The following is a 54778-nucleotide window of genomic DNA, read 5'->3' as shown; positions in this document are numbered from 1 at the left end:
ATGGCCTTTTTTTATTGCCATCATCCCTCCACACTACTAGCAACACCCCCTCCTCCAACCTACTTATCTGTGGAACCACTCGATCAGTAAACCTCAAACATCCCCCCCTAACAAAACCCAACACCCCGGCTCCTATTATTACATCAGCTCCCCACCCTACGTTTGCAACGACATATTCCATACCAACCAAAACGCATTTCTCAAAATCAAAACAAAATATATATTTTATGAACCACTTTCTCTCATTCACCACTCACCTTATGGAAACAGACTAGATTTTCAACGTCTGTTACATTCAAAATCACAAAAGGAATATGACATGTCGCTCCCTATATCCCCCGCCGCCCAGCAACCTCTCTATGCGGCACCTGCACTTTCTTCACAGGCCTCGAATCATTCCGAGAACGTGATGAAAGAGAAACCAGATAAAACCCCTTATCTTTCTTCACTAGGCCGCAATCTCTACGATGCCATCGCGTACACTGACCCAGTGACTAATGAGTTCGCGCTATCCACCCCCGAAAAATTGTTGAAGAAGCTCGTAGGTAACTGGGACGATGAGAGTCGCAGCCCAAAAGAAAATCAGATTTCCCGCCTGAGAGCCAATGAAATAGTCAGGAGCTTTGATCAAAACGGTAATCACAAGATCGACGGGGCCCAAACATTTAAGAACCGTAGGGCACATCACGGAGTGTCTGAATTGACTGAACCGGGCTCTGAACTTGAAAAGCTATATGAATACCTCACCTCCAACCCCAAGCGCGACAGCATGACAATTGGAAAAACAGAAAACACCCCTTATCTTTCTTCACTAGACAATCTACACCATAAGATCGGATACACAGACCCCCTGACTAAGAAACATCATGTGACTACTATTAACAATTTGATTAAGGCACGCGTAGGCGACTGGGACGATGTGAATCGCAGTCCAGAAGATAGGGCCGCATCCCTTCGCGACGCCGATCAATTGGTCAAATCCCATGATCGAAACGGTAATCAAACCATCGACGGAGCCAAAACCCCAAGGACCCTTAAGGCATTTCATGGGGTAGGTGAAATGGCTGAATCCGGTTCTGAATTTGAAGAGCTCCTAGGTTCACTCTTGCCTCTGCACTCAACGCTATCAGCCTAGTCAGCGGAAGTCTGCGCGAACAGTACCTGACAGTGTCAGCACTGCACTCAAAAACCTGTCGCAAAAAAGGCCATTCGTTTGAATGGCCTTTTTTATTTCCCGTATCAGGCCTTCAGTGCTTTCCACCCCTTGCCGACCATGCTGACCACCGCCAGCACCACCGCCCCGGCAATAATCCCCACCACCCCATTCAGTAACACCGGCACCAACCACGCCACCCCACCCGCGCCCTGGCTGACCGTTTCAATCCAGTGATGCACCACCGGCACACCATGGGTAAGGATCCCACCGCCCACCAGGAACATCGCCGCCGTACCGATCACCGACAGGCTCTTCATCATGTACGGTGCTGCCCGCAGGATGGCGCCGCCGACACTGCGCGCCACCTGGCCTGGCTTCTGGGTGAGCCACAGGCCCAGGTCATCCAGCTTGACGATACCGGCCACCAGCCCGTAGACGCCTACGGTCATGACGATAGCGATGCCGGACAGCACGATCACCTGCTGCATCAGGGGCGCGTCAGCCACGGTGCCGAGGGTGATGGCAATGATTTCGGCGGAAAGGATGAAATCGGTACGGATGGCGCCCTTGATCTTGTCCTTTTCGAAGGCCACCAGGTCGGTTGCCGGATCGGCCACAGCCTCGACCAAGTGCGCATGTTCAGCCTCGTCCTGGTCCTTGCTGTGGAGAAACTTATGCGCGAGCTTCTCGAACCCTTCGAAACACAGGTAGGCACCGCCGAGCATCAATAAGGGCGTCACCGCCCACGGTGCGAATGCACTGATCAACAGCGCTGCGGGCACCAGGATCAACTTGTTGACGAAGGAGCCCTTGGCCACCGCCCACACCACGGGGATTTCCCGCTCCGCACGCACCCCGGAGACCTGCTGGGCATTGAGTGCAAGGTCATCGCCCAGCACCCCGGCGGTCTTCTTCGCCGCCATTTTGGTCATCAGGGCCACGTCATCGAGCACCGCGGCGATATCGTCGATCAATACCAACAAGCTGCTTCCTGCCATGAATCGGGCTTCCGTAAGAGTGAGATGGCGCGAGCATAGCGCGGCGCAAGGCCCGACGGGCAGATTGTTGAGGCTCGCGGATGGCCGGTGCTACCATGCGCAACCGCCAGTCTTGGCAAGGAACCCTCTGGTTTATGAGCACCATTCGCGAGCGCAACAAAGAAAAGATCCTGCGGGCGGCGAGCGAGGAGTTCGCCGACAAGGGCTTCGCCGCGACCAAAACCAGTGACATCGCCGCCAAGGCCGGGCTGCCCAAGCCCAATGTCTATTACTACTTCAAATCCAAGGACAACCTCTACCGCGAGGTGCTCGAGAGCATCATCGAGCCGATCCTGGCGGCTTCCACGCCGTTCAACCCCCAGGGTGACCCCAAGGAAGTGCTGAGCAACTACATCCGCTCGAAAATCCGCATTTCCCGTGACCTGCCGTTTGCCTCCAAGGTGTTCGCCAGCGAGATCATGCACGGCGCGCCGCACCTGAGCGCTGATCAGGTCGAGCAGTTGAACGCCCAGGCCAAGCACAACATTACGTGCATCCAGGATTGGGTGGATCGCCGCCTGATCGCAGCGATTGACCCCAATCACTTGATGTTCAGCATCTGGGCGGCCACGCAGACCTACGCGGACTTTGACTGGCAGATCTCGGCAGTGACCGGGAAGGCCAGGTTGGATGAGGCCGATTACGAAGCCGCAGCGCAGACCATCATCCGGTTGGTGCTCAAGGGCTGTGAGCCGGACTGACATAAATAGCAAGAACACTGCCACGCCCCTGTGGGAGCGGGCTTGCTTGCGAAAGCGCCCTCCCAGACACATCCTGCCAAAAGCCAGTCGATCAGCATCAACCACCGAGATCTAGCCTCTCAGAACCCCATCTGAAGAGAGGCTAAGGAATGCCTGATCCAGCCAGATCACACCGCCTGCGCATCGGGCGGTTCAGCGAACCCAATCGCATCTATCTGATTACCACCAACACTCACGAACGTGTGCCGATATTCAGTGACTTTCACCTAGGCCGATTAGTCGTCTGGCAACTCAGACTCGCTCAGTATCAAGGGCTGGCAAACTCTCTGGCGTGGGTAGTGATGCCAGACCATTTCCACTGGTTGGTCGAGCTACAAAAAGGTTCACTCGGCGATTTGATGTGCCAAGTTAAATCCAAAAGCACCCGGAGCGTAAACGGTGCTTCTGGTCGCAAAGGCAGGCTTTGGCAAACCAGCTTTCACGACCGCACGCTGCGCAAGGAAGATGATCTGGTGAAGATGGCCAGGTACATAGTGGCCAATCCTCTGCGAGCAGGGTTGGTAAAGCGGATTGGCGACTATCCACTGTGGGATGCAATCTGGTTATAGGGTAAAGAACGAGTTGCCCCCTTCGCGAGCAAGCCCGCTCCCACACTTGATTGAGTTTCAGCATGAGAACGCGGTCGAATGTAGGAGCGGGCTTGCTCGCGAAGGGGCCTGACCAGTCACCCAAAAATCAAGCTGACACCCCGGCATCCGCCATCAACCCCACCCCTTCGATCGCCGTAATCGCACACTGCTCATCAATATCCGACGTATCCCCACTGATGCCGATCGCCCCCAGCACCACCCCTTCCTGATTCCGAATCAACACCCCACCCGGCGCCGGCACCACACTGCCCTGCCCCAGGCTGTTCAATGCGGCAATAAACGCCGGCCGTTGCTGAGCGTCCAGCGCCAGCAGGCGTGACCCCTTGCCCAGGGCAATCGCGCCCCAGGCCTTGCCGATGGCGATCTGCGGGCGCAGCAAGCTCGCGCCGTCCTCCCGTTGCAGGGCGATCAAGTGACCGCCACTGTCGAGTACCGCGATGGTCAGCGGCGCCGCCGCAACACTGCGCCCTGCAGCAAGGGCCTGGCTGGCCAGTTGGGTGGCAATTTTCAAGGTTAAAGCGCTCATGGTGCCGTCCTTCTTTTGTTATTGGGAAAGCGGTGGAGGTCTGAATGATCAGATGCTCGATCCAACAAATAGAACACAATGACTTTATTTTTTGTATACAATATTTTCGCACAAACGCTCCATACGTCGAAAAAAGCCGTTCCGACGGACGCAAAGGCCAGTTTATAAAATGCATTGACCTGCTCAGCCCGCCGTGAATACACTTTGGACAGACACCACTTGTATACAATTACAAAACGCAAGAGGCACCAAAACCATGAGCAAAATGAGAGCAATCGAAGCCGCCGTCCTCGTCATGCGCCGTGAGGGCATAGACACCGCCTTCGGTATCCCAGGCGCCGCGATCAACCCGCTGTATTCGGCCTTGCAGAAGGTGGGTGGCATCGATCACGTCCTTGCTCGCCACGTTGAAGGCGCCTCCCACATGGCCGAGGGCTACACCCGCACCAAGGCCGGCAATATCGGCGTGTGCATCGGCACGTCGGGCCCGGCGGGCACTGACATGGTCACCGGCCTGTACAGCGCCTCGGCGGACTCCATCCCGATCCTGTGCATCACCGGCCAAGCGCCCCGCGCCCGCATGCATAAGGAAGATTTCCAGGCCGTGGACATCACCAGCATCGTCAAGCCGGTGACCAAGTGGGCGACCACCGTCCTCGAGCCCGGCCAAGTGCCGTATGCCTTCCAGAAAGCCTTCTATGAAATGCGCTCCGGCCGCCCCGGCCCGGTGCTGATCGACCTGCCCTTCGACGTGCAGATGGCTGAAATCGAATTTGACATCGACGCCTACCAGCCGCTGCCCCTGGCCAAACCTTTGGCCACCCGCGTGCAGGTGGAAAAAGCCCTGGCCCTGCTGGACCAGGCCGAGCGCCCGCTGCTGGTCAGTGGCGGCGGCGTGATCAATGCCGACGCCAGCGAGCTGCTGGTGGAATTCGCCGAGTTGACCGGTATTCCCGTGATCCCGACCCTGATGGGCTGGGGCACCATTCCGGACGATCACCCACAGATGGTCGGCATGGTCGGTCTGCAGACGTCCCACCGTTATGGCAACGCGACGATGCTCAAGTCGGACGTGGTGCTGGGCATCGGTAACCGTTGGGCCAACCGCCACACCGGTTCGGTCGAGGTGTACACCGAGGGCCGCAAGTTCATCCACGTCGACATCGAGCCGACGCAGATTGGCCGCGTCTTCACCCCGGACCTGGGTATCGTGTCCGACGCCGGTTCCGCGCTGACGATGTTCATTGAAGTGGCCCGCGAGTGGAAAGCCGCCGGCAAACTCAAGGATCGCAGTGCCTGGCTGCACGACTGCCAGCAGCGCAAGGCCACCCTGCACCGCAAAACCCACTTCGACAACGTGCCGGTCAAGCCACAGCGTGTTTATGAAGAAATGAACCAGGTGTTCGGCAAAGACACCTGCTACGTCAGCACCATCGGTCTGTCGCAGATTGCCGGCGCGCAATTCCTGCACGTGTACAAGCCGCGCCACTGGATCAACTGCGGCCAGGCCGGCCCATTGGGCTGGACCATCCCCGCAGCCCTCGGCGTGGTCAAGGCCGACCCGAGCCGCAAGGTGGTGGCGCTGTCCGGCGACTACGACTTCCAGTTCATGATCGAAGAGCTGGCCGTGGGCGCGCAGTTCAAGCTGCCGTATATCCACGTGGTGGTGAACAACTCCTACCTGGGCCTGATCCGCCAGGCTCAGCGCGGATTTGAAATGGACTACTGCGTGCAGCTGTCCTTCGACAACCTCAACGCCCCGGAACTCAACGGCTATGGCGTGGACCACGTGGCCGTCGCCGAAGGCCTGGGTTGCAAGGCCTTGCGTGTGTTCGAGCCGAGCCAGATTGCGCCGGCCCTGCGCCGCGCCGAGGCAATGATCGAAGAATTCAAGGTGCCGGTGATCGTTGAGATTATTCTGGAGCGCGTGACCAATATTTCCATGGGCACCGAGATCAACGCTGTCAACGAATTCGAAGATCTGGCCCTGGTCGGCAACGATGCACCGACTGCCATTGCCCTGCTCGATTAAGGAGAACCCTATGCCGCGTTTCGCCGCCAACCTGTCCATGCTGTTTACCGAACAGGACTTTCTTGCCCGGTTCAAAGCCGCCGCCGATGCCGGGTTCCAAGGGGTCGAGTACCTGTTCCCTTACGAATTCAGCTCGGCTGAAATCAAGGCACAACTCGATGCCCATGGCCTGACCCAGGTGCTGTTCAACCTGCCGGCCGGTGACTGGGCCAAGGGCGAGCGCGGCCTGGCGTGCCATCCGGACCGGGTCGAGGAATTCCGCGCCGGGGTCAAGCTGGCCATCGCCTACGCCCAAGTGTTGGGTAATACGCAGATCAACTGCCTGGCCGGTATTCGACCACACGGTATTGATGACGAAACCCTGGAAAAAACCTTCGTCGCCAACCTCAAGTACGCCGCTGAAAAACTGCAAGCGGTGGGCATCAAGCTGGTGATGGAAGCGATCAATACCCGCGACATCCCAGGCTTCTACCTGAGCAACACGGCGCAGGCCCTGTCGATTCGCGAACAGGTGGGCAGTGACAACCTGTTTCTGCAGTACGACATCTACCACATGCAAATCATGGAAGGCGACCTGGCCCGCACCATGACTGCGCACCTGGGCCAGATCAATCACATCCAGCTGGCTGACAACCCAGGGCGCAACGAGCCTGGCACCGGTGAGATCAACTACCGCTTCCTGTTCGAACATTTGGACCGCATCGGCTACACGGGCTGGGTCGGCTGTGAATACAAGCCGTTGACCACCACCGAAGCGGGTTTGGGTTGGTTGAAGACCCACAACGCGATCTAACAAACACCACGCAAACTCCATGTGGGAGGGGGCTTGCTCCCGATCGCGGTGGGTCTGTCAGCACTGTTTATCTGACACACCGTCATCGGGGGCAAGCCCCCTCCTACAGTGGACTTGCGGTGTAATAAAAAGAGGATTTTTTCATGGCTAAAATCGGATTCATCGGCACCGGCATCATGGGCCAACCCATGGCCGCGAACCTGCAGAAAGCGGGTCACCAACTGTTCCTGTCCGAACACCATGGCAAGGCGCCGCAAGCCCTGATCGACGCAGGCGCCGTCGCCCTGGCGAACCCGCAGCAGGTGGCGCAGGAAGCCGAGTTCATCATCGTGATGGTGCCGGACACCCCACAGGTCGACGACGTGCTGTTCCGCAAAGACGGCGTGGCTGCGGGCCTGTCGCCAAACAAGGTGGTGATCGACATGAGCTCGATCTCCCCCACCGCCACCAAGGCGTTTGCCGCGAAGATCAACGAGACCGGCGCGCAGTACCTGGACGCCCCGGTGTCCGGTGGTGAAGTCGGTGCCAAGGCCGGCACCCTGAGCATCATGATCGGTGGCGAGCCGCAGACCTTTGAACGCGCCTTGCCGCTGTTCCAGGCCATGGGCAAGAACATCACGTTGGTGGGCGGCAATGGTGATGGCCAGACGGCCAAAGTGGCCAACCAGATCATCGTCGCGCTGAATATCCAGGCGGTGGCCGAAGCCCTGCTGTTCGCCTCCAAGAACGGCGCCGACCCGGCCAAGGTGCGTGAAGCGCTGATGGGCGGTTTTGCCTCGTCGAAAATCCTCGAAGTGCATGGCGAACGCATGATCAAGGGCACCTTTGATCCGGGCTTTCGCATCAACCTGCACCAGAAGGACCTCAACCTGGCACTGGCCGGGGCCAAGGAGCTGGGCATCAACCTGCCGAACACCGCCGGCACCCAGCAAGTGTTCAGCACCTGCACCGCGATTGGCGGCGGCAACTGGGACCATTCGGCGCTGATCAAGGGCCTGGAGCATATGGCGAATTTCTCGATTCGCGATAAGTAATCCACACCGCTCCTACGTTTGAAATGCGGTCGAATGTGGGAGCGGGCTTGCTCGCGAAAGCGGTAGATCAGTCAGCATGGATGTTGGATGCCAGACCGCATTCGCGAGCAAGCCCGCTCCCACATTTGATCGCATTCCGATCCGAAACGTGATGCACCCCTAATAACAAAAATCCCCGGGAGCCCGCTTATGTCGGTCGATCCGCAACACCTGCTTCGCGAGCTGTTTGCCACAGCCATCGACGCCGCACACCCCCGGCAAGTCCTTGAACCCTTTCTGCCCGCCGACCGCAGCGGCCGTGTGATCGTGATCGGTGCCGGCAAAGCGGCTGCCGCCATGGCACTGGTCGTGGAGAACTGCTGGCAAGGCGAAGTCAGCGGCCTGGTGGTCACCCGCTACGGCCACGGCGCGCCGTGCAAGAAAATCGAAGTGGTCGAAGCCGCCCACCCGGTCCCCGACGCTGCCGGCCTGGCCGTGGCCCAGCGGGTGCTGGCATTGATCAGCAACCTCGGCGAAGACGACCGCGTGATCTTCCTGCTTTCGGGCGGCGGCTCCGCCCTGCTGGCCCTACCCGCAGAAGGCATCACCCTGGCCGACAAACAGGCCATCAACAAAGCCCTGCTCAAATCCGGCGCGACCATCGGCGAGATGAATTGCGTGCGCAAGCACCTCTCGGCGATCAAGGGCGGCCGACTGGCGAAAGCGGCATGGCCGGCGACGGTCTACACCTATGCGATTTCCGATGTGCCGGGCGACCAGGCCACGGTGATTGCCTCCGGCCCGACGGTGGGCGACCCGAGCACCTCGCAACAGGCCCTGGCAATCCTCAAGCGCTACCACATCGACGTTCCCGCCTCGGTGCGCAATTGGCTGCAAAACCCGGCCTCGGAAACCGTCAAGCCCGGCGACCCGGTGCTCTCCCGCAGCCACTTCCAATTGGTCGCCCGCCCGCAGCAATCCCTCGAAGCCGTCGCGGTGAAAGTCCGCCAGGCCGGGTTCAGCCCGTTGATCCTCGGCGACCTGGAAGGCGAAGCGCGGGACGTGGCCAAGGTGCATGCCGGTATCGCCCGGCAGATCGTGCAACACGGTCAGCCGCTGGCGGCGCCGTGCGTAATCCTGTCCGGTGGCGAAACCACCGTCACCGTGCGCGGCAATGGCCGTGGCGGGCGCAACGCGGAATTCCTGCTCAGCCTCACCGACAGCCTCAAGGGCCTGCCCGGCGTGTACGCCCTGGCCGGTGACACCGACGGCATCGACGGTTCGGAAGACAACGCCGGCGCTCTCATGACCCCGTGCAGCTACCGCCGCGCAGAAGCCCTCGGCCTGTCGGCCAGCGACGAGTTGGACAACAACAACGGCTACGGCTATTTCGCCGCCCTCGACGGGTTGATCGTCACCGAGCCGACACGCACCAACGTCAACGACTTCCGCGCCATCCTGATCCTTGAGACTGCCCACCATGACGCCTGACAAGAAGGTCAAAATTCTCGCCACCCTGGGCCCGGCCACCGATGGTATCGACGACATCCGCGAACTGGTGGAAGCCGGGGTGAATATCTTCCGGCTCAATTTCAGCCACGGCGATCATGCCGACCATGCCCAGCGCTACCAGTGGATCCGCCAGGTGGAGCGCCAGCTGAACTACCCGTTGGGCATCCTCATGGACCTGCAAGGGCCGAAGCTGCGCGTTGGGCGCTTTGCCGAGGGCAAGGTGCAACTGGTGCGCGGCCAGGCCTTGCGCCTGGACCTGGACCCGACGCCGGGCGACCAGCGCCGGGTCAACCTGCCCCACCCGGAGATCATCGCGGCGCTGGAGCCCGGTATGGACCTGCTGCTGGACGACGGCAAGCTGCGCCTGCGCGTCATCACCAAACATGCCGACGCTATCGACACCACGGTGCTGAATGGCGGCGAATTGTCTGACCGCAAAGGCGTGAACGTCCCACAAGCCTTGCTCGAACTCAGCCCATTGACCGCCAAGGATCGGCGCGATTTGAGCTTCGGCCTGGAACTGGGTGTGGACTGGGTTGCGCTGTCGTTCGTGCAGCGCCCGGAAGACATTCGCGAAGCCCGCGAGCTGATCGGTGACAAGGCCTTCCTCATGGCCAAGATCGAGAAACCCTCGGCCGTGCAGCGCCTGCAGGAAATCGCCGAACTGAGCGACGCGATCATGGTAGCCAGAGGCGACCTGGGCGTGGAAGTGCCCGCCGAAAGCGTGCCACAGATTCAGAAGGACATTATCAGCACCTGCCGTCAGCTGGGTAAGCCGGTGGTGGTGGCCACGCAGATGCTCGAGTCCATGCGCTTCTCACCGGCGCCGACCCGTGCCGAAGTCACTGATGTCGCCAATGCTGTGGCCGAAGGCGCGGACGCGGTGATGCTGTCGGCCGAAACCGCGTCCGGCGAATACCCGCTGGAAGCCGTGCAAATGATGAGCAAGATCATTCGTCAGGTGGAGAACGGCCCGGATTACCAGGCGCAACTGGATGTCAGCCGGCCCAAGGCGGATGCCACGGTGTCGGACGCCATCAGCTGCGCGATCCGCCGCATCAGCAGCATCCTGCCGGTAGCGGTGCTGGTGAACTACAGCGAGTCGGGCAGCTCCAGCCTGCGCGCGGCCAGGGAGCGGCCGGTGGCGCCGATCCTCAACCTCACGCCCAACCTGTCCACGGCGCGACGGTTGAGCGTGGCGTGGGGCGTGCATTCGGTGGTCAATGACCGCCTGCGCCAGGTGGATGAGGTGTGCTCCACGGCGCTGGAGATTGCCCAGGCGCAGGGCATGGCGGAGCGTGGGGATACGTTGGTGATTACCGCGGGAGTGCCGTTCGGGCAGCCGGGGTCGACCAATTCGCTGCGTATCGAGACGTTGATTTAGCGTCTGCAAGGCCCTCATCGGGGGCAAGCCCCCTCCCACATTTGAATCTGTGAACCCAATCAAGTGTGGGAGGGGGCTTGCCCCCGATGGGAACGACTCGGTCCCACTGACTAACCACCATGCACAACCCAACCTGCCCCGACTGGGCCGAAGCCCTGCTCAACGGCTTCAGCCAGATCTTCCTGCAGCGCCAGCCGCTGTGCGGCCTGCTGTGCCTGCTGGCAATCCTGATCGGCGCCCCGGCCTGGTTCGGCGGAGCATTGCTGGGTGGCGTGGCGGGGTTGCTCACGGCCCAGCGTCGCGGTTATCCCAAGGCCGAACGCCAGGCCGGCCTTTACAGCTACAACGGCGTATTGCTGGGTTTGTTGATCAGCCAGCACTTTGCCTGGTCGGCGTTGTTGCCGCCGCTGATCCTGGCGTGCGGCGGACTGGCGGCGATGTTGACACGGCAATGGCTGAAACACGCCGACCAGCCCAATGACTTGCCCGCTTACACCGTGCCTTTTGTCGGCCTGGGCTGGTTGTTGCTGGGCACGGTGCCGGAGAACACGTTTGCCCTGAGCGAACCCGACACCTTGGCTATCCTCACCGCACCTTTTACCGGGCTCGCGCAAATCATGCTGCTGGATCAACCGGTGGCGGGTGCGCTGATTGCACTGGGCCTGTGGCTGGCCAACCGTCGCGCCGCGGTATGGGCGCTGATCGGCGCCAGCGTCGGTGTGCTGCTCGCGCTGTGGCTGGACGAACCCGCCAGTGCCCTCCTCGGCCTGCACAGCTACAACCCGGCGTTGGCGGCTGTGGCATTGAGCCAGGTGCGTCGCCAACCCTGGCTGCCGCTGCTCGGCATCCTGCTGGCGATCCTCCTTACACCGGGCTTTGCCGCCCTGCACCTGCCCGCGTTGACCGCGCCGTTCATCCTCGCCTGCTGGCTGGTGCGCGCCGGTGCTCGAGTGCTTCAGAAACCCCGCATGGACAGCCCCTTCGAATCCCCCTAGGCTTGCTCGATATTCGATTCAGGCGGGCTTTATGGACAGCAACAACGACTGGCGCCAGCGGCTCTACGTCATGGTTTTTCAAAGTGACACGGTCGCCGGGCGGCGCTTCGATGGCATCCTGCTGCTGATCATCCTCGCCAGCCTGGTGATCGTGATGCTCGACAGCATCGACCAGATCCACCAGAACTACGCCGACGTGCTGGCGTACATCGAGTGGGGCTTCACCCTTATCTTCCTGATCGAGTACGGGCTGCGACTGTACTGTTCGCCCAAACCCCTGCGCTACGCCTTCAGCTTTTATGGGCTGGTGGATCTGCTCGCCATCGTGCCCGGCATCCTCGCGCTGTACTACAGCGACGCGCAGTACCTGCTGATCATCCGCATCATCCGCATGCTGCGGATCTTCCGCGTGCTCAAGCTCAGCCCCTACCTCAAGCAAGCCAATTACCTGATGGCGGCGCTGCGCGGCAGCAAGCAGAAGATCGTGGTGTTCCTGGTGAGCGTATGCACCCTGGTCACGGTGTTCGGCACCTTGATGTATGTGATCGAAGGCCCGGAGCACGGGTTTACCAGTATTCCCAAGGGCATCTACTGGGCCATCGTGACCCTGACGACGGTGGGCTTTGGCGATATCGTGCCCAAGACCCCGCTGGGCCAGGTGATTTCGTCCCTGGTGATGATCACCGGTTATTCGATCATCGCCGTGCCCACCGGTATCTTCACCGCCGAACTGGCCAGTGCCATGCGCGGTGAGCAATTGCAGCATGACTGCCCGGTGTGCAAGAAAGACAGCCATGAGCCAAATGCCGCGTTCTGCTCGCGCTGTGGGAGCAATCTTTTTAAGAAAGTGGAATAAGCAAAGTTCGTTTTAATCTTTAAGCGTCTATGCGACGCCAGCTATAGTCGCTGGCAAATTGCCCCCACTCAATCAGCAACCTTCTCGAACAACAAGGAATGAGCAGTGAAAAAACTCGTTAGCGCCTCCCTTCTGGCCGCCGGCCTTGCCCTGGCGGGCGCCGCCCAGGCTGCCCCCGTCACACTGCTCAACGTCTCCTACGACGTGATGCGCGACTTCTACAAGGACTACAATGCCGCGTTCCAGAAGCACTGGGAAGCCGAGCACCCGAACGACAAGCTGACCCTGCAGATGTCCTTCGGTGGCTTGAGCAAGCAAGCGCGTTCGGTCATCGACGGCCTGCCCGCCGACGTGATCACCATGAACATGGCCACCGACATCAACGCCCTGGTGGACAACGGCAAACTGGTGCCGGACAACTGGGTCACCCGCCTGCCGAACAACAGCGCGCCGTTCACCTCGGCCACCGTTTTCATCGTGCGCAAGGGCAACCCGAAAGCCCTGAAAGACTGGCCGGACCTGTTGAAAGATGGCGTGCAGGTGATCGTGCCCAACCCGAAAACCTCGGGTAACGGCCGCTACACCTACCTGTCGGCCTGGGGCTATGTGCTGAAGAACGGCGGTGACGAAAACAAAGCAAAGGCCTTTGTCGGCAAGTTGTTCAAACAAGCCCCGGTACTGGACACCGGTGGCCGTGCCGCCACCACCACTTTCATGACCAACCAGATCGGCGACGTGCTGGTGACCTTCGAGAACGAAGCCGAGATGATCGCCCGTGAATTCGGCCGTGATCAGTTCGAAGTGATCTACCCGAGCGTCTCCGCCGAAGCCGAGCCACCGGTGTCGGTGGTCGACAAAGTGGTCGAGAAGAAAGGCACCCGCGTGGCCGCCGAAGACTACCTGAAGTACCTGTGGTCGCCGGAAGGCCAGGAAATCGCGGCCAACAACTACCTGCGCCCGCGTGATCCGAAAGTGTTGGCCAAGTACACCGACCGCTTCCCGAAAGTCGACTTCCTGTCGGTAGAGAAGACCTTTGGTGACTGGCGCACCGTGCAGAAGACCCACTTCAATGATGGTGGGGTGTTCGACCAGATCTACAGCGGCCAGTAATTGATAAATGTGGGAGGGGGCTTGCCCCCGATGGCGGTGTATCAGCCGGTTTATCCGCTGGCTGACACGCTGCTATCGGGGGCAAGCCCCCTCCCACATTTGGCTCTGTGTTTGGCCATTACATCGGCGGTGTGACGCCATCCTTGCCGGCGGAGATCGCCTGGGCTGTGATCGTCCCATCCGCCCCCTGCGCGGCAAACAGCACCACTTTCACCCCCGGCTTGAGCAAGCTGCGGTCACCCGGCTCCAGGTTCACGATCGGCACATCTTCCGGCACCACGATCTTCTGCTCGCCGCCTTTGTATTTCACCGTCAACGTGCGCCCGCTGCTCACCACCAGGTCGCCGACGGTGCCGTTGGTCATGCTGCTGCCTTCTTTCAAATCAAATGCACGATGCCCGTCGCCCGTGCCGGCCATCGCCGGCGGGAACACGTGCACCTCCAACGCCGTCAGGCTGCCGTCGTCGTTGGGCATGGCGGCGGAGCCGATGTAGCTGCCCGGCTTGATTTCATCGATTTTGGCCAGGGTGACCGCGCGCACCTGGGTGTCTTGGGTCAAGTGCACGACAACCTCTTCGCCGCTGTTGACCTTGACGTGCATCGCATCCCCGTCCATCGCCGTAATGGCGCCGCGTACGCCCACGCGCGGGGCCTCGGCAGCCTGGGCCAGGCCCACGGCCATGGCGGCGGCGAGCGTGGAAGCCAGGAGCATCTTGTTCAACGTGATCTTCATTGCAATGGATTTCCTGTTTTGGCAGTTGCGTCTGAATGTATCATCAGCCTTCGCGCAGAAAGTTAACGATTCACTCATCATTACCGGGCATGAGTGTTATCACTGCCAGCGGCCTACCCGGGCTACGGTGTTGTCTTTAGGCTCGCCCCACTTCCTTCGCTTTTACGAGAACACCATGAACGCTACTTCCCACGCTACAAGCACCATGACCCGGAGCATGGTGCTGCTGTTTGCGTTTTGCTGCGGCGCCATCGTTGCCAACATCTACTACGCGCAACCCATCATCGAGCTGATCGCGCCGGACATCGGCCTCACGCCGGCCATGGCCAGCCTGATCGTCTCGCTGACGCAAATCGGCTACGCCCTGGGGCTGTTTTTCCTGGTGCCCCTGGGCGACCTGCTGGAAAACCGCAAGCTGATGATCGCCACTACGGTGATCGCTATCGCCAGCCTGCTGGGGGCCGCGTTTACCGAACAACCGAACCTGTTCCTGCTGGTATCGCTGCTGATCGGCTTCAGTTCGGTCTCGGTGCAGATCCTGATTCCGTTGGCTGCGCACTTGGCGCCCGCCGAATCACGGGGCCGTGTGGTCGGCAGCATCATGGGTGGCCTGCTGCTCGGCATCCTGCTGGCACGGCCCGTGTCCAGCGTGGTCGCGGACCACTTCGGCTGGCGGGCGATGTTCATGGCGGCGGCGGCGCTGATGGCGTTTATCAGTGTGGTGTTGATGCTGACCATTCCCAAGCGTCAGCCGGATCACTCTGCCAGCTATGGCCAACTGCTGCGCTCCCTCGGCACCTTGCTGCGCGAGCAACCGGTGCTGCGTCAACGGGCGTTCTACCAAGGCTGCATGTTCGCCACCTTCAGCCTGTTCTGGACCGCTGCCCCACTGGAACTGGCGCGCAACCATGGCCTGAGCCAAAGCGAGATCGCCCTGTTCGCCCTGGTCGGTGCGCTGGGTGCCATTGCCGCACCCATCGCCGGTCGCCTGGCCGATGCCGGTCACACCCATCGCGCTTCGCTGCTGGCCATGTTGTTCGCCGCGTTGAGCTTCCTGCCGGCCTTCGTGCACCCGCTGTACAGCGTGATCGGCCTGGCCGTGACCGGCGTGGTCCTGGACTTCTGCGTGCAAATGAACATGGTGCTTGGCCAGCGCGCCATCTACGCCCTCGACGCCAACAGCCGCAGCCGCCTGAACGCGCTGTACATGACCAGCATCTTCATCGGCGGCGCGTTCGGCTCGGCGATTGCCAGCAGCGTATATGAACACGGCGGCTGGCTGGGTGTGATGCTGGTGGGCAGTGCATTCCCGTTGATCGCATTACTACGGTTCCTGAGTGCTTCCCGTGAGGCCTCGGTGGCCACTGCCTGAGGCGCTTGTCTCTCTACGTCAAAGCCGTCCGCCAGCAATGACGGACGGCTTTGACTGGATGCCGTTCCAAACGGCGACGCGCCTTTCGCACTACCATCAGGTACGCCGGGATAACTGCCGATCGTAGGCATGCTTCAACTTCATGCCCACAATGTCTGAGGCCCTTATCACATTAGGGCTGTTGACGACAAAATCACTGCGCTTGTCGCCATCCAGGTCAACGGCTAGCCAGTACCGACCATCACCGCCCGATTTCACGATGAATGCCTCACCGGCCTTCCCCGTGAACCTGTCTACCTGCGTCAGCGAAGTACCTGACTTTTCAAGCATTCTGGATAAATCAATTTTGTCCTTGCCACTTGTGAAATCTTTCAAGATGTCGACCTTCCGACAATTCGACTCAGAAGCGGCATTGTACGTGTACGTCTTGCCGCCTCTTTCCGCTTTTGCAGTGCCATCTCTCTTACTCCTCGGCGGGCCTGGCTCTGGTTCCTGCCCTGTCATCAAATCGGGCGCCGGATCAATGGCGATGGGAGGCTCAGGGTTCACCAGCAAATCCTTGTAGTGGATTTTGCCCTTAGTGTTCACCAGAACATCAGGTTTCCCATTACCTGTCAGGTCGAGCGCCAGGCTTCCCTGCCCGGTGCTGGCGTTGTGGCTCAATACCGCCTCGCCCGCACGCGCGCTGAATTGGTCAACAATGTAAAGGACCTTCACCGCAGCGCGCCTCAACAGCATGGAGATGTCGACTCTGTCGGTGCCGCTGGCAAAGTCCACAATCACATCAGGGGACTCAGGCGTGGAGTCTGCAACGCTGTCATAGACAAAGGTGTCTGCCCCGCCGCCGCCCTCGAGCGTATCGGCCCCGCCCCCACCCTTGAGGCGGTTGCCGACCTGATTACCGATCAGGTTGTCATCACTGGAACCACCCACGGCATTTTCCAACGTGACCCCCTTGGCGATGGAGACGTTGTTTTTCAGGCCGCCAACATCCGAAAAGGCTTCAGCATTAAGATTGATTTTCTGTTTCTGGCGAAAGCCGGAAAAGTCCAGGGTATCCGTTCCACCTGCGTCCCAGACGCAAAAAACAGGTTTGTCCCTGGCGCTCTTCAGGCTGTAGAAGTCTCGACCGGCGTTGGAGTTGAAACCATAGGTCGTGTTGGTTTTTCGAGTGTGGGTGTTCGCCCCGTACAACCGCTGTACCGCAGCGATGTCGTGCATCATGGGAGCTGAGATTTTTTTGCCGTTGTAGGGATCATCGCCAAAAGATGAATCGTGGTAGCTCATGGCGGTGTAGGTGGTTGAGTCCTCCCGGTAACCCGGGCCTTCTCCGTGGGGATGCCGCAGACCAATGGAATGGCAAAGTTCGTGGACTGCCACCTTATCAAACAAAGTCCCGTGTTCCAGCTTTCCATCAGCCCCCCCAGTGCCGATATCGACCGTGCCGATCGACCAGTCATTGGGCAGGCTCGCTACTCCCCCTGCATATCCCGGTATGGCTGAGATACGGAGGGAGGCATCAGCCCCCTTGGCATTTTCCTCGAAAGACAGGTTGGTCACCTCCGCCCAAGACAGAAGGTTTTCCCTGATCCGCAATTTCTGGTGAGGGGTAAATCTAGAGTCCAAGGTATACGACAGGTCTATTTTCTTGTCGTTATTACGATCTCGCCATTTGAGAGCTCCTCGCGTGAGATGTTTCGCAGCGTGATCCGTCGTGTATGAAGTTGGGTGGCCACCTGCTTTTAAAATGGCATAATTGAAAACTCTGCCACTGTTCGCAACAGAGGGAACGGTTGATATTTTCATGAGAAACTCGCTAAGATTTTAAAAACGAAACAATAATTAATATCCACACAAACCATTTACAAAAAAGCACACTATGAATACATAAACAAAGTCGCATGGAGAAACACGCCAAACAAGCACTTGAGTCATACCATTTGAAACACCGAACACTCGCCACACACTAACTAATAAAAACTCATGCATCATCTGACGTTCGAAAATACTTGCAACTGACAACGGCATCCAAGCGTTCACCTGAACCACCTGAATATCCAGTTTGCGAAGTGAGAGATCCCTGAAACTATCTGTTTGCCCACCCGCTCGCCAAACCAGGGTGCAGGTGCAAGTGCAGGCCCAGGCGTTGGAAGTGGGTCCGGCTCTGACGTTGAATCAGGTGCAGGATCCGGGTCCGCTTCCGGTGTGGGGTCAGCCGTTTGATCGGGCGTTACGGCCGCGCGCTCCCCCTTACCGCTCCAGATCACGTCCTCCTGTTTGATTAGGCCATGGCTGTTGATCAACAGTTTGGCCGTGCCATCTCCCTTGGTATCCACGGCCAGTGTGGAGCGCCCGGTTGTGGTGTCATGACTGAGCACCGCGTCGCCTGCACGCCCGCTGAAGCTATCCATGAAATTCAGCGACGTGAGCCCCGCCTCGCGCAGTACGCCGGCTACGTCGATTTTGTCGCTGCCGCTGGTGAAATCCTGAATAACGTCGGGGGCCTGGGGTGTTGAGTCGCTGACGCGGGCGTAGACAAACGTGTCGGCGCCAGCGCCACCGCGCAATGTGTCGCTGCCGCCGGCCCCTTTCAAGCGGTTATTGGCGCTGTTACCCGTCAACACATCGCTGTTGGAGCCACCAATGGCGTTTTCAACGATCACCCCCTTGGCGATCGATACATTCCCCCGCAGCCCGCCCACATCCGAAAACGCCTCGGCATTGAGGTTGATGTTTTGTTTGTCGGCAAAGCCGGAGAAATCCAGGGTGTCCTCGCCACCGCCATCCCAGACGCTGAACACGGGCTTATCGCGGGCGCTCCTGAGGCTGTAGTGCTCACGCTCGGTGTTGGAGTTGAACCCATAGACGGTGTCGGTGGCACGGGTGCGCGTGTTCGCCCCGTACAAGCGCTGCAGCGCGGCGATATCGTCCATCATGGGGGCAGCAGGCAGTTTTTGGTTGAAGTCATGCCCCGGCTGTTTGCGCTCCGACCAATAGCTCATGACACTACGGGCCTTGGTGTCCTGCGCATAATCAGCATTGGCCTCGTAGGTGCCACCACCGTTGTAATTGCCCGGATGTTCCAGGCCCAAGGTGTGCCCCAACTCATGGACCAACAAGGATAAGAAATGGCTGCCCATTTCAGGGTTGGCGCCCGCACCTCCAGTGCCCACATTCGCCGTTACGCTTGACTTGGACTGATTGGGAAAGGCCGCCCAGCCTGACCAGGACCCCGGCACGCCCCTGATGACTATGCCGCCATCCGTAGGCGCACTGTTTTCGACAAAGGAAATGTTGGCGACATCGGCATAGGCCTTCAATGCCTGCCTGGCGCGCTCTTTCTGGGCCGAGGTAAAGACGCCGGAAAAACTGAAGCCCACCAGGATTTTATTGTCCCGATCCCGATCATGAAACTTGTAGTTACCTCGAGTGATATGTTTAGCCGCCTGCGCGGTGCTGAACGACTTCTTATTGTTTCCCCAGTGCAAGGCGTCGTTATCAAACGCTGACGAAAGGGAATACGGCGCAAGCGCAGGGGGTTGCTGTGAAGGTTGCCTGACAGGAAAGTGCATGACGATGAATACTCTGAACAGTGAAGAGCCATTCGTCCCTGTATGAGAAATACCAACGCTGACCAGTCCATTGGCAGGACGCTAAAATTCTCAAATCAATGACACGTTCGCCAGTGCTGCTTCTTTTCAAAAATACTTAATAAACACACCTGCAAAGAAAACACACCCAATCACTGATCGGCCCAACTTTCCTGACATATCAACAACACTATTAAGTTGATTTTTAGAGAAAAAAAACTTGTAAAACACTCCCTTATTTCAATCAAAATCTTAATTTAAAACATCAGGAAACTGACTCAAACATGCCCGGAAAAAGGCGCGCAAAAAAACCGCGCTCATCCGACAACGTACGCGGCCAACCCCTGACACCGCCTGATCGCCCTAGGACCGCACCAATTTTTCCAACGCCGCGTCCGCGAGGAATGAAGAGCGGCTTTTGACCTTGTGCTCCCGTACATAGCGGTCGATGCGCTGGATGACATAACCGGGCAAGGTCACATTGACCTTCTCGGTCTTGCCCAGGTAAGGCGTCACGTCCAATTCCAACATGCCCCAGCCCATGCCCGCGTAGTCCTCGTGGGCATGATAATGGGCGACCGACGTTGGCATCGGAATGGTCCCGCCCTCTGCGGCGATCTCTTGCAGCATGATGTGCGCAACTTCCACGGCCGCGTTGTAGGCCTCTTCAAAACTGTCCCCGGCGGTGACTGCGCCTGGAATATCGGGGATCTGGATACCGGTGGCGGTGAAATCATCGCCCCATTCGATACAGATTGGGTATTGCATGAATGCTCTCCTTAAAAATCAAACAGCCCGGCGCGCTTCCTGATGCTTCTGACAGTGCCCAACGGCAAGTCTTTTTTAGGATGAGGCACGGGAATCGTGTACGGGCTGTAACGATGGGTAAAAATGTGATGGCTGCCCGTGACCCGATCCAACACCCAGCCCGCCTCTTGCAGTTCCTTGATCAATAGCCTGCTTTGCACCCTCGCCTCCTTGGCTTGGCCTGAATAAAAGTAACCCTAGAGTTATCTTTACTCAAGCACAAAATACGTATGCCTGACTGACGGCTGTTTTACCGAATATTGAAAACCCACCGGCTCAATACGGGAAACGCATGACACCGCTAGCCCAGCGCCTTAGGCTTGAGCGCCGCCCAGCCAACAGGAACGCCCGATGGACCGTCTCACTGCCATGGAAACCTTCGTTCACGTCGTCGAGACCGGCTCCTTCTCGGCCGCCGCCAAACGCCTGGGCATCGGCCAACCCGCCGTTTCCAAAAGCATCGCGCAATTGGAAGCCCGCCTGGCCGTGCGATTGCTGCTGCGCTCGACGAGGGGCCTGACCCCTACCGAAGCAGGCCTGGCATTTTTCGAGAAAGCCAAGAGCGCCATTTTCGAAGCCGATGAAGCTGACGAGGCGGCCCGTGGCGCAGGCGCTGGCTTGACGGGCAACCTGCGGGTCAGCGCCGGCGTGACGTTCTCCCGTATGCGGATCATTCCTAACCTGGGACCGTTCCTGGACCAACACCCAGGCCTGAACATCGACGTGTTGCTCGACGACCGCCTCCTCAACCTGGTTGAAGACGGCATCGACGTCGCCCTGCGTATCGGCAACCTGAGTGATTCCGGCCTCACGGCTCGCCGGCTTGGCCAAAGCCCGAGCCGGGTGTTCGGTACACCGGCCTACTTCGAACGTTTCGGCGAACCACAAAGCCCGGCGGATATCCTCAATCACCAGGCGGTGATCTACAGCCTCGGGGAGAGCCCGCTCTGGTCGTTCAAACAAGGCCCACACGAACACGCCATCGCCGCTCGCGGGCGCTTGCGTGTCACCTCTTCCGAAGGTTTGCGCGCAGGCGTGCTCGCCCACCATGGCCTGGCGATGACGTCCGAATGGATGTTCTCGCCGGAATTGGCCAGGGGTGAGGTGAAAGCCGTGTTGACCGACTGGGAACTGCCGCCCAAGGATCTCTGGGCGGTATTGCCGACGGGTCGAATGCCAAGTGCCAAAGCCAAGGCATTTATCGAATATGTTGAAGGTTTACTGACGAAATAGCGTTCTGTGGAACCGTAGGGGTTCAGAGGATCCGGCCATCCCAGCCGACCGTGACATGCCGTGGCAACTCGCGGCGATGCTCCAGCAACCAGGCATCCAATGTGTGCCCGACATGGGTCAGCACGCCCAACTGCGCACCCGTTTCCTCGATGCTCTGCAACGCCAGCGTCAGGTCATTGTGATTGCGCGGTGCCTGCGGCTGCGGCGGCATGGAGCAGTCCAGCACCAGCACATCCAGGGGTTCGCGTTGCAGCCAGGCCAGGGTCGCAGGCGGCAGGCCGACGGTGTCGGTGAGGTAGGCGATGCGTCGACCCTCGCCTTCCAGCAGGTAACCCAGGGTTGGTTTGGAATGCTGCAACGGCAACGCGGTGACGCTCAGTTCGCCAAACTGCCGGGTTTCACATTCGCTGAATGGCTGGCTGAAATCCAGGATGCCCGGATGTTTGTACAGATCGGACAAACCTTCGGCATCCACCGGTCCGTGCACCGGAATCACCAGCCCTTGCCCCCAGCGCAGGTGCAACAGACCCTGGGCATGATCGGCATGATAGTGGGTCTGCAAGATCCCGTTGAAACTGCGCGGCGGGAAGCGTTCGGTGAGGTCGGGCAAACCGCTGTCGATCAACCAGCGCTGGTCGCCGCATTCGATCAACGCGCTGCACGGGCGACGGCGCAGGCTGGCATCATTGCGCGCCAGACCACACGCGGCGCACTCACAGCCATACACCGGGACTTGCCGCGCGTCACCGGTGCCGAGCAAGGTCAGGCGCATGCCGAGTGCCCGTGATCGATGCAGCACAGCAGGCGCTCGACCGTATGCTCCAGCGGCCCGGAGTTATCCAGCACGAACAACCCCGCACCGTTGCCGGCGATCAGCTCGGCGGTGAACCGCGCATTGCGCGCCAGGCGCGCTTCGATATCCGCCAACGCCTCACGGCCCCGTGCGATCAGGCGTTCGCGTAACACCGCCTGGTCCACCGTCAGCAGCAACACCAGCGAAGTCGGGTAGCGTTCACGAGTCTGTGCCAGATGGGCACGGGAGCCGTTGACCAGCACGTCGTCCCCCGCAGCCAGCCACTCATCGATCTCTTTGGGAATGCCATAGGACAAGCCATTCGCCTGCCAGCTCAGGGCAAATGCGCCCTCAGCCTGCATCGTAGCGAACTGCTCCGGGCTGACGCCCTGCGCCGCTTCGCCCACCGCTTCCGCCGAGCGGGTGATAACGCGGCGCACAATGCGGCAACCGCGCTCGGCCAAGCGTGGGCGTGCGGCATCCAGCAGGCTGTCCTTGCCCGAGCCGGACGGCCCGATGAGATAGATCAACCTGCCTGCCATCAAAACACCCTCTTCGCTTGTCGCCATACTTGTTGCACTACAGGCAGCCCTTCGCGGCTGCGGGCCTGGACCAGGTCGGCGCGCAGGCCGAGGGCAATCTCGCCACGGTCCTTCAGCCCTGCCGCTTGCGCAGGCGCCAGGCTGATCATCTTGACCGCCCGTGACAGGTCGCCGCCGTCTTGCTGGTCAGCCAGCACGAAGGCCGCCTGCAACAGGCTGGCCGGGTAGTAATCACTGGAAAGTATATCCAGCAAGCCCTCGGCCGCCAGGCCGGCGGCGGCCACATTACCCGAGTGCGACCCGCCGCGCACCACGTTCGGCGCGCCCATCAACACTTTCATGTTCAACGCCTGGCAGCCCTGCGCCGCCTCAAGCGTCGTGGGGAATTCAGCGATGGTCATGCCATAGCGTGCCGACTCCTGCACATGGGCCAGCGTCGCATCGTCGTGGCTAGCTACCGAGAGGCCACGCGCCAGACAATGCTCGACGATAGCCGCACGGTAGCGGTCGCTGTAGGCCAGGGAGTTGGCCTTTTGCAGCACGATGAAGGCGTCCATGGTTTCGTCGTTCAGGTGGTACTTGCCCATGTAGTACTCACGGTACTTGGCTTCAAGCACGAACTGGCGCTGGCCCGGCGAATGGTCCATCACCGACACCAATTGCACCAGCGGGTTTTCCACCAGGTCGCGGAACACACTGAGGGTGTCCGGGTGGCACAGCTCGCAACGCAGATGCAGGTGGTGCTCGGCGCGGGTCAGCCCGGCACCTTCTGCCTGGGCGATGGCATCGAGCATCGCCGGCAGTTTTTTCATGCGGTTGCCCTTGGGGTTCACGTCGCCGATGGACACCGCATCGAAGACGGTGGTGATGCCCGCCGCGATAATCTGCGCATCGTGGCTGAGCACTGCCGAGGTCGACGGCCAGTCCACGCCGGGGCGCGGGGTCATGTGCTTTTCCAGGTTGTCGGTATGCAGCTCCACCAGGCCCGGCAGCAGGAAATCACCGCCCAGGTCCTGGGCCTGGGGCAATTGGCTGCGGCCTTCGGCGAGGTCGACGATCTTGCCGTCACGCAACACCACCGAGCCCAGGAACATGCGATCAGCCGTGACGACCTGGGCATTACTGAGGATCTGTTCAACGGGCATGGGCGTATTCCTCTTGGGCAACAGGCGTGGGGGTCATGTCGAAATGGCGGTCGGCCACCGCTTCACGGGCGGCGCGGTCGTGGAAGATGCCGATCAATGCAGCGCCGGCTGCCTTGGCTTCGTTCATCAGTTCCAGCACCACCTGGCGGTTGTGGTCGTCCAGGGAGGCGGTGGGTTCGTCCAGCAGCATCACCGGCCAGGCCACCATGAAACCGCGGGCGATGTTGACACGCTGTTGCTCGCCACCGGAGAAAGTGCCGGGCGCCAGTGGCCACAGGCGCTGGGGGATGTTCAGACGGGTCAGCAGGTGTTCGGCGCGCTGTTGTGCCTCGGCTTTCGACCCGCCTCGGGCCAACGCCGGCTCCATAACCACATCCAGGCACGCCACACGCGGAATCACCCGCAGGAATTGGCTGACGTAGCCCAGGGTCTGCTGGCGCACCTGCAGAATCTCGCGGGGCGCGGCGCCCACCAGCTCCAGCCACTCGCCGGCATGGCGCACACGAATGCTGCCACCGGCCGGTAGATAGTTACCGTACAGGGTACGCAACAAGGTGCTTTTACCCGCACCGGACTGACCGTGCAGCACCAGGCATTCGCCGCCCTGCACACTGAACTCCACCCCGCGCAGCACATTAAGTACTACACCGTTCTGCTGATGCAGGGTGAAGGTTTTCGAGAGGTCACGGACCTCGATCAAGGCATTTGTCATGGCTGCAATACCGAAGACACCAGCAGTTGAGAGTAAGGGTGCTGTGGATCGTCGAGGATCTGGTCGGTGAGCCCGGTTTCCACTACACGGGAGCGACGCATCACCATCAGGCGGTCGGCCAACAGGCGTGCCACGGCCAGGTCGTGGGTGACGATCACCACCGCCAAATCCAGTTCACGCACCAGGCCGCGCAGCAGGTCGAGCAGGCGTGCCTGCACCGACACGTCGAGGCCGCCGGTGGGTTCGTCCATGAACACCAGCCGTGGGCTGGAAACCAGGTTGCGGGCAATTTGCAGGCGCTGCTGCATGCCGCCGGAAAAGGTGCGTGGCAGGTCGTCGATGCGTTGTGGGTCGATCTCCACCTGCGCCAGCCAGTCCAGGCCGGCGCCACGCAGTTGCGCGTAATTGCGCACGCCCTGGGCCATCAAGCGTTCACCAATGTTGGCGCCGGCCGACACGCCCATGCGCAAACCATCACGCGGGTTCTGTTCGACAAAGCCCCATTCGGTGCGCAGCAAAGTGCGGCGCTCGGCTTCGCTGGCGCTGTAGAGGTCGAGCCATTCGCCGTCCTGGCTGCGGTAGCCAATGCTGCCGGCTTGCGGTGGCAGGCGGCCGCTCAACAACGAAAGCAAGGTGGATTTACCCGAGCCGGACTCACCGACAATCCCAAGCACTTCGCCGGGGTACAGATCGAAGCTCACACCCTGGCACCCCTTCTCCGGGCCGTACAACAGGGACAGGTCACGTACTTGCAATAACGGCTGGCTCACTGGTTGTTCTCCTTCACCCGCTGGGCGCAATACCACGTGTCGGAACACACAAAACTCTGGGTTCCAGCGTCATCCAGAATCAGCTCATCAAGGAACGATTCATGGCTGCCGCAGATTGCGCAGCTGTGCTCCCACGTCTGCACTTCGAACGGGTGATCCTCAAAGTCGAGGCTGGTGACCTGGGTGTATGGCGGCACCGCGTACAGGCGCTTCTCGCGGCCGGCGCCAAACAGCATCAGCGCCGGGCTCATGTCGAGTTTGGGGTTGTCGAATTTGGGGATTGGCGACGGGTCCATCACGTAGCGTTCATCCACCGTCACCGGGTAGGCGTAGGCCGTGGCGATGTGGCCGAAGGTGGCGATGTCCTCATACAGCTTCACGTGCATCACCCCGTAATCATTGAGGGCGTGCATGGTGCGGGTCTCGGTTTCCGACGGTTCGATAAAACGCAGCGGCTCTGAGATCGGCACCTGGAACACCATGATCTGGTTCGCCTGCAAGGGCGTTTCCGGGATGCGGTGGCGGGTCTGGATCACCGTCGCTTCGGGGGTCGCTTCGGTCGTGGCGACGCCTGCGGTGCGCGCAAAAAAGCGGCGGATCGACACCGCGTTGGTGGTGTCGTCGGCGCCCTGGTCGATGACCTTGAGCACGTCATCGTCCCCCAGGATCGCGGCGGTCAATTGCATGCCGCCGGTGCCCCAGCCGTAAGGCAGCGGCATCTCGCGGCCACCGAACGGCACCTGGTAGCCGGGGATCGCGACGGCCTTGAGCAAGGCGCGACGGATCATGCGCTTGGTCTGTTCGTCGAGGTAGGCGAAGTTGTACGCGGCGTCATTCATGGCTCGGGCCCTCGGCCGGTTGGCGCAGTTTGCGGATCAGTTCCAGCTCGGACTGGAAGTCCACGTAGTGCGGCAGTTTGAGGTGGGAGACAAAGCCCGCGGCCTCGACGTTGTCGCAGTGGGCCAGCACGAACTCTTCGCGCTGGGCGGGCGAGACGATCTCTTCGTTGTACTCCTCGGCGCGCAGCGAGCGGTCCACCAGGGCCATGCCCATGGCCTTGCGCTCGGCATGCCCGAAGGCCAGGCCGTAACCCCGCGTGAACTGCGCCAGCTCGGTAGCCGAACCGACAAACTGGTTGACCATCTCGCACTCGGTCACTTCGATGCTGCCCAGGCAGATGGGGAAACCCAGTTCTTCCGGTTCGATCCACACCTCCACATCACCGATGCGAATCTCACCGGCAAACGGGTGGTTGCGGCCGTAGCCACGCTGGGTCGAGTACCCCAGCGCCAGCAGGAAACCTTCGTCGCCACGGGCCAGGGCTTGCAGGCGCTCGGCGCGGCTGGCCGGGTATTCCAGCGGGTCGCGGGTGATGTCGGCAACACGGGCGTTGTCGTCGGTTTCGGTCTTTATCAGGCCTTCTTTGGCGAGCAGGCCGAGCACCCGTGGGCAGTCTTCCAGCGTCGCCTCCGGCACGGTCTGCGGCCCCGGGTACTCACCTTCGGCCAGCAGGGCAAAATCCAGCAGGCGGTGGGTGTAGTCGAAGGTCGGGCCGAGCAGTTGGCCGCCGGGCAGGTCCTTGAAGGTGGCTGACAGGCGCCGACTCAACGACATGCGGGCGGTATCGATCGGCAGGCTCGGGCTGAAGCGCGGCAGCGTGGTGCGGTAGGCGCGCAGCAGGAAGATCGCCTCCACCAGGTCCCCCGCCGCTTGCTTGATCGCCAGCGCGGCGAGTTCTTCGTCGAACAGCGAGCCTTCGGTCATCACCCGCGCGACGGCCAGGGGCAGTTGCTCGCGGATTTGCGTCACGCTCAGTTCCGGAATCGCGGTATCGCCCCGGCGTTTTTTTGCCAGCAGGCGGTGGGCATTGTCGATGGCCTGTTCGCCACCTTTGACGGCTACGTACATCAGGCGTGCTCCTGTGCAAGGCGGCTGCTGCGTGGCAGGCCGATCAGGTGATGGCCGGCGGCAAACAGCACGTCCAGGCCACGGGGAAAGGCTTCGCGCCGTTGGCGTTCCTGCCAGAAGGCTTGCGGCACCGGCACGTGCACCTGGCGCTGGGCCTTGATCCCCGGGCCGCGCCAGAGCAGGCCGCGACCGGACTCCAGGTCGGTGAGCTGCACGAGCAAGGTGCAGGACTGGTCGGGGTAGCGGTCGTTGCCGTGGTCGAAGCCGCTCAGATCCAGCAGGTCGTGTTCACCGAGCAAGGCGAACACCGCTTCTTCGCGACTCGACGTCAGCGGGCAACCGCAGTGGAACGCCAGGTTGGCGCGGATCAGCGGCGTGTCGAAGCTCGGTGAAAGCCACAGCGGCGTGTCCACGTCCAGCAGAGCCAGGCACAAGGCATACGTCGCCGGCGCCAGGCCGTCGAGGTGTGGGGCGGATGGCAGGTGCTGGATCAACCCCGGTTCGGCCAGGGCCTTGAGGGCGGCGCGAAAACCACGTTGGGCATCCAGTACCGGGTCGACAAACGCCGGTTGCAACAGGTGCGCATTCATCAGTTTTCTCCTCGCACGAGGGTGAAGAACTCGACTTTGGTGGCAGCGGTGTCCGCCTCTTTTTCAGCACGACGCCTGACCTGGGCGTTCGCCAGGGCAGTGATCAGATCGCTGAGCCAGATACTCGGCTGCGCGCCTTGCAGATGGGCGTCGGCCAGGGCGGCCAGCTCGGCATGCACCTTGTCGCGCCCGGCCAGGTAGCTGTAGCCGGTGCGGCCATCGGCCAGGCGCACTACGCAGCGGGTCACGCTCATTTCACCGACGTTGAACGGTGCGCCATTGCCGCCCATGCGACCGCGTACCAGGGTCATGCCGATTTCCGGGGCGCGAATAAGCTGGTACTCCGCGTCTTTCAAGGCCGCTTCATGGGGTTGCAGTTCACTGAGCTGGGCGCGGGCCAGCACGCCGATCCAATGTTGTCGCGGGGACAGGTTCATCAGGGTCTCCATCAAGTCACCACTTGGTACTGGAAGCGATCCGAACGGCTGGTGGACTGCGCCAACTCCACCGGGTGGCCGTCGCGATCGCGGGAAAGGGTGAATACGGTGAGGGCCGGCAAGTGCCGAGGCATCATCAGCAGCGCGGCTTCGTCACGGTTGGGCAGGCGCGCACCGATCAGGCTGTGGGTGCGGGTCAATGGCAGGTCGCGTTCGCGCAGGTACTGGCGCAGCGAACCGCCGGTGTAGTCGGCGAGCAACGGCGCACGGCTGGCGCAGTAGCGATGGCGGATCAGGCTGACGGGCTGGTGGTCGAGCTTGCGCAGGGTTTGCAGCTCGATCATCGGCGCCATTTCGGCGATCCCCAGGTGCAGCGCTTCTTCACGGCTGGCGTAGCAGTAGCGGCGCTTGAGCAACAGCGCCTGCACACCGACGCCCTGGGCTGACAGGGATTGGCTGTAAGAGGTCTCGGCGCCCATCGGGTAGATCAGCGGCCGGTCGAGCACCTGGGTGCCCTTGCCCTGACGGCGTAACAGGCTGCCTTCGAACACCAGCTCATCGATGGCGCGACGCAGGGTGTGGCGGTTGACGCCGAAGCGCTCGGCCATGTGCACCTCGCCGGGCAGGAAATCACCGGCGCTGTAGCTGCTTAATTCACGGCGCAGGATATCCGCGAGTTCGCGGTACACCGGCTCATCTTGTCTAGACAACTGCATGCTTAAAAAAAGCGCCGCGCGGGCACCCCTCCGAGGTCAGATGAACTGCTTGCGCAGGCGTTGGGACAGCACGTCGATCAGGCTCACCACCACGATGATCACCAGCAGCACCGCGCAGGTCTGGACGAACTGGAAGGCACGGATGTTTTCCCACAGGATCACGCCGATCCCGCCCGCGCCGACCATGCCCACCACCGTCGCCGAACGCACGTTGGCTTCGAAGCGGTACAGCGCGTAGCTCACCCACAGCGGCATCACTTGGGGGATCACGCCGTAGATCACTTCCTGCAAGGCGCTGGCGCCGGTGGCCCGTACGCCTTCAACAGGGCCGGGGTCGATAGCCTCGACAGCTTCGGCGAACAGCTTGGCGAGGACGCCGGTGGTGCTGATCCACAGCGCCAGTACGCCGGCGAAGGGGCCGAGGCCGACGGCAACCACGAACAACATGGCGAACACCATTTCGTTGATGGAGCGGAACGCATCCATCACGCGGCGCAGCGGTTGGTGCACCCACCACGGCGTGATGTTGTCGGCGCACAAGATGCCCAGCGGCACCGAGCAGACGATGGCCAATACCGTGCCCCACAGGGCGATCTGCACGGTGACGATCATCTCCTTGAGGTAACTGCGCCATTCGTGGAAGTCCGGCGGGAAGAAGTCGGCGGCGAAGGTCGCCATGTTTCCGGAGTCGCGGTACAGCGCCAGCGGGTTCATTTCCGCGCCGTGCCAGGCCCAGGCCAGCAGGACCAGGAACAGGCCCCAGCCGAGGTATTGCGGCCAGGTGCGTTTGCCGACGGCTTCAGCATGCAAGGTTGTCATGGGGCACTCTCAATAACGGTGGGAACTGGATCTCTGTGGGAGCGGCGGTGCGACGATTCGACTTGCTCGCGAATGCGGTGTGTCATTCAATGCATCCGGCGACTGATTCACCGCTTTCGCGAGCAAGCCCGCTCCCACATAAACCCGGCTCCTACAGGGGGTTAGCCGTTGGCCGCAGTTTTTTTGTCGAGCTCGGAGATGCGCTGTTGCAGCTTGGCCAGGTCGGCGTCGATATCCGCCAGCTTCTTGGCCTTGTCGGCAGCCTCCAGCTTGTCGTCGGCACTGATGGTGGTGCGCTGCTTGAACAGCTCCAGCTGACGGATCGGCAACAGTTGGTCATCGCTGGACGGCAGGAACTTGCCCAACTGCATGTTCTTCAGCACCGCCTTCTCTTCATCGGTGTCGCCGTAGTGGGCAAAGAAGTCGCGGATCTTGGTCTTCTCGCTGTCGCTCAGCGCCTTGCTCCACACCATCGGGTCGGCCGGGATCAGCGGCGATTTCCAGATCACCTTGAGCATGGCGGCCTTGTCCGGCTGGGTGACTTCCAGACGCTCCCAGCTCTCGGTATTGAAGGTGGCAACGTCCAGTTGCCCCTTGGCCACGCTCAACGCGTTGACTTCATGGCTGGAGTTGAGCGTGCGCTTGAACGCGGTGGCGGCATCCACGTTGTTCTTGGCGAATACGTAGTAGCCCGGCACCAGGTAGCCCGAGGTGGAGTTCGGGTCACCGTTGCCGAAGGTCAGGTTCTTGGCGTTCTTGAGCATGTCGTCGACGTTGTTGATCGGGCTGTCCTTGCGCACGATCAGCACGCTCCAGTAACCGGCGGCGCCGTTGGCGGCGGCGGTCTGGGCGAAGATCTCACCGTTGGAACGGTCCACCGCTTCCATCGCGGCCTTGTTGCCGAGCCAGGCCACGTCGACCTTGTTGAAGCGCATGCCCTGGATCAGGCCGGCGTAGTCGGAGGCGAAGGTGGCGTTGATGGTCAGGCCGGTCTTCTTGTGCATGTCATCCAGGAATGGCTGCCAGATGCTCTTGAGGTTCTGCGAAGACTCGGTGGACATGATGCCGAAGTTGATCACCTTGTCGGCGGCGTGGGCATTGCCCAGCGCGACACTGGCCAGCAATACGGCAGACAGAAACACATGGCCGATACGGTTCAACATGGAAAGGCTTCCTGTGGGTCGTGAGTAGGGTTTCAAGCGCGCGCCAGGGTCAGCCGAGGGGTGACGGTGGCGTGGCGGGTCTGGTCGGAAAACATCAGGCTGGTGTCGACGTCGGCACCGTACAAATCGTTGAGGAACTGGCTGCTCATCGCACTGCCCTGCCCGTCGAAATGAATGCGCCCACCTTTAAGGGCCACGGCACGCGGGCAATAACGCATGGCGTAATCGACTTGATGCAGGGTCACCACCACGGTCTTGCCGTCGCGGCGGTTGATGTCGGCGAGGATCTCCATGACTTTGCGCGCCGACTCCGGGTCGAGGGAGGCGATGGGTTCGTCGGCGAGGATCACCTCGGCGCGCTGGGTCAATGCGCGGGCAATCGCCACGCGCTGCTGCTGGCCGCCGGACAAGGTCGAGGCACGTTGCGCCGCCAGATCGGCCAGGCCGACGCGGGCCAGGGACTCCAGGGCAAACGCCTTCTCTTCGGCATTGAACAACCCCAGGCTGCCACGCCAGCGCGGCATGCGGCCCAGGCAACCGAGCAGCACGTTGTCGAGCACGCTCAGGCGATTGACCAGGTTGAACTGCTGGAAGATGTAGCCGATGTCCGCGCGCAACCGCCGCACCTTGCCGTTCAAGCGTCCACTGGCCTGCACTTCCCGGCCCAACACCTTGACGCTGCCGCCGTTGTTTTTGTCGCAACAGGCCAGGCCCGCCAAGTGGCGCAACAAGGTGGACTTGCCGGAACCCGAAGCGCCAATCAGCGCGACCATCTCACCCGGGGCAATGGTGAGTTCGAGGTCGACCAAGGCGGATTTCTTCGCAAAGGTCTTGTTCAAGTGATCGACATGGATAGCGTGATTCATGGGCTTCTCTGTCTTGTTTGAACAGCCTGGGATGGCTGCGGTTGAGTTCAAACGACAGTAGGCGCGGGAGGTGTCAGCGCTATTACTTGCACATGACTGGAGGGGGTCGGTTGGGTGAAGGTTTTATGAAAGGTTGCAAGTGAACTCAAATGGCACACACCCACACTGTGGTGAGCGGGCTTGTTGGGGTGAGTCTGCCTTGAGGTATTCTGCGCTCCCGTCATTGCATGAGGGCCACCCACCCTTAGCGAACCAAAAAACCTGGACGACCAAACCCAATGATCATCACCAAGGCGTGCCCCGTAGTCCTTCGCACAACACAGACTTTGGAAATCCTTGCATTCGAACACCCGCTTGCCGGTTTACAACTGGTCAAGGGCAGTGTTGAGCCAAACGAAACGACAGCCGCTGCGGCTATTCGCGAGTTACAGGAAGAAGCCGGTATAACCGGCAACGTCATTCGGAACTTGGGAACCTGGCATTCAGAGATCACCGGCCAGACTTGGGCATTTCACCAGTGCCATGTGTCGGCAGACCTTCCCGATAGTTGGACTCATTTTGCAGAAGATGATGGGGGCCATTGCTTTCGCTTCTTCTGGCACCCCTTGGGCAGCGAACTCACCAATGAATGGCACCCGATCTTTAAGGGCGCGCTGACCACGCTCATAGAGAAGCTTGGTTCTGAAGCGCGTTGAGCAGGACGTTCCCTACAGCAGTCATTCACATTCTGGACGCAAAAACGTTTGGTTAAGGTTTGATGGAAGGTTTCGATGGCGATTGTGACAACCCCTGCTTCAATCTGTTTGAGCCGCCCGGTATATATGCCCTACTAGGCGCAAAGCTTGAGATATGTAGGGAGTTTAGCTAGTTTATTAAAATCACATAACATTGATAATTTCGGTATATCCATGAATCCTATTACTAACCCCTACTCCCCCGGAGCAGGCACACCGCCGCCCGAGCTTGCTGGTCGAGGTGAGCTACGAGAGCGTGTACGGATAGGTATAGCCCGCTTGCGAGTAGGTCGTCCGGCAAAAAGCGTGTTGATGGTCGGACTCCGAGGGGTTGGAAAAACGGTATTACTCGATCAAATGCGACTGGATGCAGAAGGGGAAGGTGTTCACACCATACGTATTGAAGCCCCTGAGAATCGATCTCTTCCGGCGTTGCTCGCCCCTCAGTTGCGTTTGGCCCTTCTGCGACTGAGCCGTCTGGACGCGGCAAAGGATCTGGCCCGCCGTGGCTTGCGTGCACTGGCAGGCTTTGCCGGCTCACTGAAAGTCATCTATGCCGATATTGAGGTGGGACTGGATCTCGAACCTGAGGCGGGCCTAGCGGATAACGGCGATCTGGAGGCAGATCTTTCAGCACTGCTTGAGCAAGCAGGCCTGGCAGCCAAGTCGGTTGGCTCCGCCCTGGTGATTTTTATCGACGAAATGCAATACGTCGAAGAGTCACAATTCTCTGCACTCATCTCGGCGTTGCACCGCTGCGCTCAGTCACGCCTGCCTGTCACCGTGGTGGGGGCAGGTCTTCCTCAATTGCGAGGTCGAGCGGGCAACGCAAAATCATATGCAGAAAGGCTGTTTGACTATCCGGAAATTGGGCCTCTGTCTGAGGCAGAGGCAACACTCGCCATCGTCAAACCAGCTGAAGATGAAGGCGTCGCATATGATCCAGCAGCCGTTGGAATCATCGTCAGTAAAACCCGGGGTTACCCTTATTTCCTGCAAGAATGGGGCAATCACGCATGGGATGTCGCAGGGGAAAGCCCTATCACGATTGACGACGTAGAACTTGCCTCCGGCGAGGCCGTAGCGGCGCTTGACGAGAGCTTCTTTCGGGTACGTTTTGATCGTCTCACTCCAACAGAGAAGAAGTACCTGCGAGCAATGGCAGAACTCGGACCCGGGCCGCACCGATCCGGTGACATTGCCGATCGACTGGGTCGTCGAGTTCAGGCTCTGGGGCCCATCCGCAATAGCCTGATTGCGAAAGGAATGATCTGGAGCCCGAATCATGGGGACACGGCATTTACAGTCCCTCTTTTCGATGAGTTTATGAAACGGATCATGCCGGGAGATAAATGGGATTTTGCTAACTGACCAACACTGGCAGTTGCCATTGAGATGACCTTCGGGAGCAAGGCCGTTCAAACAGTTGCGCCGTCGACCTCAGGAGAGAATTGCGTCGCCTGTGCGCAATCTTGGGGTGACGAAGTCCAGGAAGGCCCGCACCTTCAGTGGCAACGGAGCCTGGCCCTTGTGCACCAGGCTGATGGGCAACGCGGTCGATTCGAATGGCTGCAGCACCACCTGCAAATCACCTTTTCGCACCGCTTCAGCCACTTGATACGACAACACTCGAATCACCCCGACCCCCAACGTTGCCGCTGTGATTGCGGCTTCCGCCGTGTTCACCGACAGCCGCGAATGCACCGGCACAGTCTGCTGCGCCTTCCCCGCACCAAACACCCAGGCGCCCACCGAGGACAGCACGTCGAAGGTGATGCAACTGTGGTCCCTAAGCGCCTGGGGCGTGGCCGGCATGCCATGGGTTTGCAGATACTGTGGGCTGGCACACACCACCCGCCGCACCTTGCCAACCTGCACCGCCTTGAGCGAGCTGTCCGGCAAGTCACCAATGCGCACGGCGACGTCGCACTGCTCTTCCATCAAGTGCACCACGCGGTCGGTGAGCATCAGGTTGACGCTGATCTCCGGGTACTGCGCCAGAAACGCCGCCACCACCGGCACGATATGCAGGCGCCCGAAAACGATGGGCGCGGTCACCGTCAGCTCACCTCTGGGCACGGCATATTCGCCGGTGGCCGCCCGCTCGGCTTCACCAATCTCTTCAAGAATCCGCCGGCACGCGGCCAGATAGGAGGCCCCCACGTCCGTCAACGACAGCTGCCGCGTGGTGCGATGCAACAGGCGGGATTTCAGATGAGCTTCCAGCTCCGCCACCTTGCGACTGACGGTGGCCAGGGGCATGTCGAGCTGGCGAGCCGCCGCCGACAAGCTGCCCGCGTCCACCACTGCAACAAACACTGACATCGACTCAAGACGGTTCATGGCGCCCTATCAAATTCTGGAAGGATGATTCCCGATCCTAGGGGATTATCGACATAAACGCGACTGCGTAAGGTTGGCCATTCTTCCCTCTGCAACCCAAGGAGCGCGCCATGAGCACAGCCGAGAGTCCCCCGCCGCGAGGCAAGATCATCATGATGGCGGTGATCGCCGGGGCGGTGGTCACCAACATTTATTGCACCCAACCGGTGTTGCCACTGATTGCTTCAGACATGGGCGTCGCATTGTCGACGGTCAACCTGGTGGCGGCCGCGGCACTCCTGGGATTTGCCAGCGGATTGCTCTTGCTGCTGCCGTTGGGCGACCGTTTTGACCGACGCAAGCTGGTGCTGGGCCAGATCGGGCTGGCGTTTTGTTTTGCCCTAGCGGCAGCCTTTGCGCCGAGCATATGGGCGTTGATCGGTGCGTCGTTCGGCCTCGGGATGGTGTGTTGCGTACCGCAGCAACTGGTGCCGTTTGCGGCCGTAATGTCCCCACCCCATGAACGCGGGCGCAACGTGGGTACGGTGGTCAGCGGGATCATGCTGGGGATTCTGCTCGGGCGCACCATCAGCGGCGTGGTCGGCGAGGCGTATGGCTGGCGCGCGGTGTACGAGTTGGAGGCGGCATTCATGGTTGCGGTATGGTTCATCGCGGCGAAGTTACTGCCGCCGGGCGTGCCGAGCAGCAACCTGTCCTACCCGCGCCTGCTGGCGTCGCTGTGGCCGTTGATGCGCGACAACAGCCCGATCCGCCAATCGATGACGGTGCAGGCATTGTTGTGGGCATGCTTTAACGCGTTCTGGGTGAATTTGGCGGCGTTGCTGGCCAATGGGCCATGGCAGTTGGGCAGTGCCTGGGCCGGTGGGTTTGGGATCATTGGGGCGGTGGGGGCATTCGCAGCCTCGTACGGCGGGCGCGCGGCGGACAAGGTGGGTTTCCGCAAGGTGATCGGGGCCAGTGTCGGGATTGTGACCTTGGCGTTTCTGTTACTGGCCGGGGCGCAGACCTCGCTGATTTTGCTGGTTTTGGGAGTGATCGTGCTGGATATCGGGGTGCAGGCAGGGCTGGTCGCGAACCAGACCCGCGCGTTTGCGGTGGACCCGAAGGCGCAGGGTCGGATCAACAGTTTGTACATGACCGCGACCTTTGTGGGCGGGGCGACTGGGGCGACGGTGAGTGGGTGGTTGATGGCGCAGTTTGGCTGGGTGGGAATTGTGGAGTTTGGGGTGGTGTTGGGGGTGGCGGCTGGGGTGATTCATTGGCTGGGTGCGCCGCGCCCCATTCAAGAGCTTGCATAAATACCAGATCAATTGGAGATCAAAACTGTGGGAGCGGGCTTGCTCGCGAAGACGCAGTGTCAGTCACTGTATTAGCTAACTGAACCACCGCTTTCGCGAGCAAGCCCGCTCCCACATTTGGGCTCCAGTGGATGCAAAAATGCAATTCATGGGTATGAAAAAGGCGACCTGTAGAGGTCGCCTTTTTTCATTGTGCGTACTGCTTGCTCAACCCCGGCGGCACGCCGTGCACATCGGTGTCTTCCCACGGCCCGTTCGGGCTGATCGAGCGGCTCCAGCCGTTGCTCCAGCGGTAATACGTGCGCTGGCGATAGAAGGTGTCGGGCTGGTCGTCCAGCACATACACCTGCATCTTGCCGTCCCAGTGGCTGGCGGCGCCTGGAGGTGGGGCAAACGTCGGCGACTTGCTCGGCAAGGGCTTCGGCGGTGGGGTCACCGGGCCGGAAGGTTTGGTGCTCGGCTGGGTCGACGGGCCCGACGGTGGGATGGTCGGGCCGGTGGGCGCAGGAGGTGGGCGGTGGACCGCACAAGCGCTCAGGCCCAATACAAGGCTGAGCAGGGTAATGCGTGCAAAGGCGGTCATGGGCGTTTCCTCGTTTTACTTGTCCGGACTGTCGATGGTCAGCTGCTGCAGCGCAGTGGTGCTGCTGGCCAAGGGTTGGCTGCGGCCGATCCACTCGCCAGTGGTCGGCTGACCGGCCCGGGATATGCGCGCAACCAGTTGGACTTCGGGGAAGTTGGACAGTTTCAATTGCGGCATCATCGCGTCGGCATCGCCCAGTTCGACGGTGATCGGCAGTTCGGCGACGGTCACGCGCTTGGCCGCCAAGGGTGCCGGCGGGCCACTGACGGCGCGGGCGAAGATGAACACGCTGTCGGTGGGCAGGGCTTTGGCCTTCGCCTCGGCGGACAGGTCCACGCGGACTTTCATCACGGCCTTCTGCACCACAGTGCCGCCGCTTTCCTTGAGTTTTTCCGCTGCACGGTCGATGCCGCCTTGCAGCGCCGCACGGGAGTTGTCGTCCGGTGGTAGCTGAGCCAACAGGCGGTTCCAGTAGTCGATGGCCTCCTGATAGTGCTGGCCTTCAAAGGCGGCGATACCCAGCAGGCCCAGGCTGGTAACTTCCTTCGGATCAAGCTTCAGCGCTTCGTCGGTGAGGGCCTGAACCTTCGGCGACCACTGTTTGTTGTCGGCGAAGTACTGCGCCTGTGCCCACTGGCCCAACAGTTCCGGCTGGCGCCCGGCCAGGGCCACGGTGCGTTCGAACACCTTGGCCGCATCGGCGGAGCGGTCCTGGGCCATGTAGGCACGACCGAGGAAATACAAGCCCTCCGCAGAATCCGGCTGGGCAGCGGCGGCGCGTTCCAGGCGCTGGGTCATGTCTTCCATGGACACCGGCGGCTGGGAGAATTCACGGGTCAGTTCAACCTTGTCGCTGGCTCCGTAATGCAGGTACAGGGCGACGCCGAGAACCGGCACCAGAAACGCCGCCAACAACGGCAGCGGCTTGCCCAAACGCGATTCGCGGGGTTTTTCCACACCTTCAGTATCCGCCAGCAATTCGCGGGCAGCTTCGGCGCGGCCGGTGTCGAGTTGCGCGGCATTCAATACGCCTTCGTCCTGCTGCACTTGCAGTTCGGCCACACGTTCCTGGTACAACGCCACGTTCAGCGCGGTGCGGTCCTCTTCACGTTGGGCACGACGGCCGCGCAGGACAGGGATCAACAGGAAACTCAGGGCAATCAGAAGCAGCAGGCCGGCTGCGAGCCAGAAATCAATCATCAGTCTTGGTGTCCAGCAATTGGTCGAGGCGTTTACGCTCATCTGGGGACAGCGCGTCGGATCCATCGGTCGGCGCGGCGCGGCGACGGCGCACGATCACCGCCATTACGACACCACCGGCAAGCAATAGCCCGGCAGGGCCGAACCAGAGCAACGCCGTCTTGCCGGTGAGCGCCGGTTTGTAGCGCACGAAATCACCGTAGCGGTCGACCATGAAGTCGATGATCTGCTGGTTGTCCTTGCCCTCCCCCAGCATGCGGAAGATTTCCTTGCGCAGGTCGGCGGCGATCGGTGCGTTGGAGTCGGCGATATCCTGGTTCTGGCACTTGGGGCAGCGCAGTTCCTTGGTCAGGTCGCGGAAACGCTCGCGCTCGGCGTCGTTGGCGAACTCGTAGGTATCGATGGCGGCGTGGGCCACGCCGGCCAGGCCCAACGCTAAAACGGCAGCGGCTAACAGACGCTTCATGGCTTGGCCTCATCGACCAGGGCCTGGTACTTGGCGGCGAGCTGCTCGCGCCAGACCACTTCGTCGATCACACCGACGTACTTGTCGCGGATCACACCCTTGGCATCGATGAAGAAGGTTTCCGGGGCGCCGTACACGCCCAGGTTCAAACCGAGGTTGCCGTCTTCATCGCGGATATCCAGCTGGTACGGGTTGTGAAACTCCGCCAGCCATTTCAAGGCGGCAGCGTTGTCGTCCTTGTAGTTGATGCCGTAGATCACCACGCCCTTCTCGGCCAGTTTGTTCAGCACCGGGTGTTCGACGCGGCAGGAGATGCACCAGGTGCCCCACACGTTGACCAGCGCCGGCTTGCCCAGCAGGTCGGCCTGGGTCAGGGTCTTGTCACCCTGCACAGTCGGCAGACTGAATGCCGGGAACTGTTTGCCGATCATCGCCGAAGGCAACTCGGCCGGGTCCAGGTACAGCCCGCGATACAGGAACACCGCCACCACCAGGAACATCGCCAGCGGTACTACCATCAACCAACGCTTCATGCCGCCGCTCCTTGCAGGCCGAGGGCTTCACGCACACGGCTTTTCACTTTGACCCGATAACGCCGGTCCAGCGCGGCCAGCAAACCACCAAAGCCCGTGAGCAAACCGCCGAACCAGATCCAGCGCACAAACGGTTTGACGTGCACACGTACCGCCCACGCGCCATCGCCCAGCGGCTCACCGAGTGCGACGTAAAGGTCGCGGGTGAAACCGGCGTCGATGCCCGCTTCGGTCATCATCGAGCTCTGCACGGTGTACAGGCGTTTTTCCGGGTGCAGCACCGCCACTTCCTTGCCGTTGCGCACGACGCGCACGGTGCCTTTGTCTGAGGTGAAGTTCGGCCCTTCGAAGTGCTTGGCGCCTTCGAAGATGAAGTGGTAACCGGCCAGGTCCATGGACTCGCCCGGCGCCAGGCGCAGGTCGCGTTCGGCGCTGTTCTGGCTGGACAGCACCACACCGAGGGCGCACACCGCGATGCCGATATGGGCGATCTGCATGCCCCAGTAGCTGCGGGTCAGGGTCGGCAGGCCTTTGATCAGGCCTTTGTGACGGGTTTTGTCGAAGATATCGCGCACGCCGGCCAGCAACACCCAGGCGGCGAGCAGGAAAGTGGCGAGCACCGCCCAGTTGAAGTCGCCATAGGCAAGCCCGGCGATCACCGCCAGGGCCACGCTGCCGAGCAGCACCGGCATCAGCATGCCGGCCAGCCATTTGACCGGAGTGTCTTTCCAGCGCACCAGCACGCCGACGGCCATCACCACCATCAGCAAACCCATCAACGGGATAAACAATGCATTGAAGTACGGCGGCCCGACCGACAACTTGGCGCCGCTCAAAGCATCCAACACCAGCGGGTACAGCGTGCCGAGCAGGATCATCGACGCGGCCACCACCAGCACCAGGTTATTGCCCAGCAGCAGGGTTTCCCGCGACCACAGGTTGAAGCCGACCTGGCTCTTGACCACCGGTGCGCGCAGGGCGAACAGGGTCAGGGAGCCACCGACCACAAACAGCAGGAAGATCAGGATGAACACGCCGCGCTCAGGGTCGGACGCAAACGCATGCACCGACGTCAGCACACCCGAACGCACGAGGAAGGTGCCGAGCAGGCTGAGGGAGAATGCCGCGATGGCCAACAACACGGTCCAGCTCTTGAACACACCACGCTTCTCGGTGACAGCCAGCGAGTGAATCAGCGCAGTGCCGACCAGCCAGGGCATGAAGGAGGCGTTTTCCACCGGGTCCCAGAACCACCAGCCGCCCCAGCCGAGTTCGTAATAGGCCCACCACGAGCCCAGCGTGATACCAATACCGAGGAACGCCCAGGCGACGATGGTCCACGGCCGCGACCAACGCGCCCAGGCCGCATCAAGACGCCCGCCAAGCAAGGCGGCGATGGCAAAGGCGAAGGCCACCGAGAAACCCACGTAGCCCATGTAGAGCATCGGCGGGTGCACGATCAGGCCGATGTCTTGCAGCAACGGGTTGAGGTCATGCCCGTCCGCCGGAATCTGCGGCAGGATGCGGCTGAACGGGTTGGAGGTCATGATCAGGAACAGCAGGAAGCCGATGCTGATCATGCCCATCACCGCCAGCACCCGCGCCAGCATCACTTGCGGCAATTGGCGCGAGAACACCGACACGGCAAAGGTCCAGCCGCCGAGAATCAACGCCCACAACAGCAGCGAACCCTCGTGGGCACCCCACACGGCGCTGAACTTGAAGTACCAGGGCAAGGCGCTATTGGAGTTATTGGCCACATAAGCGACGGAAAAGTCGTCGGTCATGAACGCGTAGGTCAGGCAGCCGAAGGCGAACAGCAGGAAAGCAAACTGGCCCCAGGCCGCCGGCTGCGCCAGGCTCATCCACAAACGGTCACCACGCCAGGCACCGAGCAACGGCACCACGGCCTGCACGATGGCAAAGCACAGGGCGAGGATCATCGCCAACTGGCCCAGCTCCGGAATAAACAGTGCGGACGTCATGGCTTAGCCCTCCTTGGCAGGCGTTGGCGCGGATTGGCCGCTGTCTTTCAGGGCCTTGGTGACTTCCGGCGGCATGTATTTTTCATCGTGCTTGGCCAGCACTTCATCGGCCACCACCACGCCGTCGGCGTTGAGCTTGCCCAGGGCGACGATGCCCTGGCCTTCGCGGAACAGGTCCGGGAGGATGCCACGGTAGGTGATGGTCACGGCTTTGTTGAAGTCGGTGACCACGAAGGTCACGTCGAGGGAATCGGCAGAGCGCTTCAGCGAGCCCTTCTCCACCATGCCGCCGGCGCGAATCCGCGTGTCCAGCGGCGCTTCGCCGTTGGCGATCTGGGTCGGGGTGTAGAACAGGTTGATGTTCTGTTGCAAGGCGCTCAAGGCCAGGCCCACGGCAATGCCGACGCCCACCAGGATGGCAAGGATGATCAACAGACGCTTTCTACGCAGCGGATTCACTTTTCGGTCTCCCGGCGCAGACGACGCGCCTCTTGTTGCAGGTAACGCTTGCGGGCCAGGATCGGCGCGGCGACGTTGAGGGCCAGCACCGCCAGGCAGAGGCCATAGGCGGTCCAGACGTACAGGCCGTGATGGCCCATGGCGAGAAACTCGCTGAAAGAAGCAAAACTCATCCACGCGCTCCCAGGCTGCTTTGCACTTCGGCCTTGACCCAACTGGTGCGGGCTTCACGCTTGAGCACTTCGAGGCGCATGCGCAGCAGCAGTACCGCGCCGAAGAAGCAGTAGAACCCCAGCACCATCAACAGCAACGGCGCCCACATTTCCACGGGCATCGCCGGTTTTTCGGTGAGGGTGAAGGTGGCGCCCTGGTGCAGGGTGTTCCACCACTCCACCGAGTATTTGATGATCGGGATATTGATCACGCCGACAATCGCCAGCACCGCACAGGCCTTGGCGGCGCTGTCACGATTGCTGATCGCGTTGCCCAGGGCAATCAGACCGAAGTACAGGAACAGCAGGATCAACATGGACGTTAGTCGCGCATCCCACACCCACCACGACCCCCAGGTGGGCTTGCCCCAGATCGCGCCGGTGACCAGCGCCACGGCGGTCATCCAGGCGCCGATGGGCGCGGCGCATTGCAGGGCCACGTCGGCGAGTTTCATCTTCCACACCAGGCCGACGACGCCGCATACCGCCAGCATCACGTAGCAGGACTGGGCCAGCATCGCGGCGGGAACGTGGATATAGATGATGCGAAAGCTATTGCCTTGCTGGTAGTCCGGCGGCGCAAAGGCCAGGCCCCAGACCAGGCCAATGCCGATCAGCAACACGGCGGCGACGCTCAACCACGGCAACAGCTTGCCGCTGATGCCATAGAACCATTTGGGCGAGCCAAGCTTGTGAAACCAGGTCCAGTTCATTGCTGTTTCCATCACGGTTGCTTTTCGTCGTTGCGAAAAGCTTAGGGTCTTTACTGACTAAACGTATAACGCTGGGTCAGACCTCATTATTCGCCGACGCTGATCTTCAGGCCGGCTGCTATAGCAAAGGGTGTCAGGGTTACCGCCAGGGCGGTCAGGCTGCCAAGCCACAAGAGGTAACCGGTCGCCGGCATACCCATGAGCGCAGCTTGCAAGGCACCGCTGCCCAGGATCAACACCGGGATATACAAAGGCAGAATCAACAGGGCCAGCAACAGGCCGCCCCGCTTCAAACCCACGGTCAACGCCGCGCCTACCGCGCCCAACAGGCTGAGCACCGGCGTACCGAGCAACAGGCTCAGTAGCAGGATCGGCAGGCATTCGGTGGGCAACCCGAGCATCATCGCCAGCAGCGGCGAAAGCAAGACTAGCGCGAGGCCGGAAAAAGCCCAGTGTGCCAGTACCTTGGCCAGTACCAGAAGTGGCAGGGGGTGCGGCGAAAGGACCCACTGTTCCAGGGAACCGTCCTCGAAATCACTGCGAAACAGCCCGTCCAGCGAGAGCAGGACCGATAAAAGCGCGGCCACCCACACCAGTCCCGGAGACAAGGTTTGCAACAGTTTAGTCTCGGGGCCGACCGCTAACGGGAACAGCGCGATGACAATCGCAAAGAACACCAGCGGGTTGGCCAACTCGGCCGGGCGACGGCAGAGCAGCCGCGCTTCGCGGGCCACCAACAGGGCGAAGACGCTCATAGCGACCACCGCCCCAGGTCCAAGTCACGATAACCGGCGGGCACGCGATTGAGGGTGTGATGAGTGGTGAGAACGACCAGACCGCCCTGCTCGCAATGTTGGGCCAGGTGCTCTTCCAACTGGGCGACGCCTTGTTTATCTAGGGCAGTGAAGGGTTCGTCGAGGATCCACAGCGGCGGGCCGGGCAGATACAAGCGCGCCAGGGCCACGCGGCGCTGTTGGCCGGCGGACAAGATGTGGCACGGAACGTCTTCAAACCCCTTGAGGCCGACAGCGGTCAGGGCCTGCCAGATGGCCTCGCGGGGAGCCGGATGATGCAGGGCGCTGAGCCAGCTGAGGTTTTCTTCAGCGGTGAGCACGTCCTTGATACCGGCGGCGTGGCCGATCCACACCAGGTTGCGGGCAAGTTCGCTGCGTTGTTCGTTGAGGGGCTTGCCGTTGAGTCGCACTTCGCCTGCCGTCGGCTGCATCAACCCGGCCAGCAGGCGCAGCAAACTGGTCTTGCCGCTGCCGTTGGGGCCGCTGATCTGCACCATGTCGCCGCCCGTCAGCCGCAGTTCGAGGTGCTCGAACAGCAGGCGCAGGTCGCGTTCACAGGCAAGCGCTACGGCTTCAAGAAGAGGGCTGGTCAAAAGATCGCGGGCCTTTACGGTTCAAGTCGGCGGTGCAGCGGCCGTTAAAGAGAAATGCACAATAACGGCTTTGGCGACCGATTTTAGAGAGCTGGATCAAATAGTTGTGAGGTTTTTACCGCTCTCTTTGCAGACGGGCGGCATTATACATGTGATGCCCTACTCTAAAGAGGGCAATTTCCCCAGAGACGACGCGCGCGATGACCGGTGAGATCAACCTTCCTACGCTTCCACCCGCCCCTGCAGCCGGGCCTGGCCCTGCGCCCGCAGCCGGTGAGTTGCTGAAACTGCTGGAGCCGCAGATCGGCCTGATCGACCCCGGGAAAACCGCGAATGCCGAAGTCATCGCTCTGAAACAAGGCGGTGAAGCCTTCCAGTTGCTGCTCAAGTTGACCCTCGAAGGCGGCCGCCAGACCCTGGTGCAGGCCAGCAGCCCGCAGCCGCTGCCACTGGGCAGCAATGTGGCGGTGAGCCAGACGACTGCGGGCAACCTGACCCTCAGCCTGCAGCAGGCCTTGAGCGCCAATGTCGCCGCCCTCACCCGCATTGACACCAACCAGATGCCGGTGGGCACGCTGTTGCAGGCCAAGGTACTGACCTCCCAGATGTTGCCCCAGGGCACAGCGCAGCCGGCGATCTATCGCTCGTTGGTCACCGTGCTCAACAACGCCCTCGCAGGCGCGACCCTGACCGTGGAAAGCCCTCAGCCCCTGCGCGTCGGCAGCCTGCTCAGCGCCGTGGTGCAGAACGCGCAGACATTGAGCTTTGTGCCGTTGAGCGGACTCAAGGATCAACTGGCCGTCAGCCAGCAACTGTGGACCCAGCAAAGTCGCCAGGGTTCGCTCGATGCGGTCTTCACTGCCCTGCAGAACCTGCCACGCGGCGACAGCACCTCCGCCGACCTGCGTGCTGCCGCCGACCGCCTGTTGGCTGCCTTGCCGGACCAGGCGCAAGTCAGCAACCCCAAGGTACTGGCGCAAGTCATCCAGAACAGCGGCGCGTTCCTTGAGGCCAAGCTGCTCGCCGGGCAGAACCCGCAAATTCCGCCGTTGGATATGAAGGGCGCGTTGCTGCGCCTGGTCGCGGACTTGCTGCCCGCCCTGCCGGCCAGCACCAACACCAACATGACCGCGATCCTCGCCGCCAACACACTGGCCCAGGTGCTGCCCAACTTCGTGCGCAGCCCACTGAACACGCTTGGCCAGGTCAGCGCCCGGCAACTACCCGCCGGCTTCCCGCTGCCCGAACGGCTGATGGCAAAACTGGAAGGTGAAGGCGACCTGGAAAACCTGCTGCGCCTGGCCGCCGGGGCGATCTCCCGATTGCAGAGCCATCAACTGTCGAGCCTGGAACAGACCGGCACTACCGCCGACGGCCGTTTGCAAACCACCTGGCAGTTGGAAATCCCCATGCGCACCTTGCAGGACATCGTGCAGTTGCAGGTCAAGTTCCAGCGCGAGGAACCGGCGCCGGACAAGGACCAGCCCGAACGCAAAGACAAGAAGGACGCCAAGCAGATGCTCTGGCGCGTCGAACTGGCCTTCGACATGGAGCCGCTCGGGCCATTGCAGGTCCAGGCGCAGCTGAGCCAGGGCAAACTGTCCAGCCAGCTGTGGGCCTCGCGCCCATTCACCGCCAGCCTGATCGAGAGCCACCTGGGCACCTTGCGCGAACGCCTGGTGACCTCGGGCATCAACGTCGGTGACCTCGATTGCCACCTCGGCACGCCACCGCGCGGGCCGAAAACCGGACTGGAGCAACGCTGGGTGGATGAAACCGCATGAAGAACCCGACACCGCCGCGCCAGGCGATTGCCCTCAAGTACGACGGCCAGCAGGCGCCGACGCTGACGGCCAAGGGGGACGATGCCCTGGCCGAAGCCATCCTTAAGTTGGCGCGTGAAAATGAAGTGCCGATCTATGAGAACGCCGAGCTGGTGAAACTGCTGGCACGGATGGAGTTGGGGGACAGTATTCCCGAGGAGCTGTACCGCACGATTGCCGAGATCATTGCGTTTGCGTGGACGTTGAAGGGCAAGTTCCCGGTGGGATATGACCCGGACTCCGCGCCGGTGGAGCGGGATGTGACCGAGCGCGGTGACGATTACTGAGGCATATGAAGATCCAATGTGGGAGGGGGCTTGCCCCCGATAGCAGAGTGTCAGTCACACTTAAGTTGACTGATACACCGCCATCGGGGGCAAGCCCCCTCCCACATTTAGAGTGGGGTTAGTTCAGAACTTCGCTCAAAGGAATGAAATTGACCCGGTCCCCGACATCCAGCGTCGTCCCTTCCAACACCTCCACAAACCCCTCCGCCCACGCGGCACTGCGCAGCACGCCGGAGCTCTGATTGCGGTAGATGATCGCCTTGCCCTGCTCGATGCGCCCGCGCAGGTATTCGCGGCGGTTGCCCGGCTTGGGCCAGGTGAACCCCACCGGCACTTCAAAGCGCAGCGGCTCGACATCCTGCACCCCTTGGCGGCGCAGCAGATAAGGTCGGGCCAGCAGCGCAAAAGTCACCAACGTCGACGCCGGGTTGCCTGGCAGGCCGATCACCGGCACGCCACGAAAATGCCCGAAGGTCAGCGGTTTGCCCGGCTTGATCGCCAATTTCCACAGGGCCAGTTCGCCCTCTTCACGCAGGGCGATGCCGAGGAAGTCCGCCTCGCCCACCGACACACCGCCGGTCGACAGGATCAGGTCGACACTGCCCAGGTCGCCCAGGCGCGTGCGGGTTTGCTCAAGGTTGTCGGGCAGGATGCCCGCGTCGATCACTTCGCAGCCCATGCGCGCCAGCCATGAGCACAACACACGCCGGTTGCTGTTGTAGATCTGGCCCGGCCCCAAGGGCAAACCTGGCTCGATCAACTCATCGCCGGTGGACAATACCGCGACGCGCGGGCGACGGATAACCTCCAACTGGTCACGCCCGAGGGACGCAGCCAGACCCAATTCAATCGGGCCCAGGCGCGTGCCGGCCGACAGCACCAACTCGCCAACCGTGGTTTCCTGGCCCTGGGGGCGGATGTTCTGGTCGAGGTGCAGCGGCTCGGTGAAGCTCACGCGTTCATCGGCATGAACCACAGCGTTTTCCTGCATTTCCACGCAGTCGGCGCCTTCAGGCACCGGTGCTCCGGTAAAGATGCGGGCGCAGGTGCCGGCGGCCAGGGGTTGTGGCGCCTGGCCTGCGAAAATGCGCTGGCTGACCACCAACGGCTCGCCGGTCCAGTCCGCTAGGCGCACGGCATAGCCGTCCATGGCACTGTTCGGCCAGGGTGGCAGGTCGAGGGTGGAGACCAGGTCCTGGGCCAATACACGCCCGTCGCAATCAGCCAGGGGCAAGGTTTGCTGCTCACGGATCGGTGCGGCTTCGGCCATGGCCAGCAGTTGCGCCAAGGCGTCTTCCACCGGCATCAGGGCGCCGGTCTTGCCGGGCTTACCCACGGGATTCACAAGGTTCGGCCTGTTTCAGGTGCGGGACGAAATTGCACGGGCGGTGGCGGTTGTCCAGTTGCTCGGCAAGGATGCCGTCCCAGCCGGTACGCACCGCATTGGTGGAGCCCGGCAGGCAGCACACCAGGGTGCCATTGGCCAGGCCGGCCAGGGCGCGGGATTGCACGGTGGAGGTGCCGATGTCGGCCACGGAGATCTGGCGAAACAGTTCGCCAAAGCCGTCGACCTGCTTGTCCAGCAGGCAGCTCACGGCTTCAGGCGTGCTGTCACGGCCGGTGAAGCCAGTGCCGCCGGTGATCAACACCACTTGCACCACGTCTTCGGCGATCCAGTGGGCGACCTGGGCGCGGATCTTGTAGAGGTCGTCCTTGAGCAGCACGCGCTCGGCCAGGCTGTGGCCGGCGGCGGTGAGGCGGTCGACGAAGACCTGGCCGGAGGTATCAGTGTCGAGGGTGCGGGTGTCGCTGACGGTCAATACAGCGATGTTCAGGGGTACGAAGGGCGCATCTGCCTTGGCTTTCATGGCACGGTCCGGTTGTCGAAGGAACAGCCCGATGTTATATCACAGGCCCCCCTTTTGCTGCCGCTGCGGAACCGTCATGCCTATCGATTCATCGCCCCTGCCCTATTCGGTCTTGCTGCTATCCGGTGGGCGTGGCCAGCGCATGGGCGGCCAGGACAAAGGCCTGCTGGAATGGCATGGCCAGCCCCTGATCGCCCATTTGCAGCGCCTGGTGCGGCCATTGACGGATGACTTGATCATCTCGTGTAACCGCAACTCGCAGCACTACGCCGCCTATGCCGACCAATTGGTCAACGACGACAGCCCGGACTTTCCCGGCCCACTTGCCGGTATCCGTGCAGGACTCGCCACCGCGCGCCACACGCACCTGCTGATATTGCCGTGTGATGTACCGCATATCGACGCCCGACTGATCAACGACCTGCGTGAGACATCACATCGCAACCCACTGTTGCCGGTGATGGTGCGCCATGGTGAGTTCTGGGAGCCGTTGATCTGCATCCTCCCCACCGCCCTGCGGGACGTGGTGGAGAGCGCCTGGCACGCCGGTGAGCGCAGCCCGCGCAAGCTCTTCCTGCAAATGGGCGGCATGGGCCTTGAGTGCCCGGCGGATGACCCGCGCCTGGCCAACCTTAATACGCCGGAGCTGTTACAGACGCGCTCGGGCGTGTCAGAATGACCCTCGCACCCGGAACTTTGTCGACGCCGTGAGCGTCACAAGGTCAGCAATTTAAAAGTATTCTCTCGGAGACAAACTCATGACTCAACGGACCATCGCCGCTCTCATGCTTGCACTGGGCCTCGCCACCCTCGCCGGTTGCGCCTCGCCGACAGTGATCACCCTGAATGACGGTCGCGAAATCCAGGCCGTCGACACCCCTAAATTCGACAAGGACTCGGGCTTCTACGAGTTCGAACAGTTGGACGGCAAGCAGACCCGTATCAACAAAGACCAGGTCCGCACCGTCAAAGACCTGTAATGAGCGGGCTTGCCCCGCGCTGGGTGGCGAAGCCGCCCTGAACGGGACGCCGCGCAGTATCAGAAAGCCCCAGCTATACGGTTAACCCAAGGCCCGCCTCGCGCGGGCCTTGTAGTTTCCGGGGGTTACCAGTCGAGGGTGATGCGGCTGCGGAAACTGCGTTCTGCACCGCTGACCGGGTCGATAAACCGTACGCCCTGGGCCAGCAGTTTCAGCGGGTTGGCGTAGTCGTCCACCGCGTCCTTGATCACGTCCGGGTAGAACGGATCGTTGCAGATACTCGCGCCGAGTGCGGTCATGTGCACGCGCAACTGGTGCTTCTTGCCGGTGACGGGAAACAGGCCATAGCGCCATAGATCGCCGTTCTTTTCACGCACTTCCACCGCCGTTTCGGTGTTACTCGCGCCAGGCCCCTCCTGCATGCGAAAGAACGGCTCGCCATCGACCAGGCGGCTTTTATGCACCAGGGGGAACGTCAAGTTCGGCAGGGCCGGAGCGATGGCTTCGTAGAACTTATCGATCTGGCGTGTGGGAAACAATTGCTGATATGCCGAGCGGCTCGCAGGGTTGGCGGAGAACAGCACCAGCCCCGCCGTGTGCCGGTCGATGCGGTGCAGGGGCACCAGCGATGGGTTATCCAACTGGCGAATCAAGCGCCGCAGCAGGGTTTGCTCGACGTATTCACCGGCGGGGGTCACGGGCAGAAAGTGCGGTTTGTCGGCGACCACCAGGTGTTCGTCGGCGTACAGGATGGTTTCCTGCACCGGGATGACTTTCTCGTTCGGCACTTCGCGGAAGTAATAGATGCACAGGCCTTCCTTGTAGGCCAGGTCCAGGCGGATCGGGCTGCCGTTGATGTCCAGTACCCGGCCACGTGCGATGCGGTCGAGCCACTGTTCGCGGCCGATCGCCGGGAAGTGCTCGCACAGGCAATCGAGCACCATCGCCCAAGGGCCGGGCGGCAAATACAGGGTGCTGGCTTGGTGCTCGGAGGCGATAAAAACGGAAGTGGACATGAAATGCTCAAAACCTGGGAAAACCGGCGGGCATTATCCCGCACGGAGCGGGATTGAGCCTAGGGCGGATTCAGGCCTTGGCCAACTCCGCCCGCAGGATCGGCGAGGCACTCGCGGCCTCGGTGAATTCCTTGAGCCAGCGCAGCACGTCCACGGCTTCCCAGCGGCCTGGATCGTACAACGCGTACAACAAGCCCTGGTAACCCACCACATCCAGCTGCTTGTGGTAACCGGCGCGCTGGAACAGCGCCTCGATCTCGGCAAAGCAGGTATTGAAATGCACTTTGTTGAACGGCGTCTTGCCTTCCGTGACCAGGCCATCGAGGCGCAGCTCGTTCACCGCGTCGCGCACGACATCGGCGGACATGCGATTGACGCTGCTTTTCAGTTGTTCGACATTCACCACGGGCGTTCCCTCTATTCAATCGCTGTACAAACATACAGTAACGTAATATTTGGAAACCTGCCATCGCATAAACTCAACGAAGGAAGGCCACGACCTGTTGTGAGTCAAATGGCCAATCCAGTTCCGCCCCGGTGTCCACCCGGCGAAGTACCGGAATCCGCAGGCCGTAGGCTTCGGTCAGGTCGTCGGGGTCGGCAATATCCACCAGCTCCACCAGCAACCCGTGTTCGACGAGCGGCATGATTTCGGCTTCGGCGACTTCACACAGATGGCAACCCAGGGTGCCGAACAGCTGGCATTCAGGAAGCATGACGAATGGACCTGATCAGAAAGTAGGCCAACATTCTAAGCCAAACACCGCCCACTGTAGGAGCGAGCTTGCTCGCGAAGAACGAATAGGCAACGCGGGTTACCTGATAGCACTGCGTCATCGTTAACGTTTTTCGCGAGCAAGCTCGCTTCTACAGGAAACCCATTGCACGTAAAACCCTGACCCAGGTCACCATGGCCTATAACTGTTTCAGCGATTCTCGCGGCTTTTTGCCTGCCCCTTGCAACGGAGATGCGTGTGTTTGCCAACCTGCTGATCATTCTGGCCTCATCCCTGGTGGTGATTGCGCTGTTTCGCCGGCTGCAACTGCCGCCGGTGCTGGGCTACTTGTGCGTCGGCCTGGCCGTAGGACCTACCGCGCTGGACTGGGTGAATGACAGCGAAGAGCTGCCCGACCTCGCCGAACTGGGCGTGGTGTTCTTGCTGTTCTCGCTGGGCCTGGAATTTTCCCTGACCAAGATGCTCGCCCTGCGCCGCGTGGTGTTCGGCCTGGGCAGTCTGCAGGTGCTGGGCTGCGGGGCACTGCTGGGCATCTTGTTGATGATCCTGGGGGTGGCGCCGGGTATCGCGTTGTTGCTGGGCGCAGGGCTGGCGCTGTCATCCACGGCCATCGTCAGCAAGGAGTTGACCAGCCTCGGCGAAATCTTCAGCAGCCACGGCCAGAACGCGATCGGCGTGTTGCTGTTCCAGGATGTGGTGGCGGTGCTGTTGCTGACCCTGGTACCGGTGTTTGCCGGCACCGGCGAACAGGCCTGGTACTGGGCGCTGCCACTGACCCTGGGCAAGACCGTGGTGTTGTTTGTCGGCCTGTTGCTGGCCAGTCGCTGGTTGTTGCCGCGCTTGTTCCATGAAGTCGCAGCCTCCCATTCGGCGGAGCTGTTCGTACTGCTGGCATTGGTGATTGTGCTGCTGACGGCCTGGCTCACGCACCTGCTGGGGCTCTCCCCTGCCCTCGGCGCGTTCCTGGCCGGAATGTTGTTGGGAGAAAGCCACTACCGCCATCAGATCGAGGCAGATATCCGCCCGTTTCGCGACATTCTGCTGGGGCTGTTTTTCGTCAGCATCGGCATGCTCATCGACCTGCAACTGTTCGTCAGCCACAGTCTGTTGATCCTCGCCCTGACCCTCACCCTGATGCTGGTCAAAGGCTGCGTGGTCGCCGCGCTGGTCAAGCTGCGCGGCAGCGACAGCGAAACCGCCTGGCGCAGCGGCCTGGCACTGGCCCAGGGCGGCGAGTTCTGCTTTGCGTTGATGGCACAGATGCAGCAGAGCCGACTGATCCCGGATGAATTCAACGGCTTGCTGCTCGCCGCCACCTTCTGCTCGATGCTGCTGACACCCCTGCTGCTGCGTGCCGCGCCGGGCATTGCCTTGCGCCTGCACCGCAAGCCCAACCAGCAAGTGCAACTGGAAGCGATCACCGCGCTCAACGCCGAGCTGCACGGCCACGCGGTGATCTGCGGCTATGGTCGCGTCGGCCAATCCATCGGGCGCTTTCTGCGCAAGGAACAACAGGCGTTCATCGCTCTGGATGACGACCCGGAACGGGTACAGGAAGCCGCCACCGAAGACAGCAGCGTGCACTACGGTGATTGCCGGCGTGGCGCATTGCTCAGTGCGGTCGGCCTGGAGCGCGCACGGTTGGTGGTGATTGCCGTGGACAACACCGATGTCGCGCTGGTGGTGTTGAAGGAAGCACGCCGGATCAACACCGAAGTGCCGATCCTGGTACGCACCCGCGACGACAGCCAACTGACTGAGCTGAAGGCCGCAGGCGCCAGCGAAGTGGTGCCCGAACTATTGGAGTCAAGCCTGATGCTTGCCTCCCACGCCCTGATTCTATTGGGCCTGCCGGACCAACACGTGCAGGCGCGGGTCGATGAAGTACGACAGAACCGCTACCGCCTGCTGCACGGTTTTTATCGCCAGGCAGACGAGCCGATCAATCCTGACTGACCGCGCCGATTTTATGGATCGACAGGTCCGCGCCGTAATACTCCTCTTCCTGGCTCAGACGCAGCCCGTAAACGCGCTTGATCACGCCGTACACCAGCAGGCCGCCGGCCAGCGCGACCAACACGCCAAGGGCGGTGCCGATCAACTGGCTGACCAGGCTGACACCGCCCAGGCCACCCAGCGCCGTCTGGCCGAAGATGCCACAGGCAATGCCGCCCCACACGCCGCACAGGCCATGCAACGGCCACACGCCCAGCACGTCGTCGATCTTCCAGCGATCCTGGGCGGCGATAAAAAACCATACGAACACACCACCGGCGACGGCCCCTGTGACCAGTGCGCCCACCGGGTGCATCAAGTCGGAACCCGCACAAATGGCCACCAGCCCGGCCAGCGGGCCGTTATGCAGGAAACCCGGGTCGTTGCGGCCAATGATCAAGGCCGCGACGGTGCCGCCAACCATGGCCATCAGCGAGTTGACCGCCACCAGACCACTGACGCCATTCAACGTTTGCGCACTCATCACGTTAAAGCCAAACCAGCCGACAATCAGGATCCACGACCCCAATGCCAGGAACGGAATGCTCGACGGCGCGAACGCCACAAGGCGCCCTTCGCGATAGCGCCCGTTGCGCGGGCCAAGCAGCAACACCGCCGCCAGCGCCAGCCAGCCGCCCATGGCGTGCACCACCACCGAGCCGGCAAAGTCATGGAAGCTGGCGCCAAAGGTCGCGAGCAGCCAGGCCTGCAGACCGAAATTGCCGTTCCACACCATGCCTTCGAAAAACGGGTAGATAAACGCCACGATCAACGCCGTCGCGCAGAGTTGCGGCGCAAACCGTGCCCGCTCGGCAATGCCCCCGGAAATGATCGCCGGGATCGCCGCCGCGAAGGTCAGCAGGAAGAAGAACTTCACCAGGCCGTAGCCATGGTCGGCGCTGATCACCGCCGCCGGTTGCATGAAGCTCACCCCGTAGGAGATCCAATAGCCTATAAAGAAATAGGCCAGTGTGGAGATGGCGAAGTCGCTGAGGATCTTCGACAAGGCGTTGACCTGGTTCTTCTGGCGCACCGTGCCGACTTCGAGGAACGCGAAGCCGGCGTGCATGGCCAGGACCATGACCGCGCCGATCAGGATAAACAGGGTGTTGGAGCTGTGGATCAGGGTGTCCACCGCGCTTTGCACATTTTCCATGGAGGTTGGCAGGCCTGCAGTAAAGGCAAAAAGCACCAAAGCGGTTCAAACCTGGGTTGCACGCACTAAATTGGCACCGCCGGTCCCACCCCTCTTCAGAGGGCATGAACCGATTTAGCGCAGCGATCAACACAACAGGCCGTTGCCGACAGGGTTTTTCCGCGAGTTTGAGTTATTTAGGGTAAGGTTTTTCAAGGCTTCCTGCCCGACCGCCCGGATTCAGCGCAGGCACCAAGGCCTGCGCACCAAGGCAAAGCAAAAGCTGTACCACACAATTGCACTGAACCTTCACCGACGCCGGTGACTCGAAACCACTAGTACAAAACAGCCCATCACGGAGATACCCATGGCCAGAAGAACTGCAAAGACTGCTCAAGAAATACTGATGGCGGATTTTCAAACCCTGGTCAGCGACACCGAAAAGTTGCTGGATGACACCAAGGTGTTGGCAGGTGACCAGGCCGATGAGCTGCGCAGCAAGATCCACGAAAGCCTGCTCAAGGCCCGCGAAACCCTGCAACTGACCGAAGACTCGCTGCGCGAACGCGGCCAGGCGGCGGTCACTGCGACTGAAGATTACGTTCAAGCCAACCCTTGGCAGTCGGTGGGCATTGCCGCCGGCGTGGGCTTTCTGATCGGCCTGCTGGCCACAAGGCGCTAAATCATGTCTATCGGCGAAACTGGCTCGTCCACGGGCACTACCTCAAGGCGTCTGGGCGCGGCCGTGCTGGGCTTGCTGCACAGCCACGTCGAATTGTTTGGCATCGAATTGCAGGAACAGAAGGCCCGCACCGTCAGCCTGCTGCTGTTTGCCGGCCTGGCGCTGGTGTTTGCACTGCTGTTGCTGGTGGGGCTGTCGACGCTGGTGATGATCCTGGTGTGGGACACCGGCTACCGCCTGACCGGGATCATCTGCCTCTGCGTGTTCTACAGCCTGGCCGCAGCCTTTTGCGGAGTGCGCTTGAAAGCGGCGGTGTTCGATGAATCCACGCCGTTCCACGCCACCCTCGAAGAACTGGCCAATGATCGGGAGCGTTTGCTG

Annotated in this window: 60 protein-coding genes (1 of these 60 only partly in view); 23 read left to right on the top strand and 37 right to left on the bottom strand. The window is 61.3% G+C overall.

Going from position 1 to position 54778, the window contains the following annotated elements:
* The first annotated feature begins 319 nt into the window (after positions 1–319).
* Positions 320–1135 (top strand): hypothetical protein, encoded by an 816-nt coding sequence (locus BLR69_RS30505; RefSeq protein ID WP_071496235.1) that lies wholly within the window; start codon positions 320–322, stop codon positions 1133–1135.
* A 104-nt stretch (positions 1136–1239) separates the two neighbouring features.
* On the opposite strand, the gene BLR69_RS30500 is transcribed toward BLR69_RS30505, so the two are convergent.
* Positions 1240–2154 carry a DUF808 domain-containing protein gene (locus BLR69_RS30500; RefSeq protein ID WP_071496236.1) on the bottom strand — a complete coding sequence of 305 codons (915 nt, stop codon included), beginning with the start codon at positions 2152–2154 and terminating at the stop codon, positions 1240–1242.
* A 134-nt stretch (positions 2155–2288) separates the two neighbouring features.
* On the opposite strand from BLR69_RS30500, the gene BLR69_RS30495 reads away from it, so the two are divergent.
* Both BLR69_RS30495 and BLR69_RS30490 read left to right on the top strand, forming a co-directional pair.
* Positions 2289–2894, top strand: coding sequence for a TetR/AcrR family transcriptional regulator (locus tag BLR69_RS30495; RefSeq protein ID WP_071496237.1), 606 nt, complete (start codon positions 2289–2291; stop codon positions 2892–2894).
* A 149-nt stretch (positions 2895–3043) separates the two neighbouring features.
* Positions 3044–3502, top strand: coding sequence for an REP-associated tyrosine transposase (locus BLR69_RS30490; protein WP_071496238.1), 459 nt, complete (start codon positions 3044–3046; stop codon positions 3500–3502).
* 127 nt (positions 3503–3629) lie between these two features.
* On the opposite strand, the gene BLR69_RS30485 is transcribed toward BLR69_RS30490, so the two are convergent.
* Positions 3630–4070 carry a GlcG/HbpS family heme-binding protein gene (locus tag BLR69_RS30485; RefSeq protein ID WP_071496239.1) on the bottom strand — a complete coding sequence of 147 codons (441 nt, stop codon included), beginning with the start codon at positions 4068–4070 and terminating at the stop codon, positions 3630–3632.
* Between the two features lie 256 nt (positions 4071–4326).
* Between BLR69_RS30485 and gcl the strand changes: the two genes are divergently transcribed.
* The 8 genes from gcl (at position 4327) to BLR69_RS30445 (ending at position 13765) form a co-directional block, all read left to right on the top strand.
* Positions 4327–6102: a glyoxylate carboligase gene (gcl, locus tag BLR69_RS30480; protein WP_071496240.1), complete on the top strand. Its 1776-nt coding sequence runs from the start codon at positions 4327–4329 to the stop codon at positions 6100–6102.
* 10 nt (positions 6103–6112) lie between these two features.
* Positions 6113–6895 carry a hydroxypyruvate isomerase gene (gene hyi, locus BLR69_RS30475; RefSeq protein ID WP_071496241.1) on the top strand — a complete coding sequence of 261 codons (783 nt, stop codon included), beginning with the start codon at positions 6113–6115 and terminating at the stop codon, positions 6893–6895.
* A gap of 143 nt (positions 6896–7038) precedes the next feature.
* Positions 7039–7929: a 2-hydroxy-3-oxopropionate reductase gene (locus BLR69_RS30470; RefSeq protein WP_071496242.1), complete on the top strand. Its 891-nt coding sequence runs from the start codon at positions 7039–7041 to the stop codon at positions 7927–7929.
* Between the two features lie 189 nt (positions 7930–8118).
* Positions 8119–9399 (top strand): glycerate kinase type-2 family protein, encoded by a 1281-nt coding sequence (locus BLR69_RS30465; protein WP_071496243.1) that lies wholly within the window; start codon positions 8119–8121, stop codon positions 9397–9399.
* Positions 9389–10804 carry a pyruvate kinase gene (gene pyk, locus BLR69_RS30460; protein ID WP_071496244.1) on the top strand — a complete coding sequence of 472 codons (1416 nt, stop codon included), beginning with the start codon at positions 9389–9391 and terminating at the stop codon, positions 10802–10804. The genes BLR69_RS30465 and pyk overlap by 11 nt, the downstream gene beginning before the upstream one ends.
* A 119-nt stretch (positions 10805–10923) precedes the next feature.
* On the top strand, positions 10924–11799 hold the full coding sequence (locus BLR69_RS30455) for an urea transporter (RefSeq protein WP_071496245.1): 876 nt from the start codon (positions 10924–10926) through the stop codon (positions 11797–11799).
* A gap of 31 nt (positions 11800–11830) precedes the next feature.
* Positions 11831–12655, top strand: a complete 825-nt coding sequence (locus BLR69_RS30450; RefSeq protein WP_058427905.1) for an ion transporter — start codon at positions 11831–11833, stop codon at positions 12653–12655.
* A 105-nt stretch (positions 12656–12760) separates the two neighbouring features.
* Positions 12761–13765 carry a sulfate ABC transporter substrate-binding protein gene (locus BLR69_RS30445; RefSeq protein WP_071496246.1) on the top strand — a complete coding sequence of 335 codons (1005 nt, stop codon included), beginning with the start codon at positions 12761–12763 and terminating at the stop codon, positions 13763–13765.
* 118 nt (positions 13766–13883) lie between these two features.
* Here the strand turns inward: BLR69_RS30445 and BLR69_RS30440 are convergent, their stop codons facing one another.
* A complete protein-coding gene (locus BLR69_RS30440) occupies positions 13884–14498 on the bottom strand; it encodes a DUF5666 domain-containing protein (protein ID WP_071496247.1) in 615 nt (204 codons plus the stop codon).
* Positions 14499–14673: 175 nt separating this feature from the next.
* On the opposite strand from BLR69_RS30440, the gene BLR69_RS30435 reads away from it, so the two are divergent.
* Positions 14674–15870, top strand: coding sequence for an MFS transporter (locus tag BLR69_RS30435; protein ID WP_076955299.1), 1197 nt, complete (start codon positions 14674–14676; stop codon positions 15868–15870).
* Between the two features lie 96 nt (positions 15871–15966).
* Here BLR69_RS30435 and BLR69_RS30430 read toward each other — a convergent pair whose 3' ends face one another.
* The 4 genes from BLR69_RS30430 to BLR69_RS30415 all read right to left on the bottom strand — a co-directional run bounded on the left by BLR69_RS30430 (position 15967) and on the right by BLR69_RS30415 (position 20428).
* A complete protein-coding gene (locus tag BLR69_RS30430; RefSeq protein ID WP_083365839.1) occupies positions 15967–17676 on the bottom strand; it encodes a M10 family metallopeptidase C-terminal domain-containing protein in 1710 nt (569 codons plus the stop codon).
* A gap of 230 nt (positions 17677–17906) precedes the next feature.
* Positions 17907–19442 (bottom strand): M10 family metallopeptidase C-terminal domain-containing protein, encoded by a 1536-nt coding sequence (locus BLR69_RS30425; RefSeq protein WP_083365838.1) that lies wholly within the window; start codon positions 19440–19442, stop codon positions 17907–17909.
* Positions 19443–19823: 381 nt separating this feature from the next.
* Positions 19824–20228 carry a type II toxin-antitoxin system HicB family antitoxin gene (locus BLR69_RS30420; RefSeq protein ID WP_058427909.1) on the bottom strand — a complete coding sequence of 135 codons (405 nt, stop codon included), beginning with the start codon at positions 20226–20228 and terminating at the stop codon, positions 19824–19826.
* Positions 20229–20239: 11 nt separating this feature from the next.
* Complete coding sequence (locus tag BLR69_RS30415; protein ID WP_071496250.1) at positions 20240–20428, bottom strand: type II toxin-antitoxin system HicA family toxin; 189 nt, start codon at positions 20426–20428, stop codon at positions 20240–20242.
* 190 nt (positions 20429–20618) lie between these two features.
* Between BLR69_RS30415 and BLR69_RS30410 the strand changes: the two genes are divergently transcribed.
* Complete coding sequence (locus BLR69_RS30410; protein ID WP_071496251.1) at positions 20619–21500, top strand: LysR family transcriptional regulator; 882 nt, start codon at positions 20619–20621, stop codon at positions 21498–21500.
* A gap of 22 nt (positions 21501–21522) precedes the next feature.
* Here BLR69_RS30410 and phnP read toward each other — a convergent pair whose 3' ends face one another.
* From phnP to phnC, 13 genes are all read right to left on the bottom strand, one after another.
* Positions 21523–22272: a phosphonate metabolism protein PhnP gene (gene phnP / locus BLR69_RS30405; protein WP_071496252.1), complete on the bottom strand. Its 750-nt coding sequence runs from the start codon at positions 22270–22272 to the stop codon at positions 21523–21525.
* Positions 22263–22835 carry a phosphonate metabolism protein/1,5-bisphosphokinase (PRPP-forming) PhnN gene (gene phnN / locus BLR69_RS30400; RefSeq protein ID WP_071496253.1) on the bottom strand — a complete coding sequence of 191 codons (573 nt, stop codon included), beginning with the start codon at positions 22833–22835 and terminating at the stop codon, positions 22263–22265. Before phnN ends, phnP begins: the two co-directional genes overlap by 10 nt.
* A complete protein-coding gene (locus tag BLR69_RS30395) occupies positions 22835–23980 on the bottom strand; it encodes an alpha-D-ribose 1-methylphosphonate 5-triphosphate diphosphatase (RefSeq protein ID WP_071496254.1) in 1146 nt (381 codons plus the stop codon). Before BLR69_RS30395 ends, phnN begins: the two co-directional genes overlap by 1 nt.
* Positions 23970–24692, bottom strand: a complete 723-nt coding sequence (phnL, locus tag BLR69_RS30390; protein ID WP_071496255.1) for a phosphonate C-P lyase system protein PhnL — start codon at positions 24690–24692, stop codon at positions 23970–23972. The genes BLR69_RS30395 and phnL overlap by 11 nt, the downstream gene beginning before the upstream one ends.
* Entirely contained in the window at positions 24689–25498 is an 810-nt protein-coding gene (gene phnK, locus BLR69_RS30385) for a phosphonate C-P lyase system protein PhnK (protein WP_166794337.1), read from the bottom strand. Before phnK ends, phnL begins: the two co-directional genes overlap by 4 nt.
* Positions 25459–26301 (bottom strand): alpha-D-ribose 1-methylphosphonate 5-phosphate C-P-lyase PhnJ, encoded by an 843-nt coding sequence (locus BLR69_RS30380; protein ID WP_071496257.1) that lies wholly within the window; start codon positions 26299–26301, stop codon positions 25459–25461. The genes phnK and BLR69_RS30380 overlap by 40 nt, the downstream gene beginning before the upstream one ends.
* A complete protein-coding gene (locus tag BLR69_RS30375) occupies positions 26294–27370 on the bottom strand; it encodes a carbon-phosphorus lyase complex subunit PhnI (RefSeq protein WP_071496258.1) in 1077 nt (358 codons plus the stop codon). The genes BLR69_RS30380 and BLR69_RS30375 overlap by 8 nt, the downstream gene beginning before the upstream one ends.
* Entirely contained in the window at positions 27370–27960 is a 591-nt protein-coding gene (gene phnH, locus BLR69_RS30370) for a phosphonate C-P lyase system protein PhnH (RefSeq protein WP_071496259.1), read from the bottom strand. Before phnH ends, BLR69_RS30375 begins: the two co-directional genes overlap by 1 nt.
* On the bottom strand, positions 27960–28397 hold the full coding sequence (gene phnG / locus BLR69_RS30365; protein WP_071496260.1) for a phosphonate C-P lyase system protein PhnG: 438 nt from the start codon (positions 28395–28397) through the stop codon (positions 27960–27962). The genes phnH and phnG overlap by 1 nt, the downstream gene beginning before the upstream one ends.
* 11 nt (positions 28398–28408) lie before the next feature.
* On the bottom strand, positions 28409–29113 hold the full coding sequence (phnF, locus tag BLR69_RS30360) for a phosphonate metabolism transcriptional regulator PhnF (protein ID WP_076955298.1): 705 nt from the start codon (positions 29111–29113) through the stop codon (positions 28409–28411).
* A 36-nt stretch (positions 29114–29149) separates the two neighbouring features.
* Complete coding sequence (phnE, locus tag BLR69_RS30355) at positions 29150–29932, bottom strand: phosphonate ABC transporter, permease protein PhnE (RefSeq protein WP_058427920.1); 783 nt, start codon at positions 29930–29932, stop codon at positions 29150–29152.
* Between the two features lie 161 nt (positions 29933–30093).
* The gene (gene phnD / locus BLR69_RS30350; RefSeq protein ID WP_071496261.1) at positions 30094–31095 is read right to left on the bottom strand and encodes a phosphonate ABC transporter substrate-binding protein; all 1002 of its coding nucleotides are present in this window, start codon (positions 31093–31095) and stop codon (positions 30094–30096) included.
* A 32-nt stretch (positions 31096–31127) separates the two neighbouring features.
* Complete coding sequence (gene phnC, locus BLR69_RS30345) at positions 31128–31961, bottom strand: phosphonate ABC transporter ATP-binding protein (protein WP_071496262.1); 834 nt, start codon at positions 31959–31961, stop codon at positions 31128–31130.
* A 278-nt stretch (positions 31962–32239) separates the two neighbouring features.
* On the opposite strand from phnC, the gene BLR69_RS30340 reads away from it, so the two are divergent.
* Both BLR69_RS30340 and BLR69_RS30335 read left to right on the top strand, forming a co-directional pair.
* Positions 32240–32656 carry an NUDIX hydrolase gene (locus BLR69_RS30340; RefSeq protein WP_071496263.1) on the top strand — a complete coding sequence of 139 codons (417 nt, stop codon included), beginning with the start codon at positions 32240–32242 and terminating at the stop codon, positions 32654–32656.
* 213 nt (positions 32657–32869) lie between these two features.
* Positions 32870–34066, top strand: coding sequence for an ATP-binding protein (locus BLR69_RS30335; RefSeq protein ID WP_071496264.1), 1197 nt, complete (start codon positions 32870–32872; stop codon positions 34064–34066).
* Positions 34067–34135: 69 nt separating this feature from the next.
* Here BLR69_RS30335 and BLR69_RS30330 read toward each other — a convergent pair whose 3' ends face one another.
* Positions 34136–35038: a LysR family transcriptional regulator gene (locus tag BLR69_RS30330; RefSeq protein WP_071496265.1), complete on the bottom strand. Its 903-nt coding sequence runs from the start codon at positions 35036–35038 to the stop codon at positions 34136–34138.
* A gap of 110 nt (positions 35039–35148) precedes the next feature.
* Between BLR69_RS30330 and BLR69_RS30325 the strand changes: the two genes are divergently transcribed.
* On the top strand, positions 35149–36336 hold the full coding sequence (locus tag BLR69_RS30325) for an MFS transporter (protein ID WP_071496266.1): 1188 nt from the start codon (positions 35149–35151) through the stop codon (positions 36334–36336).
* A 187-nt stretch (positions 36337–36523) separates the two neighbouring features.
* On the opposite strand, the gene BLR69_RS30320 is transcribed toward BLR69_RS30325, so the two are convergent.
* The 10 genes from BLR69_RS30320 to ccmA all read right to left on the bottom strand — a co-directional run bounded on the left by BLR69_RS30320 (position 36524) and on the right by ccmA (position 43874).
* On the bottom strand, positions 36524–36919 hold the full coding sequence (locus BLR69_RS30320; protein ID WP_071496267.1) for a hypothetical protein: 396 nt from the start codon (positions 36917–36919) through the stop codon (positions 36524–36526).
* Between the two features lie 15 nt (positions 36920–36934).
* Positions 36935–38119, bottom strand: a complete 1185-nt coding sequence (gene ccmI, locus BLR69_RS30315) for a c-type cytochrome biogenesis protein CcmI (protein WP_071496268.1) — start codon at positions 38117–38119, stop codon at positions 36935–36937.
* Positions 38112–38585, bottom strand: a complete 474-nt coding sequence (locus tag BLR69_RS30310; RefSeq protein WP_071496269.1) for a cytochrome c-type biogenesis protein — start codon at positions 38583–38585, stop codon at positions 38112–38114. Before BLR69_RS30310 ends, ccmI begins: the two co-directional genes overlap by 8 nt.
* Positions 38582–39118: a DsbE family thiol:disulfide interchange protein gene (locus tag BLR69_RS30305; protein WP_071488488.1), complete on the bottom strand. Its 537-nt coding sequence runs from the start codon at positions 39116–39118 to the stop codon at positions 38582–38584. The genes BLR69_RS30310 and BLR69_RS30305 overlap by 4 nt, the downstream gene beginning before the upstream one ends.
* Positions 39115–41103, bottom strand: a complete 1989-nt coding sequence (locus BLR69_RS30300) for a heme lyase CcmF/NrfE family subunit (RefSeq protein ID WP_071496270.1) — start codon at positions 41101–41103, stop codon at positions 39115–39117. The genes BLR69_RS30305 and BLR69_RS30300 overlap by 4 nt, the downstream gene beginning before the upstream one ends.
* A 3-nt stretch (positions 41104–41106) precedes the next feature.
* On the bottom strand, positions 41107–41562 hold the full coding sequence (gene ccmE, locus BLR69_RS30295; RefSeq protein WP_071496271.1) for a cytochrome c maturation protein CcmE: 456 nt from the start codon (positions 41560–41562) through the stop codon (positions 41107–41109).
* On the bottom strand, positions 41559–41735 hold the full coding sequence (gene ccmD, locus BLR69_RS30290; protein WP_058427930.1) for a heme exporter protein CcmD: 177 nt from the start codon (positions 41733–41735) through the stop codon (positions 41559–41561). The genes ccmE and ccmD overlap by 4 nt, the downstream gene beginning before the upstream one ends.
* Positions 41732–42487, bottom strand: coding sequence for a heme ABC transporter permease (locus tag BLR69_RS30285; protein ID WP_058427931.1), 756 nt, complete (start codon positions 42485–42487; stop codon positions 41732–41734). The genes ccmD and BLR69_RS30285 overlap by 4 nt, the downstream gene beginning before the upstream one ends.
* Before the next feature lie 86 nt (positions 42488–42573).
* Positions 42574–43242, bottom strand: a complete 669-nt coding sequence (gene ccmB, locus BLR69_RS30280) for a heme exporter protein CcmB (protein ID WP_058427932.1) — start codon at positions 43240–43242, stop codon at positions 42574–42576.
* The gene (ccmA, locus tag BLR69_RS30275) at positions 43239–43874 is read right to left on the bottom strand and encodes a cytochrome c biogenesis heme-transporting ATPase CcmA (protein ID WP_071496272.1); all 636 of its coding nucleotides are present in this window, start codon (positions 43872–43874) and stop codon (positions 43239–43241) included. The genes ccmB and ccmA overlap by 4 nt, the downstream gene beginning before the upstream one ends.
* A 200-nt stretch (positions 43875–44074) precedes the next feature.
* On the opposite strand from ccmA, the gene fliK reads away from it, so the two are divergent.
* Positions 44075–45658 (top strand): flagellar hook-length control protein FliK, encoded by a 1584-nt coding sequence (fliK, locus tag BLR69_RS30270; RefSeq protein ID WP_071496273.1) that lies wholly within the window; start codon positions 44075–44077, stop codon positions 45656–45658.
* Positions 45655–45984 carry an EscU/YscU/HrcU family type III secretion system export apparatus switch protein gene (locus BLR69_RS30265; protein ID WP_071496274.1) on the top strand — a complete coding sequence of 110 codons (330 nt, stop codon included), beginning with the start codon at positions 45655–45657 and terminating at the stop codon, positions 45982–45984. The genes fliK and BLR69_RS30265 overlap by 4 nt, the downstream gene beginning before the upstream one ends.
* Positions 45985–46102: 118 nt before the next feature.
* Here BLR69_RS30265 and BLR69_RS30260 read toward each other — a convergent pair whose 3' ends face one another.
* Together BLR69_RS30260 and moaB are read right to left on the bottom strand one after the other, a co-directional pair.
* Positions 46103–47329, bottom strand: a complete 1227-nt coding sequence (locus BLR69_RS30260; RefSeq protein WP_071496275.1) for a molybdopterin molybdotransferase MoeA — start codon at positions 47327–47329, stop codon at positions 46103–46105.
* Positions 47313–47852: a molybdenum cofactor biosynthesis protein B gene (moaB, locus tag BLR69_RS30255; RefSeq protein ID WP_071496276.1), complete on the bottom strand. Its 540-nt coding sequence runs from the start codon at positions 47850–47852 to the stop codon at positions 47313–47315. The genes BLR69_RS30260 and moaB overlap by 17 nt, the downstream gene beginning before the upstream one ends.
* Before the next feature lie 76 nt (positions 47853–47928).
* Here moaB and mobA point away from each other — a divergent pair, with 76 nt between their 5' ends.
* The gene (gene mobA, locus BLR69_RS30250) at positions 47929–48531 is read left to right on the top strand and encodes a molybdenum cofactor guanylyltransferase MobA (RefSeq protein ID WP_071496277.1); all 603 of its coding nucleotides are present in this window, start codon (positions 47929–47931) and stop codon (positions 48529–48531) included.
* A gap of 79 nt (positions 48532–48610) precedes the next feature.
* Positions 48611–48832 carry a YgdI/YgdR family lipoprotein gene (locus BLR69_RS30245; RefSeq protein ID WP_016978480.1) on the top strand — a complete coding sequence of 74 codons (222 nt, stop codon included), beginning with the start codon at positions 48611–48613 and terminating at the stop codon, positions 48830–48832.
* Positions 48833–48957: 125 nt separating this feature from the next.
* Here the strand turns inward: BLR69_RS30245 and BLR69_RS30240 are convergent, their stop codons facing one another.
* The 3 genes from BLR69_RS30240 to BLR69_RS30230 form a co-directional block, all read right to left on the bottom strand.
* Positions 48958–49848 carry a pseudouridine synthase gene (locus tag BLR69_RS30240; protein WP_071496278.1) on the bottom strand — a complete coding sequence of 297 codons (891 nt, stop codon included), beginning with the start codon at positions 49846–49848 and terminating at the stop codon, positions 48958–48960.
* A 70-nt stretch (positions 49849–49918) separates the two neighbouring features.
* Complete coding sequence (locus BLR69_RS30235) at positions 49919–50254, bottom strand: hypothetical protein (RefSeq protein WP_010565034.1); 336 nt, start codon at positions 50252–50254, stop codon at positions 49919–49921.
* A gap of 73 nt (positions 50255–50327) precedes the next feature.
* Entirely contained in the window at positions 50328–50564 is a 237-nt protein-coding gene (locus BLR69_RS30230) for a glutaredoxin family protein (protein ID WP_071496279.1), read from the bottom strand.
* 252 nt (positions 50565–50816) lie between these two features.
* On the opposite strand from BLR69_RS30230, the gene BLR69_RS30225 reads away from it, so the two are divergent.
* A complete protein-coding gene (locus BLR69_RS30225) occupies positions 50817–52541 on the top strand; it encodes a cation:proton antiporter (protein ID WP_083365837.1) in 1725 nt (574 codons plus the stop codon).
* Here the strand turns inward: BLR69_RS30225 and BLR69_RS30220 are convergent.
* Positions 52528–53736, bottom strand: coding sequence for an ammonium transporter (locus BLR69_RS30220; RefSeq protein ID WP_071496280.1), 1209 nt, complete (start codon positions 53734–53736; stop codon positions 52528–52530). The genes BLR69_RS30225 and BLR69_RS30220 overlap by 14 nt on opposite strands.
* 346 nt (positions 53737–54082) lie before the next feature.
* Between BLR69_RS30220 and BLR69_RS30215 the strand changes: the two genes are divergently transcribed.
* Both BLR69_RS30215 and BLR69_RS30210 read left to right on the top strand, forming a co-directional pair.
* On the top strand, positions 54083–54397 hold the full coding sequence (locus tag BLR69_RS30215; protein WP_010211812.1) for a DUF883 family protein: 315 nt from the start codon (positions 54083–54085) through the stop codon (positions 54395–54397).
* A 3-nt stretch (positions 54398–54400) separates the two neighbouring features.
* On the top strand, positions 54401–54778 hold the 5' portion of the coding sequence (locus BLR69_RS30210) for a phage holin family protein (protein WP_012723020.1). The gene runs 6 nt beyond the window's last position; only the first 378 of its 384 coding nucleotides appear in the window; its start codon is at positions 54401–54403; its stop codon lies off the right edge, out of view.

Source organism: Pseudomonas azotoformans (assembly GCF_900103345.1).
GTDB lineage: Bacteria > Pseudomonadota > Gammaproteobacteria > Pseudomonadales > Pseudomonadaceae > Aquipseudomonas > Aquipseudomonas azotoformans.
The sequence above is the reverse complement of the archived record's forward strand: the minus strand, read 5'-3'. Positions and strand labels throughout refer to the sequence as shown.

Excerpts from the sequence above, each read along its gene's own strand:
- BLR69_RS30505 (WP_071496235.1), top strand. The coding sequence starts at position 320 with ATGTCGCTCCCTATATCCCCCGCCGCCCAGCAACCTCTCTATGCGGCA.
- BLR69_RS30500 (WP_071496236.1), bottom strand. The coding sequence starts at position 2,154 with ATGGCAGGAAGCAGCTTGTTGGTATTGATCGACGATATCGCCGCGGTG.
- BLR69_RS30495 (WP_071496237.1), top strand. The coding sequence starts at position 2,289 with ATGAGCACCATTCGCGAGCGCAACAAAGAAAAGATCCTGCGGGCGGCG.
- BLR69_RS30490 (WP_071496238.1), top strand. The coding sequence starts at position 3,044 with ATGCCTGATCCAGCCAGATCACACCGCCTGCGCATCGGGCGGTTCAGC.
- BLR69_RS30485 (WP_071496239.1), bottom strand. The coding sequence starts at position 4,070 with ATGAGCGCTTTAACCTTGAAAATTGCCACCCAACTGGCCAGCCAGGCC.
- gcl (WP_071496240.1), top strand. The coding sequence starts at position 4,327 with ATGAGCAAAATGAGAGCAATCGAAGCCGCCGTCCTCGTCATGCGCCGT.
- hyi (WP_071496241.1), top strand. The coding sequence starts at position 6,113 with ATGCCGCGTTTCGCCGCCAACCTGTCCATGCTGTTTACCGAACAGGAC.
- BLR69_RS30470 (WP_071496242.1), top strand. The coding sequence starts at position 7,039 with ATGGCTAAAATCGGATTCATCGGCACCGGCATCATGGGCCAACCCATG.
- BLR69_RS30465 (WP_071496243.1), top strand. The coding sequence starts at position 8,119 with ATGTCGGTCGATCCGCAACACCTGCTTCGCGAGCTGTTTGCCACAGCC.
- pyk (WP_071496244.1), top strand. The coding sequence starts at position 9,389 with ATGACGCCTGACAAGAAGGTCAAAATTCTCGCCACCCTGGGCCCGGCC.
- BLR69_RS30455 (WP_071496245.1), top strand. The coding sequence starts at position 10,924 with ATGCACAACCCAACCTGCCCCGACTGGGCCGAAGCCCTGCTCAACGGC.
- BLR69_RS30450 (WP_058427905.1), top strand. The coding sequence starts at position 11,831 with ATGGACAGCAACAACGACTGGCGCCAGCGGCTCTACGTCATGGTTTTT.
- BLR69_RS30440 (WP_071496247.1), bottom strand. The coding sequence starts at position 14,498 with ATGAAGATCACGTTGAACAAGATGCTCCTGGCTTCCACGCTCGCCGCC.
- BLR69_RS30435 (WP_076955299.1), top strand. The coding sequence starts at position 14,674 with ATGAACGCTACTTCCCACGCTACAAGCACCATGACCCGGAGCATGGTG.
- BLR69_RS30430 (WP_083365839.1), bottom strand. The coding sequence starts at position 17,676 with ATGAAAATATCAACCGTTCCCTCTGTTGCGAACAGTGGCAGAGTTTTC.
- BLR69_RS30425 (WP_083365838.1), bottom strand. The coding sequence starts at position 19,442 with ATGCACTTTCCTGTCAGGCAACCTTCACAGCAACCCCCTGCGCTTGCG.
- BLR69_RS30420 (WP_058427909.1), bottom strand. The coding sequence starts at position 20,228 with ATGCAATACCCAATCTGTATCGAATGGGGCGATGATTTCACCGCCACC.
- BLR69_RS30410 (WP_071496251.1), top strand. The coding sequence starts at position 20,619 with ATGGACCGTCTCACTGCCATGGAAACCTTCGTTCACGTCGTCGAGACC.
- phnP (WP_071496252.1), bottom strand. The coding sequence starts at position 22,272 with ATGCGCCTGACCTTGCTCGGCACCGGTGACGCGCGGCAAGTCCCGGTG.
- phnN (WP_071496253.1), bottom strand. The coding sequence starts at position 22,835 with ATGGCAGGCAGGTTGATCTATCTCATCGGGCCGTCCGGCTCGGGCAAG.
- BLR69_RS30395 (WP_071496254.1), bottom strand. The coding sequence starts at position 23,980 with ATGCCCGTTGAACAGATCCTCAGTAATGCCCAGGTCGTCACGGCTGAT.
- phnL (WP_071496255.1), bottom strand. The coding sequence starts at position 24,692 with ATGACAAATGCCTTGATCGAGGTCCGTGACCTCTCGAAAACCTTCACC.
- BLR69_RS30380 (WP_071496257.1), bottom strand. The coding sequence starts at position 26,301 with ATGAATGACGCCGCGTACAACTTCGCCTACCTCGACGAACAGACCAAG.
- BLR69_RS30375 (WP_071496258.1), bottom strand. The coding sequence starts at position 27,370 with ATGTACGTAGCCGTCAAAGGTGGCGAACAGGCCATCGACAATGCCCAC.
- phnH (WP_071496259.1), bottom strand. The coding sequence starts at position 27,960 with ATGAATGCGCACCTGTTGCAACCGGCGTTTGTCGACCCGGTACTGGAT.
- phnG (WP_071496260.1), bottom strand. The coding sequence starts at position 28,397 with ATGAACCTGTCCCCGCGACAACATTGGATCGGCGTGCTGGCCCGCGCC.
- phnF (WP_076955298.1), bottom strand. The coding sequence starts at position 29,113 with ATGCAGTTGTCTAGACAAGATGAGCCGGTGTACCGCGAACTCGCGGAT.
- phnE (WP_058427920.1), bottom strand. The coding sequence starts at position 29,932 with ATGACAACCTTGCATGCTGAAGCCGTCGGCAAACGCACCTGGCCGCAA.
- phnD (WP_071496261.1), bottom strand. The coding sequence starts at position 31,095 with ATGTTGAACCGTATCGGCCATGTGTTTCTGTCTGCCGTATTGCTGGCC.
- phnC (WP_071496262.1), bottom strand. The coding sequence starts at position 31,961 with ATGAATCACGCTATCCATGTCGATCACTTGAACAAGACCTTTGCGAAG.
- BLR69_RS30340 (WP_071496263.1), top strand. The coding sequence starts at position 32,240 with ATGATCATCACCAAGGCGTGCCCCGTAGTCCTTCGCACAACACAGACT.
- BLR69_RS30335 (WP_071496264.1), top strand. The coding sequence starts at position 32,870 with ATGAATCCTATTACTAACCCCTACTCCCCCGGAGCAGGCACACCGCCG.
- BLR69_RS30330 (WP_071496265.1), bottom strand. The coding sequence starts at position 35,038 with ATGAACCGTCTTGAGTCGATGTCAGTGTTTGTTGCAGTGGTGGACGCG.
- BLR69_RS30325 (WP_071496266.1), top strand. The coding sequence starts at position 35,149 with ATGAGCACAGCCGAGAGTCCCCCGCCGCGAGGCAAGATCATCATGATG.
- BLR69_RS30320 (WP_071496267.1), bottom strand. The coding sequence starts at position 36,919 with ATGACCGCCTTTGCACGCATTACCCTGCTCAGCCTTGTATTGGGCCTG.
- ccmI (WP_071496268.1), bottom strand. The coding sequence starts at position 38,119 with ATGATTGATTTCTGGCTCGCAGCCGGCCTGCTGCTTCTGATTGCCCTG.
- BLR69_RS30310 (WP_071496269.1), bottom strand. The coding sequence starts at position 38,585 with ATGAAGCGTCTGTTAGCCGCTGCCGTTTTAGCGTTGGGCCTGGCCGGC.
- BLR69_RS30305 (WP_071488488.1), bottom strand. The coding sequence starts at position 39,118 with ATGAAGCGTTGGTTGATGGTAGTACCGCTGGCGATGTTCCTGGTGGTG.
- BLR69_RS30300 (WP_071496270.1), bottom strand. The coding sequence starts at position 41,103 with ATGACGTCCGCACTGTTTATTCCGGAGCTGGGCCAGTTGGCGATGATC.
- ccmD (WP_058427930.1), bottom strand. The coding sequence starts at position 41,735 with ATGAGTTTTGCTTCTTTCAGCGAGTTTCTCGCCATGGGCCATCACGGC.
- BLR69_RS30285 (WP_058427931.1), bottom strand. The coding sequence starts at position 42,487 with ATGAACTGGACCTGGTTTCACAAGCTTGGCTCGCCCAAATGGTTCTAT.
- ccmB (WP_058427932.1), bottom strand. The coding sequence starts at position 43,242 with ATGAGCGTCTTCGCCCTGTTGGTGGCCCGCGAAGCGCGGCTGCTCTGC.
- fliK (WP_071496273.1), top strand. The coding sequence starts at position 44,075 with ATGACCGGTGAGATCAACCTTCCTACGCTTCCACCCGCCCCTGCAGCC.
- BLR69_RS30265 (WP_071496274.1), top strand. The coding sequence starts at position 45,655 with ATGAAGAACCCGACACCGCCGCGCCAGGCGATTGCCCTCAAGTACGAC.
- moaB (WP_071496276.1), bottom strand. The coding sequence starts at position 47,852 with ATGAAAGCCAAGGCAGATGCGCCCTTCGTACCCCTGAACATCGCTGTA.
- mobA (WP_071496277.1), top strand. The coding sequence starts at position 47,929 with ATGCCTATCGATTCATCGCCCCTGCCCTATTCGGTCTTGCTGCTATCC.
- BLR69_RS30245 (WP_016978480.1), top strand. The coding sequence starts at position 48,611 with ATGACTCAACGGACCATCGCCGCTCTCATGCTTGCACTGGGCCTCGCC.
- BLR69_RS30240 (WP_071496278.1), bottom strand. The coding sequence starts at position 49,848 with ATGTCCACTTCCGTTTTTATCGCCTCCGAGCACCAAGCCAGCACCCTG.
- BLR69_RS30230 (WP_071496279.1), bottom strand. The coding sequence starts at position 50,564 with ATGCTTCCTGAATGCCAGCTGTTCGGCACCCTGGGTTGCCATCTGTGT.
- BLR69_RS30225 (WP_083365837.1), top strand. The coding sequence starts at position 50,817 with ATGCGTGTGTTTGCCAACCTGCTGATCATTCTGGCCTCATCCCTGGTG.
- BLR69_RS30220 (WP_071496280.1), bottom strand. The coding sequence starts at position 53,736 with ATGGAAAATGTGCAAAGCGCGGTGGACACCCTGATCCACAGCTCCAAC.
- BLR69_RS30215 (WP_010211812.1), top strand. The coding sequence starts at position 54,083 with ATGGCCAGAAGAACTGCAAAGACTGCTCAAGAAATACTGATGGCGGAT.